At 46.9% G+C, this 57,671-nt stretch carries 52 protein-coding genes, 1 tRNA gene, 3 rRNA genes and 1 riboswitch (2 of these 57 running past the window's edge); of the genes, 19 read left to right on the top strand and 37 right to left on the bottom strand.

Translation table 11 applies throughout. The annotated features are described in order from the left end of the window. The 5 genes from MKY75_RS00705 to rpoE form a co-directional block, all read right to left on the bottom strand. A protein-coding gene (locus MKY75_RS00705; protein ID WP_029514892.1) for a UDP-N-acetylglucosamine 1-carboxyvinyltransferase crosses the window boundary here: on the bottom strand, positions 1–304 show its beginning. 950 nt of this gene lie to the left of the window's left edge; the window shows 304 of its 1,254 coding nt (coding positions 1–304); its start codon is at positions 302–304; its stop codon lies off the left edge, out of view. A 226-nt stretch (positions 305–530) separates the two neighbouring features. Next, positions 531–1,385: a class II fructose-1,6-bisphosphate aldolase gene (fba, locus tag MKY75_RS00700; RefSeq protein ID WP_013308219.1), complete on the bottom strand. Its 855-nt coding sequence runs from the start codon at positions 1,383–1,385 to the stop codon at positions 531–533. Positions 1,386–1,633: 248 nt separating this feature from the next. Then, the gene (locus MKY75_RS00695) at positions 1,634–2,002 is read right to left on the bottom strand and encodes a response regulator (RefSeq protein WP_013308218.1); all 369 of its coding nucleotides are present in this window, start codon (positions 2,000–2,002) and stop codon (positions 1,634–1,636) included. Positions 2,003–2,215: 213 nt separating this feature from the next. Then, positions 2,216–3,817: a CTP synthase gene (locus MKY75_RS00690; protein ID WP_340883996.1), complete on the bottom strand. Its 1,602-nt coding sequence runs from the start codon at positions 3,815–3,817 to the stop codon at positions 2,216–2,218. A 402-nt stretch (positions 3,818–4,219) separates the two neighbouring features. After that, the gene (gene rpoE, locus MKY75_RS00685) at positions 4,220–4,765 is read right to left on the bottom strand and encodes a DNA-directed RNA polymerase subunit delta (protein ID WP_029514893.1); all 546 of its coding nucleotides are present in this window, start codon (positions 4,763–4,765) and stop codon (positions 4,220–4,222) included. A gap of 404 nt (positions 4,766–5,169) precedes the next feature. Between rpoE and MKY75_RS00680 the strand changes: the two genes are divergently transcribed. After that, positions 5,170–6,330: a S8 family peptidase gene (locus MKY75_RS00680; RefSeq protein ID WP_029514895.1), complete on the top strand. Its 1,161-nt coding sequence runs from the start codon at positions 5,170–5,172 to the stop codon at positions 6,328–6,330. A 14-nt stretch (positions 6,331–6,344) separates the two neighbouring features. Here MKY75_RS00680 and MKY75_RS00675 read toward each other — a convergent pair whose 3' ends face one another. Genes MKY75_RS00675 through MKY75_RS00660 form a run of 4 tightly spaced genes read right to left on the bottom strand, consistent with a single transcriptional unit; the run spans position 6,345 to position 11,491 of the window. Beyond that, positions 6,345–7,730, bottom strand: a complete 1,386-nt coding sequence (locus MKY75_RS00675) for an MBL fold metallo-hydrolase (protein ID WP_069011494.1) — start codon at positions 7,728–7,730, stop codon at positions 6,345–6,347. After that, positions 7,727–9,397 (bottom strand): ABC transporter permease, encoded by a 1,671-nt coding sequence (locus MKY75_RS00670; RefSeq protein WP_069011478.1) that lies wholly within the window; start codon positions 9,395–9,397, stop codon positions 7,727–7,729. The genes MKY75_RS00675 and MKY75_RS00670 overlap by 4 nt, the downstream gene beginning before the upstream one ends. A 4-nt stretch (positions 9,398–9,401) precedes the next feature. Further along, the gene (locus MKY75_RS00665) at positions 9,402–10,472 is read right to left on the bottom strand and encodes an ABC transporter substrate-binding protein (protein ID WP_029514900.1); all 1,071 of its coding nucleotides are present in this window, start codon (positions 10,470–10,472) and stop codon (positions 9,402–9,404) included. A gap of 20 nt (positions 10,473–10,492) precedes the next feature. Next, positions 10,493–11,491 (bottom strand): ABC transporter ATP-binding protein, encoded by a 999-nt coding sequence (locus tag MKY75_RS00660; RefSeq protein WP_340883995.1) that lies wholly within the window; start codon positions 11,489–11,491, stop codon positions 10,493–10,495. A 202-nt stretch (positions 11,492–11,693) separates the two neighbouring features. Here MKY75_RS00660 and MKY75_RS00655 point away from each other — a divergent pair, with 202 nt between their 5' ends. Then, complete coding sequence (locus tag MKY75_RS00655) at positions 11,694–12,587, top strand: LysR family transcriptional regulator (protein WP_029514902.1); 894 nt, start codon at positions 11,694–11,696, stop codon at positions 12,585–12,587. A gap of 126 nt (positions 12,588–12,713) precedes the next feature. Next, a complete protein-coding gene (locus MKY75_RS00650) occupies positions 12,714–13,574 on the top strand; it encodes a hypothetical protein (RefSeq protein WP_069011481.1) in 861 nt (286 codons plus the stop codon). 110 nt (positions 13,575–13,684) lie between these two features. Here the strand turns inward: MKY75_RS00650 and argS are convergent, their stop codons facing one another. The 3 genes from argS to MKY75_RS00635 form a co-directional block, all read right to left on the bottom strand. Further along, complete coding sequence (gene argS, locus MKY75_RS00645) at positions 13,685–15,364, bottom strand: arginine--tRNA ligase (RefSeq protein ID WP_165150552.1); 1,680 nt, start codon at positions 15,362–15,364, stop codon at positions 13,685–13,687. A 2-nt stretch (positions 15,365–15,366) separates the two neighbouring features. Further along, entirely contained in the window at positions 15,367–15,801 is a 435-nt protein-coding gene (locus MKY75_RS00640; protein WP_013308207.1) for a DUF1934 domain-containing protein, read from the bottom strand. 92 nt (positions 15,802–15,893) lie between these two features. Beyond that, complete coding sequence (locus MKY75_RS00635; protein WP_165150572.1) at positions 15,894–16,784, bottom strand: LysR family transcriptional regulator; 891 nt, start codon at positions 16,782–16,784, stop codon at positions 15,894–15,896. A gap of 153 nt (positions 16,785–16,937) precedes the next feature. Between MKY75_RS00635 and MKY75_RS00630 the strand changes: the two genes are divergently transcribed. From MKY75_RS00630 to MKY75_RS00615, 4 genes are all read left to right on the top strand, one after another. After that, the gene (locus tag MKY75_RS00630; protein WP_340883993.1) at positions 16,938–18,692 is read left to right on the top strand and encodes an ABC transporter ATP-binding protein; all 1,755 of its coding nucleotides are present in this window, start codon (positions 16,938–16,940) and stop codon (positions 18,690–18,692) included. After that, positions 18,689–20,428, top strand: coding sequence for an ABC transporter ATP-binding protein (locus tag MKY75_RS00625; RefSeq protein WP_340883991.1), 1,740 nt, complete (start codon positions 18,689–18,691; stop codon positions 20,426–20,428). Before MKY75_RS00630 ends, MKY75_RS00625 begins: the two co-directional genes overlap by 4 nt. Positions 20,429–20,632: 204 nt before the next feature. Beyond that, positions 20,633–20,947, top strand: coding sequence for a MazG nucleotide pyrophosphohydrolase domain-containing protein (locus MKY75_RS00620; RefSeq protein WP_029514913.1), 315 nt, complete (start codon positions 20,633–20,635; stop codon positions 20,945–20,947). A gap of 13 nt (positions 20,948–20,960) precedes the next feature. After that, positions 20,961–21,542 carry an LOG family protein gene (locus tag MKY75_RS00615; RefSeq protein WP_340883989.1) on the top strand — a complete coding sequence of 194 codons (582 nt, stop codon included), beginning with the start codon at positions 20,961–20,963 and terminating at the stop codon, positions 21,540–21,542. A 149-nt stretch (positions 21,543–21,691) separates the two neighbouring features. On the opposite strand, the gene MKY75_RS00610 is transcribed toward MKY75_RS00615, so the two are convergent. Further along, complete coding sequence (locus MKY75_RS00610) at positions 21,692–22,984, bottom strand: MFS transporter (RefSeq protein ID WP_029514918.1); 1,293 nt, start codon at positions 22,982–22,984, stop codon at positions 21,692–21,694. 272 nt (positions 22,985–23,256) lie between these two features. After that, positions 23,257–24,084, bottom strand: a complete 828-nt coding sequence (speE, locus tag MKY75_RS00605) for a polyamine aminopropyltransferase (protein WP_029514919.1) — start codon at positions 24,082–24,084, stop codon at positions 23,257–23,259. 282 nt (positions 24,085–24,366) lie between these two features. On the opposite strand from speE, the gene MKY75_RS00600 reads away from it, so the two are divergent. After that, positions 24,367–26,424, top strand: coding sequence for a transglycosylase domain-containing protein (locus MKY75_RS00600; protein ID WP_340883986.1), 2,058 nt, complete (start codon positions 24,367–24,369; stop codon positions 26,422–26,424). A 147-nt stretch (positions 26,425–26,571) separates the two neighbouring features. On the opposite strand, the gene MKY75_RS00595 is transcribed toward MKY75_RS00600, so the two are convergent. Together MKY75_RS00595 and MKY75_RS00590 are read right to left on the bottom strand one after the other, a co-directional pair. Continuing rightward, on the bottom strand, positions 26,572–27,036 hold the full coding sequence (locus MKY75_RS00595; protein WP_029514922.1) for a hypothetical protein: 465 nt from the start codon (positions 27,034–27,036) through the stop codon (positions 26,572–26,574). Between the two features lie 134 nt (positions 27,037–27,170). Continuing rightward, positions 27,171–28,220, bottom strand: coding sequence for a hypothetical protein (locus tag MKY75_RS00590; RefSeq protein ID WP_069011487.1), 1,050 nt, complete (start codon positions 28,218–28,220; stop codon positions 27,171–27,173). Positions 28,221–28,319: 99 nt separating this feature from the next. On the opposite strand from MKY75_RS00590, the gene MKY75_RS00585 reads away from it, so the two are divergent. Together MKY75_RS00585 and MKY75_RS00580 are read left to right on the top strand one after the other, a co-directional pair. Beyond that, on the top strand, positions 28,320–28,712 hold the full coding sequence (locus MKY75_RS00585) for a VOC family protein (protein ID WP_340883984.1): 393 nt from the start codon (positions 28,320–28,322) through the stop codon (positions 28,710–28,712). 118 nt (positions 28,713–28,830) lie between these two features. Then, entirely contained in the window at positions 28,831–29,643 is an 813-nt protein-coding gene (locus tag MKY75_RS00580) for a pentapeptide repeat-containing protein (RefSeq protein WP_069011488.1), read from the top strand. 225 nt (positions 29,644–29,868) lie between these two features. Here MKY75_RS00580 and MKY75_RS00575 read toward each other — a convergent pair whose 3' ends face one another. Beyond that, on the bottom strand, positions 29,869–30,222 hold the full coding sequence (locus MKY75_RS00575) for a YunG family protein (RefSeq protein ID WP_318628410.1): 354 nt from the start codon (positions 30,220–30,222) through the stop codon (positions 29,869–29,871). Positions 30,223–30,278: 56 nt separating this feature from the next. Then, entirely contained in the window at positions 30,279–30,818 is a 540-nt protein-coding gene (locus tag MKY75_RS00570) for a histidine phosphatase family protein (RefSeq protein WP_029514930.1), read from the bottom strand. Positions 30,819–30,959: 141 nt separating this feature from the next. Here MKY75_RS00570 and MKY75_RS00565 point away from each other — a divergent pair, with 141 nt between their 5' ends. Next, the gene (locus MKY75_RS00565; RefSeq protein WP_029514932.1) at positions 30,960–31,709 is read left to right on the top strand and encodes an MBL fold metallo-hydrolase; all 750 of its coding nucleotides are present in this window, start codon (positions 30,960–30,962) and stop codon (positions 31,707–31,709) included. Between the two features lie 100 nt (positions 31,710–31,809). On the opposite strand, the gene MKY75_RS00560 is transcribed toward MKY75_RS00565, so the two are convergent. Together MKY75_RS00560 and MKY75_RS00555 are read right to left on the bottom strand one after the other, a co-directional pair. Then, positions 31,810–32,316 (bottom strand): PTS sugar transporter subunit IIA, encoded by a 507-nt coding sequence (locus tag MKY75_RS00560; RefSeq protein WP_029514933.1) that lies wholly within the window; start codon positions 32,314–32,316, stop codon positions 31,810–31,812. Positions 32,317–32,754: 438 nt separating this feature from the next. Beyond that, positions 32,755–33,261, bottom strand: coding sequence for a YwhD family protein (locus MKY75_RS00555; protein ID WP_340883983.1), 507 nt, complete (start codon positions 33,259–33,261; stop codon positions 32,755–32,757). Between the two features lie 124 nt (positions 33,262–33,385). Between MKY75_RS00555 and MKY75_RS00550 the strand changes: the two genes are divergently transcribed. The 4 genes from MKY75_RS00550 (at position 33,386) to MKY75_RS00535 (ending at position 37,966) form a co-directional block, all read left to right on the top strand. Continuing rightward, entirely contained in the window at positions 33,386–35,398 is a 2,013-nt protein-coding gene (locus tag MKY75_RS00550; protein WP_340883982.1) for a M1 family metallopeptidase, read from the top strand. Positions 35,399–35,409: 11 nt separating this feature from the next. Beyond that, a complete protein-coding gene (locus tag MKY75_RS00545; protein WP_029514937.1) occupies positions 35,410–36,237 on the top strand; it encodes a hypothetical protein in 828 nt (275 codons plus the stop codon). 276 nt (positions 36,238–36,513) lie between these two features. Continuing rightward, positions 36,514–36,651: riboswitch (cyclic di-AMP (ydaO/yuaA leader) on the top strand. 5 nt (positions 36,652–36,656) lie between these two features. Further along, positions 36,657–37,157: a C40 family peptidase gene (locus tag MKY75_RS00540; protein WP_029514939.1), complete on the top strand. Its 501-nt coding sequence runs from the start codon at positions 36,657–36,659 to the stop codon at positions 37,155–37,157. Positions 37,158–37,459: 302 nt separating this feature from the next. Beyond that, positions 37,460–37,966: a GNAT family N-acetyltransferase gene (locus MKY75_RS00535; protein WP_209950353.1), complete on the top strand. Its 507-nt coding sequence runs from the start codon at positions 37,460–37,462 to the stop codon at positions 37,964–37,966. Between the two features lie 78 nt (positions 37,967–38,044). Here MKY75_RS00535 and MKY75_RS00530 read toward each other — a convergent pair whose 3' ends face one another. Together MKY75_RS00530 and MKY75_RS00525 are read right to left on the bottom strand one after the other, a co-directional pair. Further along, entirely contained in the window at positions 38,045–38,344 is a 300-nt protein-coding gene (locus MKY75_RS00530) for a 4a-hydroxytetrahydrobiopterin dehydratase (protein WP_007428083.1), read from the bottom strand. Between the two features lie 117 nt (positions 38,345–38,461). Further along, positions 38,462–38,755: a hypothetical protein gene (locus MKY75_RS00525; RefSeq protein WP_013308186.1), complete on the bottom strand. Its 294-nt coding sequence runs from the start codon at positions 38,753–38,755 to the stop codon at positions 38,462–38,464. A 187-nt stretch (positions 38,756–38,942) separates the two neighbouring features. Here MKY75_RS00525 and motA point away from each other — a divergent pair, with 187 nt between their 5' ends. Both motA and MKY75_RS00515 read left to right on the top strand, forming a co-directional pair. Continuing rightward, complete coding sequence (motA, locus tag MKY75_RS00520) at positions 38,943–39,737, top strand: flagellar motor stator protein MotA (protein WP_029514943.1); 795 nt, start codon at positions 38,943–38,945, stop codon at positions 39,735–39,737. Beyond that, positions 39,730–40,557, top strand: coding sequence for a flagellar motor protein MotB (locus MKY75_RS00515; RefSeq protein ID WP_029514945.1), 828 nt, complete (start codon positions 39,730–39,732; stop codon positions 40,555–40,557). The genes motA and MKY75_RS00515 overlap by 8 nt, the downstream gene beginning before the upstream one ends. A 134-nt stretch (positions 40,558–40,691) precedes the next feature. Here the strand turns inward: MKY75_RS00515 and rluF are convergent, their stop codons facing one another. Then, complete coding sequence (gene rluF / locus MKY75_RS00510) at positions 40,692–41,393, bottom strand: 23S rRNA pseudouridine(2604) synthase RluF (protein WP_029514947.1); 702 nt, start codon at positions 41,391–41,393, stop codon at positions 40,692–40,694. A 51-nt stretch (positions 41,394–41,444) separates the two neighbouring features. Then, on the bottom strand, positions 41,445–43,721 hold the full coding sequence (locus MKY75_RS00505) for a PAS domain S-box protein (RefSeq protein WP_029514948.1): 2,277 nt from the start codon (positions 43,719–43,721) through the stop codon (positions 41,445–41,447). Between the two features lie 328 nt (positions 43,722–44,049). Between MKY75_RS00505 and tadA the strand changes: the two genes are divergently transcribed. Both tadA and MKY75_RS00495 read left to right on the top strand, forming a co-directional pair. After that, positions 44,050–44,550 (top strand): tRNA adenosine(34) deaminase TadA, encoded by a 501-nt coding sequence (gene tadA / locus MKY75_RS00500; RefSeq protein ID WP_029514951.1) that lies wholly within the window; start codon positions 44,050–44,052, stop codon positions 44,548–44,550. Positions 44,551–44,610: 60 nt separating this feature from the next. Next, positions 44,611–45,177, top strand: coding sequence for a GNAT family N-acetyltransferase (locus MKY75_RS00495; RefSeq protein WP_340883980.1), 567 nt, complete (start codon positions 44,611–44,613; stop codon positions 45,175–45,177). Positions 45,178–45,264: 87 nt separating this feature from the next. Here MKY75_RS00495 and MKY75_RS00490 read toward each other — a convergent pair whose 3' ends face one another. The 13 genes from MKY75_RS00490 to MKY75_RS00430 all read right to left on the bottom strand — a co-directional run. Further along, positions 45,265–46,341 carry a hypothetical protein gene (locus tag MKY75_RS00490; protein ID WP_069011493.1) on the bottom strand — a complete coding sequence of 359 codons (1,077 nt, stop codon included), beginning with the start codon at positions 46,339–46,341 and terminating at the stop codon, positions 45,265–45,267. A 198-nt stretch (positions 46,342–46,539) separates the two neighbouring features. Beyond that, the gene (locus MKY75_RS00485; RefSeq protein ID WP_029514956.1) at positions 46,540–46,695 is read right to left on the bottom strand and encodes a small acid-soluble spore protein P; all 156 of its coding nucleotides are present in this window, start codon (positions 46,693–46,695) and stop codon (positions 46,540–46,542) included. A gap of 72 nt (positions 46,696–46,767) precedes the next feature. Then, positions 46,768–46,938, bottom strand: coding sequence for a hypothetical protein (locus MKY75_RS00480; RefSeq protein WP_340883978.1), 171 nt, complete (start codon positions 46,936–46,938; stop codon positions 46,768–46,770). A gap of 28 nt (positions 46,939–46,966) precedes the next feature. Further along, positions 46,967–47,308, bottom strand: a complete 342-nt coding sequence (locus MKY75_RS00475) for a hypothetical protein (protein WP_029514958.1) — start codon at positions 47,306–47,308, stop codon at positions 46,967–46,969. Between the two features lie 144 nt (positions 47,309–47,452). After that, positions 47,453–47,541, bottom strand: a tRNA-Ser gene (locus tag MKY75_RS00470). Positions 47,542–47,630: 89 nt separating this feature from the next. Beyond that, positions 47,631–48,914 carry a serine--tRNA ligase gene (gene serS, locus MKY75_RS00465; RefSeq protein ID WP_025720034.1) on the bottom strand — a complete coding sequence of 428 codons (1,284 nt, stop codon included), beginning with the start codon at positions 48,912–48,914 and terminating at the stop codon, positions 47,631–47,633. Positions 48,915–48,949: 35 nt separating this feature from the next. Continuing rightward, a complete protein-coding gene (gene pdxT / locus MKY75_RS00460; RefSeq protein WP_029514961.1) occupies positions 48,950–49,516 on the bottom strand; it encodes a pyridoxal 5'-phosphate synthase glutaminase subunit PdxT in 567 nt (188 codons plus the stop codon). Positions 49,517–49,532: 16 nt separating this feature from the next. Next, positions 49,533–50,414 carry a pyridoxal 5'-phosphate synthase lyase subunit PdxS gene (gene pdxS / locus MKY75_RS00455; RefSeq protein ID WP_025720037.1) on the bottom strand — a complete coding sequence of 294 codons (882 nt, stop codon included), beginning with the start codon at positions 50,412–50,414 and terminating at the stop codon, positions 49,533–49,535. 131 nt (positions 50,415–50,545) lie between these two features. Beyond that, positions 50,546–51,934, bottom strand: a complete 1,389-nt coding sequence (locus MKY75_RS00450) for a D-alanyl-D-alanine carboxypeptidase family protein (RefSeq protein WP_029514963.1) — start codon at positions 51,932–51,934, stop codon at positions 50,546–50,548. Positions 51,935–52,270: 336 nt separating this feature from the next. Next, complete coding sequence (gene guaB, locus MKY75_RS00445; protein WP_013308172.1) at positions 52,271–53,728, bottom strand: IMP dehydrogenase; 1,458 nt, start codon at positions 53,726–53,728, stop codon at positions 52,271–52,273. A gap of 346 nt (positions 53,729–54,074) precedes the next feature. Then, positions 54,075–54,191, bottom strand: a 5S ribosomal RNA gene (gene rrf, locus MKY75_RS00440). A gap of 144 nt (positions 54,192–54,335) precedes the next feature. Next, positions 54,336–57,261 (bottom strand): 23S ribosomal RNA (locus MKY75_RS00435). Positions 57,262–57,615: 354 nt separating this feature from the next. Next, positions 57,616–57,671: ribosomal RNA gene (locus tag MKY75_RS00430) — 16S ribosomal RNA — on the bottom strand (it continues 1,500 nt past the right edge of the window). The 16S, 23S and 5S rRNA genes sit together here, the layout of an rRNA operon.

Here is a 57,671-nt window from a genome sequence, read left to right as displayed (position 1 = left end):
GCATGGCTCCCATCATATAATAAGAGGCTCGTAATTTCTTAACAGGCCCATTCGGCATAGGAATGGATTTAATAGAGGATGGATCTATTTTCATCTGGCTACCTTCCCAGGCAACCGTTGCACCAAGTTCCTCCAGTATTTCGGAATACACCGCCACATCACTCAACAGTGGCAAATTGTCCAAAATGACTTCCGACTCTGCCAGAATGGCTGCGGGAATCAAGGCGATGGCACTGTTTTTGGCACCGCTGATGGAAACTGTACCCTGAAGCGGCCGTCCACCGGTGATCATCAATTTTTCCATAAGCTTGAGGGTCCCCCTACGTGTTTTGCAGTCGGTCAAACAATAATCTCAAATCAAAACTTTTAACTTTTTTAGTGGTGAAAATGGAAAGACACCGGCTAAGCGGTGTGCTTTCCATACCAAACTATTCAACTGTACAGATTTAAGTATTTTGTGCAGCAGAACTACAGCTACAACTAAGAAATACATCTAGCCTGTGCAGACGCACGACCAGTTTAACTTATTATTACGCTTTGTTGTTGGAACCGAACTCACGAATTTTACCGATAACGGTTTGTTTAATCGCTTCACGACCTGGAGCGATGAATGTACGTGGGTCATAAGCATCCGGTTTCTCAGCAAGCACTTCACGAACCACTTTCGCAAATACGATTTGGTTCTCAGTGTTTACATTGATTTTGGAAGTTCCCAGGGAGATTGCTTTTTTAATGTCATGTGTTGGGATGCCAGTACCACCGTGCAGAACGAGTGGAAGTTTGATTGCATTGCAGATCTCTTCCATTTCTTTGAATCCGAGGTTTGGCTCGCCTTTGTATGGTCCGTGTACGGAACCCAGTGCAGGTGCCAGTGTATCGATACCTGTTTCGTTAACGATACGCAGACAGTCGTCCAACTTAGCGTACATTACGTCGCCGACAACATCATCCTCTTGACCGCCAACCATTCCAACTTCAGCTTCAACAGAAACGCCTTTGGAATGAGCATATTCAACCACTTTTTTCGTTGTAGCAATGTTTGTGTCGATTGGGCTGTGGGAATCGTCAATCATAACGGATGTGAAACCAGCGTCGATAGCTTCTTTACATTTTTCAAAGCTGGAACCGTGGTCCAAATGGATCGCAACCGGAACGGTGATTTTCATGTCATGAATAAGACCTTCTACCATTTTAACTACAGTGTAGAATCCGCCCATGTGACGTGCTGCGCCTTCAGAAACACCCAAGATTACTGGGGATTTTTCTTCTTCAGCAGCGCCCAAAATAGCTTGAGTCCACTCCAGGTTATTAATGTTGTATTGACCTACTGCGTATTTTCCTTCGAGTGCTTTGTTCAACATGTCTTTCATAGATACCAATGGCATGGTTACAGTCCTCCTAAAGGTGTTTGGGTTTGTCTATATTTTTAGCCGACATCACATACGGGCTTATTATACCACAACCCATGTTAAATACTAAACAAGCTTTTGCATATCAACACATACAAAAATCACGCTCAGGACGCCGTTTTTCGATAGAATTGTATAAGGAGAGGATTTACTTTCAGTATTTCCCATAATCACAAACAAAAAACCCTGTTGTGTTAACAGAGTTCTCAACCACCGTGACTCACCTAGTCACCTCTGAGTTGTTTGTTCACAGCAATCCGCATTTCGTCAATATCAAAGGGCTTGGTAAAATGCATTAGCGCACCTAGCTCCGTCGCCTCTTTAATCATGTCCAGTTCTCCATATGCTGTCATCATAATAACCTTGATATCGGGATTCATGGTTTTTAGATGTTTCAGAATTTCGAGTCCGTCCATACCTGGAATTTTCATATCGAGCAGAACCAGATCAGGTGGTTCCTTCTCAACAATTTCAAGTGCAATTTTCCCGTTCGCCGCCTGAAAGGTCTCATAACCCTCACTTCCGAACACTTCCATCAGTAAAATCCGTATTCCATTCTGGTCATCGACGATTAATACTTTCTTCTTTTCCAATGTTTTAACCTCCTAAGATCTTAAAACGAGGATCATGCAGCTATTGCCATAACAGCGTCCGATGACGTACAATATCCGTCCCATACCTAAAACTATATTCGCTCCTGCAAAAAGAAAATCCTTCTCTAATACATAATTGTGGAATATTCTTTCATAATCAGGAAGCATGGGATAAAAAAAGACCTCCCGTAGGAGGTCTTTCAAGCCGTAGCATTAACCTTGAAGCTGCAATGCTGCCTTTACAAATTCACGGAACAAAGGCTGCGGACGATTCGGACGGGAAGTAAATTCCGGGTGGAATTGTACCGCCAGGAACCACGGATGCTCAGGGAGCTCCACGATTTCCACCAAGCGTCCATCCGGTGAAGTACCGGAAATGCGAAGACCCGCTTTTTCAATAACTTCACGATATTCGTTATTGAATTCGTACCGATGACGGTGTCTTTCGTACACCAGCTCGTCGTTGTAGCAAGCCGAAGCCAGGGAACCTTCCACCAGTTTGCATGGATACAAGCCAAGACGCATCGTACCGCCCAGATCTTCGATGTCTTTTTGGTCGGGAAGCAAGTCAATGACAGGATAATCCGTTGCCGGATTAATTTCCGAGCTGTTGGCTCCTTCGAGACCAGCCAGGGAACGTGCAACCTCAATGACAGATACCTGCATACCCAGACAAATACCGAAGAACGGAATTTTTTGCTCCCGTGCATAACGGATAGTACTAATTTTGCCTTCAATTCCGCGATCGCCGAAGCCACCTGGTACGAGAATGCCGCCAATGCCGCCCAGCATGTCAGCTACGTTCTCGTCCGTCACTTCTTCAGCGTTCACCCAACGGATTTTTACGTCTGCATTCGCATCAAATCCAGCGTGCGAAAGTGATTCAACCACACTTAAATAAGCATCATGTAATGCAACATATTTACCAACAATAGCAATTTCAACCGTTTTAGCCAGCTTGCTGATTCGATCAACTAACCCTTCCCATTCGGTCATATCTGGTGCAGGTGTTGTCAGCTTGAGATGGTTAACTACGATTTCGTCCAAGCCTTCTTCACGTAGGTTCAACGGAACCTCGTAGAGGGTTGAAGCATCGCGGCATTCTACCACTGCATTCGCATCAATATCGCAGAACAATGCAATTTTAGCCTTCATATCGGAGGACAGTTCATGCTCTGTACGGCAAACAATGACATTCGGTTGGATGCCGATGCTGCGCAGTTCTTTTACACTGTGCTGGGTTGGCTTGGTTTTAACCTCACCAGCAGCTTTAATATAAGGAATGAGCGTTACGTGAATATACATCACATTTTCGCGCCCAACTTCGCTTTTGAGCTGACGAATAGCTTCCAAAAATGGCAAGCTCTCAATATCGCCCACAGTACCGCCGATTTCTGTAATAATTACGTCCGAACCCGCTTCACGGCCTGCACGGTACACGCGCTCCTTGATTTCGTTCGTAATATGAGGGATAACCTGCACCGTACCGCCCAAATATTCTCCGCGACGCTCTTTGCTGATTACGCTGGAATATACCTTGCCTGTTGTGACATTGCTGTTCTTGGACAGATTAATATCAATAAAGCGCTCATAGTGTCCCAAGTCAAGGTCCGTTTCCGCACCATCATCCGTTACAAACACTTCACCGTGCTGGTAAGGACTCATCGTACCCGGATCGACATTCAGGTAAGGGTCAAATTTTTGAATCGTTACCTTCAGTCCCCTGTTCTTCAAAAGCCTCCCCAGTGAAGCTGCCGTAATCCCTTTGCCCAAGGAAGACACAACCCCGCCTGTCACAAAAATATACTTTGTCACTGTTCAAAACCCTCCTAGATAAGATGCAAAATTCAGGCGACATTATGATGTTATCGTAACCCGTTTGCACGGATTATCATCCATGAAGAAGGCAGCGGAATCATTTTCCATGTCCGCCGCCCTTAGCCTTCTTTCATGAGTGAAAACACCCCTATAAAAAACAAAAAAGCACTCCCGTAGTACGGGGCACTTTTATAAAAAAAGCAAACATATAAGTGAATCAATCATAAGCCCAAGCAATAGTTTACCCCGTGTCCAATCCGCTGTCAAGGAAGTTATATGTGTTAATTTGTCCATTGAACCAGATTGGAGAGAATCCACCTGAAAGCTTTAAATCAGAAGAGGTTTTCAATAAAACGGTCATGAAAAAGGGGAGAACGCATCTCCCCTTGCAGCCTGTTCCTAACGAAGTGAATCGTCGTCTTCCGTCGACTCATCGTCATTTTCATCTTCTGAATCTTCCTCATCACTGAGGTCCTCGTCGTCTATAACCACGTCTTCATCACTATCATCATCATCTTCTCCGTCGAACAGCTCGTCTTCGCCGTCCTCGTCTTCGCTATCTGCATCGAAGTCGTCATCAGAGTTGTATGTTTCTTCTTCATGATAGTCATCTTCGTCGTCATCGTCTTCGTCGTTAATAATACGAGGACGCTTGGCGCCTGTCAGGGCATCTTCGGATTTATCTACCGGATACCAACGTTTCAAGCCCCACAGATTCGTACCGACACAGGCAAAACGCCCGTCAATGTTGATTTCAGTATATAGCTGAGCAATAACGTCATTAATTTCTTCGTCAGACAAGCCGCGCAATTTGGCGACTTCCTTCATCAGGTCACGGTAATAATATGGAGTATTGGCTGCTTTCAATACCATAAATGCCAAGTCCACCATTGGAGTCTCGTGGACTTTCTCCGGGTCAATCTTCAAGTTGAGTGGGGTACTCACCTAGGGACACTTCCTCTCACACGTAATTCACAAGAACATGTTTCAGAGCATACACGATACATGCAATACTAACATATCCATTATCAAAACTAAGTAAAACCTATTTGGAAGCAAATTGCAAGTTAAAGATGGGTATCGTCATAATTTCCAGGAATATCCCCCTAAACAAGACGGCACACGTAAAAAGACGGGGTCCCCCCCGTCTTCGACTGTACCCGCTTCGGGAGAACCCCCCAAAGTTGTTGCACAAGAGCTTATGCCCTCCATGTATCGTATGTGTCCACATCCACTTTGACACGACAAGCAGGCCTATTTACTTAAAAAAGGGGCAGGTTTCCCATGCCGCAGCTGACGCTTGCTCATACTATACCTCAGCATGGCTCATCGGAGGGGGACCGTCTCAAATGGACTATCCGGATTTTTTGCAGCGTTTGCATGAGGGTATTTCGGAGCCGTCCGGCAGTGGACGGAACAAACAGATCATCACGTTCGATAAGCCTCACCAATACCGGGAATGCCTGTCCTATCTCAGGAAGCTGAAACCCGAGCTTGCGGGATTACGGCAAGTACAACCGGCCAGACTAATCCGTGCTTTAATCGCTCCGCTTTCAGGGGGAGACAGGCTGGGCAAATATCACAACGGTGTTACCGTTGAAGAAGATACCCGCATGAAGGTTCACGCTGAAACTGCTCATATACCAAAAGCAGAGAAGAACCTTTCCATGCCATGGGGAGTCAAACAGGTACGTGCATACAAGGCTTGGCCTTCCTCGACAGGGAATCGGGTCAGAATCGGTGTGATCGACACAGGAGCGGATTTTCAACATCCTGATCTTCGCCATTCTCTCGCCAGAGGTATTAATTTGCTTAACCGAACCATGCTACCCTATGACGATAATGGCCATGGTACTCATATTGCTGGAACTATCGCGGCGTCCAACTATGACGAAGGTATGGTGGGCGTAGCACCACGAGCTTTAATTCATCCCGTAAAAGCATTTGATCATAATGGAGCCGCCTACGTCTCCGATATCATTCTTGGTATCGACTGGTGTGTATTAAATCGTGTCGATATCATCAATATGAGCTTTGGTATGAAGTCGCGCAGCAAGGCATTACTTGATATGGTGAATAAGGCATATCATAACGGCATCGTCGTTGTAGCGTCCTCAGGAAACGAGGGCAAGCGCCGAAGTATTGACTACCCCGCCCGCTATTCCCAGACGATCTCAGTGGGGGCTACTGACAAATACAGACGCATTGCACCTTTCAGCAACCGAGGGCAATTTGTAGACGTGTACGCACCTGGCGAAAAGATCACATCCTCCTGGATCCATGGCAAGCATCACGAAATGAGTGGTACCTCTATGGCTACTTCCCATGTGACCGGAAGCATCGCACTTCTCCTTTCACTGAGGCCGGAACTGGGGCCTGGAGAAATCAAGGCGTTGCTTAAGCGTACCGCCACACCACTACGCCTGCGCAAAAGCGCTGGACGTAGCTCTATCTCGACCAAACTTGGCGAAGTCGATGCCTTCCGGTTGATGCAGGAGGGCACAAAGTGAATGATGATGTGATGCTAAACCTCTAGTGTATCGCCTGGCTCCAGAGAGTGAACTTTTCTGGAAGGACCTTCACATCCACTATTTTCTTCTCTTATCAACTCATCTCGTACCAGGTCAGTCTGCAGCTTCGGCGCATGAACGAGTACAACCTGTTTGCTAGGCAGCTCCTTCAGCATTTGCCGCACATCTGATAATCCCTGATGCACCTTATAAATCAAATGCCGAGCTACACAGCTGTTATTTTGATCCATACGTTCCAACAGATATTTGCCAAAAGAACCATGTGGAGCATGCCCGGTCAATATAACACTGTTGCTGATTCTTTCTCCGCTATCATTACCCTCCCCCATGTTGCGGTTATCCGATAGATACTGATAGTACCAGCGCGCCTGTGGGGAATCCATCATGCCGTCTCTTGTTATGATAATAGCCGTTGGGTTCTGTTCCAGCAGACTCACTCGTTCCGCAGCATCACGAGGCACGAAGACCCTGTCACTGTTTAGCACATGTTTTATTCGCGCTAGAGCTTCCGGACGCAGCCATTCTTTCCAGCGGTTTAACTGTTTCAATCCCTGCCATATGTCGTGCTCTACAATCATTGCCTGTTCAGGGAATTGCTCACTAGCCCATACAATCAAGTCCTGTCCTCTGCCAAAGGCAGGCACCGGCAACAACACATGGCCACCAGACCATAATATCCGCTCCATCTCGACCCTCAGCCGCTCCAGCTTAACAGGCTGCGGGTCTATATCCATGCCATACGCATTGTCCATAATGGATATGTCCGCTAGATTGGGCTCTGACTTCCATTCAGGCAGGTCATGCAGCCCCTCCCCAACACCCAAGTCTGGCGCATCGGCAGCAAGAAGCTCAGATTCGCGGCTGTAATCTCCAGAAAAAAACAACCGCTTCCCTTCCATTTCTACCACATACCATACTGCACCAGCCAAATGTCCACTGCGTCCCCACATGATTCTCATACTCGGACAAGCCTCAAGCCATTCTCCTGCTGGCGCCTCATCTTCTAGATAGCGATAAGCAATGGATTGGATGTTCTGTTCGTCGTATGGTAGTTCTGCTCCTCTTGATTCAACATAAGTATGCCAGGAGCGAAAATAGGAGCCTAACTGCTCAGCAGTGGCCTTGGTCGTCCAGACCTCCCCCTGGTATCCATACTTGTACAGTAGGGGGAGTGCCATGGAATGATCCTCATGTGCATGAGACAGCAATACAGCGGTCAGTCTCTCCGCCACCTGCGGTGGGAAAACCGGATATTGTCCGGTTCCTTCCTTTTTCACGCCACAATCCAGCATGACGCGATGCTGTTTTCCTTCAAAAACATAGCAGGAACGGCCATGTTCGCCCGCCCCTCCCCAAATCCTAAGCTTAGTCATGATTATTTCCACTTTCTTCGCGAGTTTAAGCTTTCCATTAAGATCAGTAGCAACGTGGTCATTCCGACCGATATGACAGCCATCGCCATCCCAAGCGACACCTGTCCCTGTTCAAATTGTGCAAATATGTAGGTTGCTGACGTCTGAACGGATGGTGGCAAAATCAGTAATGATCCTACCAATTCGCGTGAAGCAATGGTAAATGTCATCATCCAACCAGCGAGCATTCCCGGTACAATCAGCGGCAGTACAATCCGGCGGAATATATAAGACGGTCGCCCGCCAAATACCTGCCCCGCCTGAAAAAGGCCAGCGTCCACCTGTGTAAAGGCGCTTTTGACATACTGCACAGTATAAGGAACAAACAAGATAACATACGTCAGAATGACCATGCCGTATGTGTTATACAATGGAATCGGCATCCATGGTGAGTTCCACCACAAAATCAGGCCCACCACCATAACAATTCCCGGCACCGTATTCGGAAGCAAACTAAATGCATCAACCGTCCGTTGGATTCTTGTGCGTGAGCCGCCAATGACAAGTGCAAACCAAGTGCCCAGCACCACAGCAAGCGTCGATGCGCCCAAAGAGAGAAATACGCTGTTCAGGAGCGCCTCCATACTCTCTGATCCCCAAGACAGCAGTTCCTTGTAAGAGTCGAGCGTCAAATTATCCCAGGCAAGTCCCATTCCCCTCAGCTTCATCGTCGAGGCTGAAAGAATTGAAAAATAAGGAATGCCAATGGACGCAATGAGCAACAATAGAATGAATGCAACACTCAGCCCCGTAGTCCAACCGGATATACGAAGACGGGACGGACGCGAACCTTTACCACCTACCAGCCTATACGTAAACTTCCGGTTGATCACCGACTGCGCATACCACATGAGCAGGCAGGCGGTTAACAGCACCGAGGCCATCGACGTCGCTTTGCTAAAATCTATGGGCCAGCTAGAAATGTATTTGTGGATTTCTGAAGTCATGACCTCATACCCGATACGTCGCCCAAAGGTAGCGGGGGTGCCAAACTCGGCAATCGTTTTAACGAAAATGAGCAGCGCGCCCATTCCGTAAGCCGAAAGCAGCAGCGGTAAAATGATTCGACGGAATCTGTACAGAAAGCCGCCGCCCATTACGGCACCCGCCTCCTCCAGACTCCCGCCAATCCTCACCAGCGCCCCGCGCAGCAGCAGGTACAGGAATGGAAATAGATGTAGGCTCATGATCATCACCATGCCACCAAGGCTAAAGAAGGATGGCGTTAAGAAATACAGGTCCGGGAACAACTGCTCCAGATATCCGTTTTTTTGCATAAACAGAATCCAGCCCATGGACCCGATATAGGGCGGGGTCATAAACGGAATTAGCAGCACGACATCCAACCAGCGCCAGTGCGCAAGACGAGTGTTGGACATGATCCAGGCTAGCGGAAGTGCAAGTACCGTTGTTCCTGCAATCACACAGATACCTAGCCAAATCGAGCTGAATAGCACTCCCGCAAATGGTGAAGCAGCTAACGTTCGAAAAGGTGCATCCCACTGAAATTCTTCATCAACATACACACTTTGGATAAAGATTTGCAGCAACGGCATCACAATCAAGAAAAGAAGCGCGATCAGAGCCAGCGTCAGACACCACGCTCTGATGTGTTTAACGGATAAGCCTCCCATCGGCTTATTTGAACATTTGCGTGAACTTCTCTGTCACGTCTGATCCATGTTCGCCCATCCATTCCCAATTGGTCTTCAGCAATGGGATCTCGTCCAGATTGGCACGCTTGTCAGCTTTGATATCCGTGCGGCCCGGGAGTAAGGAGGCATCCGCTACTAGTTTCTGTGCGTCGTCCGACAACAGATAGTCAATAAATGCCTTGGCATTCTGCTCATGCTGCGTTGACTTGAGAATTGCAGCAGGACGTGGGCTGATGACGGTTCCCTCTGTTGGATAGACGATGTCAATCGGCTCGCCTTTGGCTTTAGCCTTGTAGGTCATGTAATCGACCGCAGCAACGACTATACCTTTAGCTCCGGTAATCACGGGGTCCAGCGCTTCCTGATTGGCACCAGCCATGGCCACACCGTTTGCCTTGTACTGCTCAAACAACGTCCAGCCTCCATCGCCCTTGGCGCTCAGATAGCCTGTCATAAAGTCCAATGCTGAGCCGGACAGTGATGGGTCGGGGATGTTAACCTGATCCTTGTACTCAGGCTTCGCTAAATCGGCCCATGAAGTTGGTGGTGTTTTCACCAGCTTTGTGTTATACGCAATGCCCAGAGCAGAAGCACTGGTACTGAAGTAGTTGCCCTCCTTATCGGACCAGTCTGGATTTAGCTTGTCCGCGTTTTTGGCATCCGGGTAAGGCAGTGTTAGTCCTTCCTTTTTCAAGCCTTGTACAGACGGAAGCGATGCCAGCACAACCACGTCCGCTACCGGATTCGTCTTCTCGGCTTCCATACGGGCCAAAATTTTTCCTGTCGTTCCCTGAAACAACTCTACCTTCACTCCGCTCTGCGCCTCATATCCTGCTATCAGCTTTTTCGCCAGTCCATCCGGGCCTGCGCTGTAGACCACCAACTTCTGATCGGTGGATGCCGCCTCCGCTTGTCCTGCTGATCCATTAGCTGGCGCCCCATCCTTGGTTGGCGTTGCTGTTCCGCAACCCGCCACAGCGAGTCCAAAAGTCAAGGTTAATGCGAGCATCGTCCCTTTTTTCCATCCTGTACGAAAAACATGCCTATTCATCATCTTATATATACCCCTTTTCCTTATGCTTCAAGTTGGTGGATGTGTTGCGGTGATACCCAAATGTGCATTTTTTCGCCAATCGGCAAGCGGGTGGAGTGATATGCAGTCCATTGCTCACCGTTCTCGGCTAGTATACGAATTTCATAACGATCGCCGACATAGCTGACATGCATGATCTCTACTGTAAAAGCGTGCTGATCCGCTTGCTCCTGTTCCCAACGGACATGTTCAGGACGAAACAGTGTCCGTTCCAACTCCAGCCAGTTGGATTTGCCGATAAACCTCGCCACCTCTGGATGAGCTGGGCAACCGTAGATCACCTCTGGTGTTCCGGTCTGCAAAATATGTCCATTTTTCATAACAACCACTTCATCAGACATGGACATGGCCTCGATCTGATCATGGGTGACATATAGGGCGGTCAGCCCCAGATCGCGCACAAGCGACAGCATCTCAATGCGCATCTCCTCCCGTAGCACCGCATCCAGCGCACTGAGAGGCTCGTCGAACAACACCAGTCGAGGCCGGATAGCAACCGCTCTTGCGAAGGCAACCCGCTGCTGCTGACCACCGGATAGCTGATGAGGATACCGATCCTCCATCCCTGACAATCTGACCATGTCGAGCGCCTCCAGCACCACTGTCCGCAGTTCCTTGTCTCGGGCGCTGGCAAACCCTTTCCCCCGCTTGCCCGCACGCAGGCCGAAGGCCACATTTTCAAACACCGTCATATGCGGCCACAACGCGAAATCCTGAAAGACCATACCAAAGTGGCGGAGATGCGCGGGAATATCCTTTTTGCGTTCAGTCGAAAAAAGAATTTCCTCTCCCATCGTGATTGTGCCGGTATCCGGTGTCTCCAGACCAGCAATCAAGCGCAAGAGCGTTGTTTTCCCACATCCGGACGGTCCGAGCAGTGTTGTGAATTTACCCCGTCGTACGACCAGATTCGTCTCATGCAGCGCTGTTATTTGGCTGAAGGTTTTACTTAATCCGTGAATATATAGATCCTGATTCATCGCATTACCTGCCTGTTCTTCTGACTGACCCCAGTGTAAAATTTGAATTCGCAACCTGTGTTATTGGAAAGTTAAAACAAAATTAATTATTTCAATGAATTGTGTTAACACTCATAGATTTAATCTATATAGAGGGGATTGATGCTGCTACCCATACAAATAGGCATGATTGTTCAATTAACCTGAAAGCGAGGCATTCTAAGTGAATTTAAGTCTTCTAAAGTTACATATTGTAGAACTGCTGAATAAGCACCATAAAATTACCACGGTCGCCGAGCTTCTTGGCCTAAAGCAACCCACTGTTACTTTTCATATGAAAAATCTGGAGCGTGAATTCGGCGTAAAGCTGTTTGACACACGCATGGGCAAAATCATCCTGACGGATGCTGGAAATGCGCTACTGCACTATGCCAGCAAAATTAATGCACTGGCTGCCGAAGCTGAGCGAGTCGTCCGCGAGTTCGATACGCTCCAGCGGGGAAGCATACGTATTGGCGCAAGCTATGTACCCGCTACCTACTTGCTTCCTGCTGTGTTGCACCGCTTTGCCCGTGAGCATCCAGGCATTCACATCGCCTTGTCTGTGAAAACTGCGCCCGTGATCAAGGACATGCTCGCTCGTCACGAAATTGATCTTGGCATCATTTCGGCAGAGCCGTTTCAATCCCCAACGCTACTCTCAGAATCCTTGGGCGAAGATGAACTGATGCTCATCTGCTCACCCACTCATCCGCTCGCCAACGAAACCGATTTGACACCCGAGCTTATCGCTTCTTCCTCCTTCGTATTACATGGCAAGGATTCCAGCACACGCCACGTGACCGACAAATGGCTGGAGCGTGGGAGTCGGCGACTTCCCTCCTATCTGGAGTTGGATTCACTGGAAGCCATCAAACAGGCGGTTATGCTGGGAGAACACATCTCCTTTGTCTCTCGCATTGCCGTTCAGTCAGAGGTTGAGCGGGGCTTACTGGTTGTAAGACCTATTCCGGGGCAGTCTGTTGAGCGGTATATTTATATGGTCAGCAACAAAGACCGTCATCGCTCGGCGCTCATTCACAGATTCACCGAATATTTATCATGGAACCAAGATTAAATCTTACCTGTCATATAGAAATTATGTCTTTTTTTTACCGGAGTACCCTCGTGCTTTGACATACGACTGACAATACACCCGTAAAGTGTAGCGTGTAACCTATTCGGACGAACAGGAGAGGATGAAATGAAAACAGGCCTTCGTATCACCCAATTGATGTCGGTAGTAACTCTGAGTGCAGTACTGCTCGTAACAGGATGGAAAGGAGCAGAACCGGTACAAGCTGCCGCCAATGCCACACCAAGCTATGAGGTGAAGCTACTACTGGATACGGCTCAGGTGCTCAATGCGGATGGCTCATTAAAAAGTGGCATCGTGAACGAGTTTCAAATTAGCGACGATGCACAACGATTGAGCGTCGAGTATTTTGATACAAATTCATTGCAATTAAATGACGAGGGCTGGAACGTGAGGTTTCGCAAAAAAGAGGACAAAAAAAATTATGAATTAACCTACAAAAAGCGCTATACGGTCACAAATGGAAATATCGACGCGGCGCTCACCCAAGCGAATAAAGAAGGGTTCAGCGCGTCTGATGATAATTATGAGGCTGAGGTGGATTGGGGATACAGCAAGCAAACACTAAGTTTTTCCAATGATAAAAAAACAAACGCCTCCAAAGGATTGGCTCTGCCTTCCCCAGATCAAGCATTAAAGCAACTACAGGATAATCTTCCGGGCAAGCTGCAAAACTGGAAATCCAGCAACTGGGGCAAGAAAACTCTGGCAGACTCCAGAGTACGCGGTCCGGTACAGGTCAGCAAATATGAAGGTAGCTTTCAGGGACTGGATACCGACGTTGAAATATGGCCTATTCGCAGCGCAAACGGATCAGGTACAGAAAATATTATCGAAATCTCCTTCAAAACCTCGGATTACAGTGTTGCCGCCAGCAACCGCACCAAGCTGATGAACCTGTTGCAATCCAAAGGATGGCTGGTTCCCGCCGATTCCCTGAAAACGAATTTAGTACTGGAACGCTACTAAGCTAATCCAACATAAAAAGGAACCGAGGCGCCAACCTGTTGAGAGTGGCGCCTCGGTTCCTTTTATTATTATTTATATGACTACAAGGTCATGATGTTAAAGTTGCTTGCTTACATACGTTCCGGTGCAGACACGCCCACTAGCTTCAGTACGTTGGCAATGGTCGTGCGCACCGCACCAAACAACGCCAAGCGTGCCTGCGTTTGAGCGGCATCCTCTGTAATGACGCGCTCTGCCTTATAGTAGCTGTGGAACAATGAAGCCAGCTCGTAGACATAGCGAATCATACGGTGTGGTGCAAAGTTTGCAGCCGCCACCGATACTTCCTCCGGCAGCTCGCCGATTTTGCGGAGCAAATCGTATTCATGCTCAGCCGTCAGCTTGGACAAGTCAACTTCTGCCAACGGCAGCACAGCAATCCCCTGCTCTTCAGCTTGACGATATACGCTGCATGCACGTGCGTGCGCATATTGTACGTAGAATACTGGATTCTCATTGGAAGTGGAAATCGCCAAATCCATGTCAAAATCCAGGTGCGAATCCATGCTGCGCATAGTGAAGAAGTAACGGATCGCGTCTACACCCACTTCTTCCATCAGATCTTCCATCGTCACGGCCTTGCCAGTACGTTTGGACATTTTTACTTTTTCCCCATTTTGGAACAAGCTGACCATTTGGGCAATCAACACTTTAAGCTTATCCGGGTCATTACCCAGTGCTTCCATTGCTGCCTTCATCCGTGGAATATAGCCATGGTGATCCGCTCCCCAAATGTTGATGATCGTGTCATACCCACGAGCATATTTATCGCGATGGTAAGCGATATCTGGGGTTAGGTACGTATATGTACCGTCATTTTTGATCAAGACACGGTCTTTATCGTCGCCGTACTTGGTCGTATTCAGCCATGTAGCTCCGTCCTTCTCGTAAATCTCCTCACGGTCACGCAGCTCATTCAGCGCTTTAAGCACTTCACCGTTTTCATACAGCGACGTTTCGCTGAACCAGGAGTCAAAAGGCACACGGAACAGCTCCAGATCGCGCTTGATCTTGTTCAGTTCCTTTTCCAGACCGTAGTCACGGAAATAAGCTGCGCGATCTCCCGGTTCCATGGACAACAGAGAATCGCCCTTTTCGGCCACCAGTTCCTTGGCAAACCCGATGATATCCTCACCATGGTAACCATCTTCCGGCATCTCCGCAGGCTGTCCCAGCTCCTGCAAATAACGCGCCTCAATAGAGCGACTCATGTTGTAAATCTGGTTGCCCGCATCATTAATGTAGTATTCACGAGTTACTTTGTATCCGGCAAAATCAAGCACGTTGCAGAGAGCATCCCCTACGGCTGCACCACGTGCATGACCTAAGTGAAGGCTACCTGTCGGATTGGCGCTGACAAACTCGATTTGTACTTTTTTGCCTTCACCTTCCTGTATACGCCCGTAATCTGCCCCCTGCTCCTGCACTTGTCCAATGACCGCATACAGGTAGCTCTTGTTCAGGCGAAAGTTAATAAAGCCCGGTCCAGCGATTTCCGCACTTTCAATAGAAGCGGAAGCTAAATCCATATTCGCGATCAAATCTTCAGCGATTTGCCGTGGGTTCTTCTTCGCAATGCGGGTGAGCTGCATCGCAGCGTTGGTAGCCAAATCACCGTGTGACTTGTCCTTTGGTACCTCCAGCGTAATGGTCGGTAGCTCTTCGCGGCTCACGATTCCAGTAGCCAGCACCGCCGCCTCGATTGCTAAAGTCACCTTTTGATTAATAAGTTCCAGTGGATTGCTTGTCATGATTATTGCTCCTCCTGTATATGCAAACTGATGGCAAAATGCCCCGAGAAATCCTCAAATACGTACAGATCATAGGTCCAGCTCACATGTCCGGTGAAACCATCCATCCGAATATCGAGCTTCTGCGTATGCGCAGACATGTTCAGGTTTAAATAAGGCGAGCGGTAAAATCCAGGCAACCTGCGTCCCAGCGCAAATGACTGCTCTGATTGTACCTCACCGTGACGAATCAGCTTTAGCTCATCCGGTCCGATCTTGACTGTGTTCCGTGTCGTACCGCCCTCAGGACTTTCTTGCGGCTCATCGTACCTTATATATAGATGCTTCCCACGCACGATCGCTTCTCCGGGAAGTTCCTGTACCACATCTTCTCCGTCATGATGACTATGAAGACGGATTCGGACCTTTGCATTATGTGGCATGTATTCAAACTCCATTCTATTGCTATCCTACTGTACTACTATATCCAGTTCCCGATTGCAATTCAAATGAGTTTTTACAAAAAGATGCTTTCATCCAAAAAATTTAGCTACCTTAAGTCAGCTCCATCAGATGCTTGGCTAAAACTTTCAATGAATCGAGAGGCTAGAGAAGACATGTATTTATCCTTCATCCAGACAGCCGCCACACGTGTATGCAATTCTTCACACATAATTTCCTTAACGATTAACTGGTTATTGCTTCCGAGTGACAACGCAGACCGCGAAATCATACCGATCCCCAGCCCTTCATTAGCCCAATGAAGCGTGGTGCGAGCATCATCGTTTTTGCAGAAGATATTCGGCTCAAAGCCATGCTTTATACAGGTATCGTGGATCAATTGTTCAAAGCGGCGATATACGATGAGCGGCCTGTTTTTCAAGCCAGACAACGGGATGGTCTTCTGTTCGGGGTTCCAGTCATGTTCTTCTGTCATCACTGCGATCATCGGTTCGGAGGACGCATATCTGCACCCTAAATCAGTGGTATTAAAAGGGGTTCTGACGATACCGACCTCGACAATTCCTTTGTTCAAAAGATCGAGAATCCTAAAGGTATTTCCCTCATGAATTTCAAATTTTACACCCGCATAGGTTTTATGAAATTCGGAAAGCCTGTCTTTCATTAGGGCTGCGCCGGAAGAGGAGACCGTTCCAATGGTAAGCGTACCCTTCATCCCCAAGGCAAAATCATTAATTTCTCTCGTTGTGGCATCTGTCAGCTCCAGAATCTGCTTGGCCCTATTCTGTAAAATGATGCCGGCCTCCGTCAACTGGATGCTTCGCGAGCCTCGATGCACGAGCTTTACACCAAGCTCTTCCTCCAGTTGCATGAGCTGCTGACTTAAGGGAGGCTGTGCGATTTGCAGCTTTTTGGCTGCCGCTGTAATCTGTCCGGCCTCTGCGATCGCCAAAAAATACTTGAGATGTCTCAATTCCATCATTATGGCCCTCCGGTACTGATATATGTAAAACCTATACCTCTAATATATATTAAATATTATTCATATGGTTGGGGATATGACATAATCAAATTCAGATATGCTATTGCGGCATGAGGCTATATACATTATTTAGGTTAGGTGATGGTTTATTTGCTGAAATTTGCTGTTTTTTTGAAACCCTATAAAAAGGAAACGATTCTTGGGCCTCTATTTAAACTGATTGAGGCCATCTTGGAACTATTGCTGCCCACTATGGTTGCCTTAATGATCAATCATGGTGTAGGTAAAGGAGACACCCATTATGTTTGGCAGATGGGTCTTTTGATGTTACTCATGACTATACTGGGCTTTGGCAGTTCATTAGTGTGTCAGTTTTACGCAGCCCGTGCCTCCCAAGGATTCGGAACTACGCTGCGCAATACGATGTTTAAACATATTTCATCGTTTTCTTATGCTGATCTCGATAAGTTCGGTACGCCCTCGCTCATCAACCGGATTACGAATGATGTCAATCAACTCCAAACGGCTGTAGCGATGCTGATTCGTCTGGTCATTCGTGCTCCTTTTATTTGTATCGGGGCTATTATCATGTCCATGATCCTGGATTTCCGCCTGGCTTTGGTGCTGTTGGCGGCTACACCGGTTCTAGCTTTGATCCTGTATGTGGTCATTACGAAGGCTTCACCACTGTATCGTCGGTATCAAAAAAAACTCGATAAAATCGCTCTGGTACTTAGCGAAAATCTTACAGGCGTACGGGTCATACGCGCATTTGCCAAAAGAGGCGCTGAGCGAGTTAAATTCAACGCCGCTTCGGATGACCTGACTCAGACCGCTATTCGTGTCGGACGTATTTCTGCTTTGCTAAGCCCTGCCACCTTGCTGGTGGTAAACGGAGCTATTATTGCAATCCTGTGGATCGGCGCCATCCATATCCAATATGGATCACTTACACAAGGGGAGATTATTGCCTTTATTAATTACATTACGCAAATTTTATTAGCTCTGATTGTGGTGACCAATTTAATTATTTTGTTCACCAAGGCTGCCACTTCAGCAGCGCGAATTCAGGAGGTCCTAGACACGCAAGCTTCGATTTCCGACAATGCTGCTACTTCTACATCTATAGATAGGGAGGGAACAAGTGGGCATGGCGCTGTACCAGCCATCTCTTTTGATCATGTTTCCTTTGGATACAATACGACAGGGCAACTGGCACTTAGTGATGTAGTGGTAAACATCTATCCTGGTGAAACGGTTGGAATCATCGGAGGAACAGGTTCGGGGAAATCCACCTTTGTGAATCTCATTCCCCGCTTCTATGATGCGGTAGAGGGTTGTGTACAGGTTGACGGCATCGACGTACGGCAGTATAAGCTTGAGCAATTGCGGCAGAAAATCGGTATTGTTCCTCAGAAGGCGCTGCTGTTCACTGGGACGATAGCGGATAATATCCGTTGGGGACATGAACACGCCACCGACGAGGAAGTCGCTCAAGCCGCAGCAATCGCGCAAGCGGATGAATTTATTTCTAACTTGCCGGAAAAATTCGATGCCCCGATCACCCGAGGAGGACTTAATCTATCGGGAGGACAAAAACAGCGACTTACCATTGCCAGAGCTATTGTAGGCAATCCGGAAATTCTGATTTTGGACGATTCCTCAAGCGCACTTGATTTTGCAACTGACGCCGCCCTCCGGAAATCGCTACGGGAAAAAAGCACCCGCATGACTGTCCTACTGGTCTCGCAACGAGTAAGCAGCGTACAGCATGCTGATAAAATCATTGTATTTGATGAAGGCCGGATTGTCGGAATCGGCACACATGATCAGTTGATGAGCAGCTCGGAGGTATATCAGGAAATTAATCGCTCCCAGCTCTCAACGCAGGAGGTGGACCAATGAGTGGCAAGGAAACCTGGAGAAGATTGTTAACCTATGTCGGTCAATATAAAACAACAACATTTTGGGTCATCGTCAGTGCGATTCTCAGCGTGCTTGCCAGTCTGATCGGACCCTACATGATTGGTCAAGCTATCGACCACATGGTGGATAAGGGAGCAGTGAATTTTAAAGGTATTGTAAAGATTCTAGCTGGATTAGGCATTGTATATGTTGTAGGCAGTCTGTTTAGCTGGCTACTCACGTATTTGACGAACCGTATTGCTTTTCAGACCGTAAATGATATGCGGCGGGAGTTATTTGATCATTTTAATATCCTTCCGTTAAGCTTTCATGACACTCATCCGCAAGGAGACAGCATTAGCCGTTTCGTGAACGATATGGATGCTGTGTCGGATGGATTGCTGCAAGGATTTTCCACCTTGATTACCGGGATTATTACGATTATAGGCTCCATTGTACTCATGCTGTATATCAGTCCGATCATGACGTTGGTCGTATTGGTGTCTGCCCCGATCACATACGGTGTGGCACGGTTCATTACGACAAGGTCACAGCGTATGTTCCGCGAACAGGCCAAAATTTTAGGAAGCCTGAACGGTTACGTGGAAGAAATGATCGGCGGGCAACGGGTAGTTACTGCTTTTCATTATGAAAACCGCTCGCTTGAGGAATTTTCCGCCAGAAACGAACAATTGTATCAAGCCGGGGTGAAATCGCAGTTTTACGGATCATTGTCCAACCCCTCTACCCGATTGGTGAACAACATGACTTTTTCAGTCACCGCCATGATTGGCTGTATTTCCATTATTTTGGGTGGGATCTCGGTAGGTGGATTGTCGAGCTTTCTGATTTATACCAATTTGTTCGCCAAGCCCTTTAATGAAATTACGGGTGTTCTCACCCAGTTCCAGGCAGCCACGGCTTCTGCTCAGCGCATATTTGCGATTTTGGACTCACCGCCAGAGCAGCCGGAAAAATCGAACGCCGTACAGCTGAAGCGCAGCAAAGGCACGATTCTTTTTGATCATGTCAAATTCTCCTATAACCCGGAACGTACGCTCATTACGAACTTTAGTCTGGAGGTTAAACCGGGTACACGTGTGGCCATTGTCGGACAGACCGGAGCTGGCAAAACCACACTCGTCAATCTGCTCATGCGGTTTTACGATGTGGACAGCGGCTCGATATCCATCGACGGGGTGAATATCAACGACATGAGCCGGGACAACCTGCGGACTAACTTTGGTATGGTGCTTCAAGATACATGGCTGTTCAGCGGAACCATTCGGGACAATATCGCTTACGGGAAGCCGGAAGCCACGGACAAAGAAGTCATCGCGGCTGCAACAGCTGCCAATGCGCATAGCTTCATCAAGCGACTGCCTCATGGCTACGATACGGTCATCAGCGGGTCAGGCGACAGCCTGTCGCAAGGCCAAAAACAGCTGCTTACCATCGCGAGGGTAATCCTCGTCGATCCACCTATGCTGATCCTGGATGAAGCGACCAGTAGCATAGACACTCTGACAGAAGCGCGTATCCAAAAAGCATTTATGAAAATGATTGCCGGACGCACCAGCTTTGTGATCGCCCACAGACTATCGACCATCCGCGAAGCGGATTTGATTCTATACATGAAAAACGGCGATGTCGTCGAAAGTGGTACCCATGAGGGGCTGCTTGCCAGCGGCGGCCATTATGCCTCGCTCTATAACAGCCAGTTTACTACGGCTTAAAAGGCTGACCGGATACGGTCGCATCAGTAAGGTCAACGTTCTTAAAAAAAGTCGGTTGCTTTTTAAGCAATTGGCTTTTTTATTTTTCTTTGATAAATCCCCCCCTATATTATATAATAAAACGAGAACAAACGTTCCGTTTCATCTAAACCTTATGGTTTGTATAGCCAACATCATGCATGGGTTTCAGTTGGGAGGCTGAATATGGATATTAATGAATTTCAAAAGTGGGTCAAGCAATATTATCAAGAGAGGAACTGGTCTGATTTAGATATCTTCGTCCGAATTGGTTTCTTGGCAGAGGAAACCGGGGAGGTTGCGAGAGCTATTCGCGCCCTGGAGATCGGCAGAGACCGGCCTGATGAGATCGATGGTTCATTCGAGGAGAACAGGGAGCATTTAACTGAAGAACTTGGAGACGTACTGGGTAATCTCATCGTGATCGCCAACAAGTATGACATCACCTTGGAGGATATATTTCGAACACACCAGCAAAAACTTGCAAAAAGATATACATAAAGGAGAATCTCATATGAAAAGCATTGCTGTTTTTTGCGGTTCCAGTAATGGAGCGTCTGAGATTTATCGAGAGCATGCTGTTGCTCTGGGCAAGGCACTTGCCGAACAGGAAATAAGCCTGATTTATGGAGGAGCAAGTGTTGGTTTAATGGGTGCAGTGGCTGACGCGGCACTTCATGCAGGAGGTCACGTCATCGGTGTACTCCCTCACTTTTTGCAAAGCCGTGAAATTGCACATAATGGCCTGAGCGAATTAATCATTGTTGATTCCATGCACGAACGAAAATCTAAAATGGCAGAGATTGCGGACGGATTCATTGTTTTACCAGGTGGCCCAGGTACAATGGAAGGATACTTTGAAATTTTCACATGGGCGCAATTAGGCTTGCATGAAAAGCCATGCGGTCTTTTAAATATTAACCATTATTACGATCCTCTTATTTCCTTGTTTAATCGTATGGTTGAGGAACAATTTATGCAGGAAAAATATCGTGCGTTGGTAATTACGGATACTACTTCGCAAGGAATCCTACAGCAATTTACAAATTACACTCCTCCTGCCGTCAAAACATATCTCACGAGCAAACGGACCTGACATTAGGAATGGCACGTATTGCTCAACAGACATACCATTTAATTTAATATGATATGAAAGGAACACCACCGTCAACGTTATTCCAGTGGTGTTCCTGTAAAATTGAACTCATCCAATGAATGCTGTCACGCCTAACGGGAACCCCAATTTTAAATCCCAGCGCCCGTAGCGGTTGGTTGGTCCATTTGCTCACTTTCCTGAAAATCCCTGCGGTAGAACCAGCCGATCAGAACAGCAACGGTAGTCATGGCCGCAGCCAACAAATACACCTGCACCATACCGAAACGGTCTGCATACCAGCCCATGAATAACAAAGACAGACCGAAAGCGAGATTTGTAAGCACATCAATTCCCGCCATCACTTTGGGCAGCTGGGCTGCCGGTGCACTGGTTTGCAGCAAGGTGCGGCGAATGATACCAGCCATCTGAACAGGTAAGCCTGATACAGCAAAAAGAATAAGCGCAGCAGCGGGGATGGTATTCAGCGCAAATACAATGGTAATCAGTACATACACCAGCAATGCTCCGAGCATGTACAAAAAGCTGTTCTTTTGCAATCGCTTGACCAAGCCAACGACAATCAATCCACCCAAAATCGTGCCCGAGAAAAAGGACGCATTCATAAAGCCCCACCAGCTCGCATCCCGATGCAGCACTTGGCTGACGTACGCCAGAATAAATACCCCAAGCCAGGAGACTCCCCCGATACTATCCACGCTATCGACGATCATCAGAGAACGAATACGACGGTTGTGCCAAATGATTGTCCAGCCTTCCCCAAGCTCTTTCCAATGGGAGCCTTTTTCCTTTGCCTTTGCAGGCTCTACTGCATTTGTCGAGGAATCCGAAGCTTCAAGACTTAATTCCTTCTGATCCAGCGGATCACGAATGAAGGACGTGACAGTTACAGCCACGAGATAACAACAGGATGCAATCACAAGCGTATTCAGGGAACCCAGCCAAGCCACAATAATTCCGCTCAGCGCCCAGCCTGCACACCTGACCACCTGATCACTGACCGCCACCATGCCGTTGGCACGCATTAGCCCTTCACCCGTAGCCAAACGGGGTACAAGCGCATTACGCGCAGGATTGGTCCAGCCATCCAGAAAAGACATACCGAACACCATCACAAAAATAAATAGAAACGACCTCTGCTCAGGTACGATCCACAAATAAAGCAGCAGTAGCGTAAAAATGACAAACTGACCAAACTGGGAAAATAGCAACACGCGTGTTAGCCGAAATCGGCCGAGGACGATTGGTGCAACGAGCCCACTAAGCACTTGGGCAGACAATCGGAACAGCGGGATTAGAATAGTCGTCATTAAGGAATTACTTGAGCTGAACACCAATACCACTACACTCAACATGTAGATGATATCTGCTACGTTGGAGATCGTCTGGGACCCCCACAGGTAATAAAAAGAGCGTCTGATCAAAAAAGTTTCCCCCTCTTTGGTACATCGCCGATTTATGTATTTCCATAACCAAACCGTCCCTGTTGACATTACAAATCTGTTAAATGTCTGGTTTTTTGTATATTCTACACACACCCTTAAATTTCCTTCTTTTATCTTAAAAGGAAATTCAGTGTCCAGTATGCTTTCATGGCCATTTTTAAATCTTATTCAAGACAAAAAAGCGCCTATAGCGCTCCTTTCCGCCCAAAAACAGGCAATAAAGACCACTAAGACGCTTTTTCTTAAAATGTTTACTTCGTTAAATCCTCTACAAACTTAGGTAGTACAAACGCCGCTTTGTGCAAACGCGGACTATAATATCGGGTGTCCATCTCTGGAATTCGGTTTTCGTCTACTTCGAGCGGATCATACTTCTTACTACCCAACGTGAATGTCCATAGACCACTCGGATAGGTTGGAATGTTCGCACCATATACACGCACAATCGGGAAAATTTCCTTCACATCCTTGTTAACCTTCTGAATCAGATCTGCCTTGAACCAAGGATTATCCGTTTGTGCAACGAAAATACCGTCTTCCTTCAATGCTTCAAAAATACCTTGGTAAAACCCGCGCTCGAACAGCGGGGCTGCCGGACCTACGGGCTCCGTCGAATCGACCATAATGACGTCGTATTCATTTTTGTGTTCAATAATGTGCATGTATCCGTCATTGACCAGCACTTCTACATTAGGCTCGTCCAGCTTTCCTGCGATTTCAGGCAAATATTTCTTGGAATATTCTATCACCTTACCGTCGATCTCCACCAATACAGCCTTTTCCACTTCAGGGTGCTTGATGACCTCACGAATAACGCCGCCATCGCCACCGCCCACAACCAAAACCTTTTTCGGATTGGGATGTGTATTCAAAGCTGGATGTGCTACCATTTCGTGATACACAAATTCATCCTTAACCGTTGTCATCACCATGCCATCCAGAACAAGCATATTGCCGAATTCCTCTGTCTCGATCATAGCCAGATCCTGAAAATCTGTTTTCTCAGAGACGTAGGTTTGTTTGATTTTTGCTGTAATACCGAAAGAGGGAGTCTGCTTCTCCGTAAACCACAAGTCCATCATTCCAACCTTCTTTCTGATCAAAGTATGTGTCCGGCAATCCGGTAGCATAAACGTTGACTTTCCTTATATCAGTAACACGCAAACGCCAAGTTTGCTATATTTATTGTACCAAACACATTGGAATTTCACACTTTTTGCATTATAAGTGATACCTGAATGAGCTGCTAAAGCAATTTGGAGATTTAATCTTGTTTAAAATAGACACGTATGTGTATCTGATGAATAGACGCTTTCGGATTGACTATACTGAGAACATCAACTATGGAAGGAGGTGGCATGATGACCGATACGACCGGACGATCCCCCAAGCGTAAACCGCTTTGGCTTCGATTGTTTCAAGGACTGATGTCTCTCACGATCCTGACGGTCATCGCCGCCTGCATCCTGCTCGCCTATTTGTACACGACCAGCCTTCCGCTCGCGGATACGGATCGGAATTCACGTCTGCTCGATAGTCAGGGGAAAGTCATCGCCACTTTCTCTGCTGGAGGCAAAGAATCCATTCCGGTCCAGCTTGATCACATTTCACCCGATTTGATTGCAGCTACCCTGGCTGTGGAAGATCGGAAGTTTTACGATCATTTTGGCTTTGATTTCAAAGGTCTGGGCCGGGCGGTAATCGTTAATCTGACCCGCTGGGATATGTCGCAAGGGGCCAGCACGCTGACTCAGCAGCTTGCACGCAATCTATACTTATCTCATGAGAAAACGTGGACGCGCAAGGCCAAGGAGGCCATCTATACTGCACAGCTTGAAATGAAGTACACCAAAAATGAGCTGCTACAAATGTATTTGAACGAAATTTACTATGGTCACGGCGCCTATGGCATTGAAGCAGCTTCGCAAATGTATTTCGGTAAATCCGCAAAGGATCTGGACTTGGCCGAAAGCGCCCTGTTAGCAGGTATTCCGAAAGGGCCGACCTACTATTCACCGTATAATCATATGAAAAATGCAAAGGATCGGCAGAAAATTGTTCTGGACTCCATGGCGCTTATCGGCAAAATTACACCGGCTGAAGCCACCAAGGCCTATGAGGAAATGTTAGCCCTGCGGCCCGAGAGCCAGCGTCGGACAGTGGAAACCGCTCCCTGGTTCCGCGATTACGTCCGCCAGTTGGTGACACATCAGCTCGGGATTAGCGAAGGGGTGCTTGAGCATGGCGGCCTGAGTATTTATACCACGCTGGACATGCACATGCAGCAAGCAGCCGAGGCGGCTGTAAACGAGGGCATGAAGAACAGCAACGGACTGGAAACCGCGTTAATCTCCATGGACCCGCGCAACGGGCATGTCAAGGCCATGGTCGGCGGAACGAACTATGTCGGGAATCAATATAATCATGCGCTGGCCACAACCCGGCAGCCAGGCTCCTCCTTCAAGCCGATTATGTATCTAAGCGCACTGGATTCCGGCGAATTGACGAGTACGTCCAAGTTCGAAAGCCGACCGACGTTGTTCCACTACGATAACAATCGCAAGACCTATAAGCCCAAAAATTTTGGAGACAAATATTTGGGCGAAATAGATCTTCGGCGCGCAATTGCGGCGTCCGATAATATTTATGCCGTTAGCACCATTTTGAAGGTGGGAACGGATAAGGTCATGGACCTCGCCAGCAAAATGGGCATTACAAGCGAGCTCAAGCCCGTACCTTCGCTAGCGCTGGGTGTGTCGCCCGTCAGCCCGTTCGAGATGGCCTCGGCCTTCTCGGTCATCGGTAGCGGCGGGCAAAAGGTGGCTCCGGTGGCAGTGCTGCGCATCACCGATGCTGCCGGGCGGTCGCTGTACGAAGCGCCCCAAGCCGCGCCCGTGCAGGTGGTGAAGCCCGCCTCCGCCTACGTCCTCACACGCCTTATGGAAGGCGTGTTCGAGGAAGGCGGCACTGGCAACCGGGTCGCGAAGCTGATCAAGCGCCCGGTTGCCGGCAAGAGCGGCACGACCAACACCGATGCGTGGATGGTCGGCTTTACCCCCGAGCTGTCCACCGCTGTCTGGGTCGGCTATGACAAGGGCAAGGACATCAGCACACAGGATGCCCGACGGGCGGCTCCGATTTTTGCGCAATATACGGAGAAAGCGCTGGAGAATGTGCCACCCAAAATCTTTCCTATCCCTGACGGCGTAGTCAGCGCTTATATTGACCCGGCCAGCGGCAAGCTGGCTGCACCGGACAGCCCGGACAAGCGGCTGGAGGTATTCGTCAGCGGCACGGAACCGAAGGAGACGCTATCGGGGCAAGATAACCAACCGGCATCCACACCAACTGACCAAGCGGAGCGACAAGCTGAAAAGAAATCGTGGTGGGGCAATTTTAAGCGTTGGTGGATGGATTAATAGCAAAAAAAGACTGGGGGGAACGCGATGAGCGCTCTCTCAGTCTTTTTATTTTCGCATCACTTACCTCATATGCCCATTTACCTCTCTTGCCAGTGCCATCAGCCATCATCCCGTTAAACCCCGCTCTTCCCTAAAGCTGCGCTATTACCAATAACAGCTAAACGACTCAATACGGTTGAGGTCTACACCATAATAAAACCAAAAACGTCCACTCCACCGAAAACCCGCTACCGATGTTCTGCCTACAAAGACAGGGTACAGCCAAAAACGCTCTCCGTTCGTCAGCCATACAAACGTGTTGCGGAACAAACAACCGAAGATGGCTCCAGGGTCAACCGCATACGCCGAAACCAGCGGCTTCGGTGGCGTAAATTGCGGTGGTGGAGAAGTGGGTGCTTGAGCTTGCTGCCCACCTTGCGGACCGAACGGCCCTTGCGGCGGCGGTGAGAACGGCTGTGGCGAAAATGATCCTGGGCCTGGTGGCGGACCTATCGGAGACGGGAACGAATCCTGCATATCAGGAAATTGTGGAATCGGAGGACTTGACGGCGTGAATGGACCCGGAATACCCGGTTGCGTTCCGAAAGGAACTTGTGGCAGTAAAGACATGTGTTTCACTCCTTGTGTCTAGGCTGATGTATCCTATGCGGGACACCAGCCCGCGGACTGGGCGAATCCCCATATCTCCGCCAAACTCCGCTATTTCGTCCTTTTACATCAAAAATTCTTATTTCCTGATACGATTAACTTCCTTTTTGAACATGCTCCAGCTCAATTTCATGTATCATTTTAATCTCGACTCGTTTCCTGAGCTCATCATACTGTTCCAGCAGCCGATGCTTATACCCTAAATTGTCGTTCATCCAGCCTATCATAGAGTCATCCTTATGCTCTGTGGACCAGCTAAATAAATCGCTATAGAGCTGACCAAATGATTCCTCGTTACAGCGAGCGAACCGGATCGGTCGGGCTGTATAACTTAGTTTTAGTTCCAGCATCTCATACAACACTTCCAAACGGTACTCCAAGTCCTGTACACCTGCTTTGGACACATCACAGCTTTTTATATCCTGAATAAGCTCTCTAAAGGTCAACCCTACATGCTGCATAGCAATATAAGACCACACACAGCTTCCCGTAGCTGTTCCATGAGCCTCCCAAAGCGGATTCCACAAAATAGACCGAATCGTATCCCTTTGCTCCTCTCCAAACAAGGCAATTCCAGCAATAATTCCCGCATTACAGTCTACCGAGGCATGTCGTTCTCCCCAATGCACCAATCGTGGAACCATATCTTCAGTAGTGCATTTGAAGCTTAGCAGAGGTAAGAATTCATTAAACAAATGCTGATCCAACACTTTTTCCAATTCAGCCGCCAGTTTCTCACGGTACGGTTCGCATGGAAGATGTACCAGTCCCAAACAGGCATCCACAGACACAGCTCCATACGGTCCGTTCACCAAAGCGACAAGATCAGCAGCAGCCTCCACATAACCCAAATAACCTAGCACATACAGCACGCCGTCAGGTATATGTTCTGGGGATGCCTGATTTCGCACATAACGCTCGTACATATCCTGCGCCAAAGTAACATCCCCGCATCTCATGATCGGCTGGAGGAGCAACCCCCTGATATAATGGTGGGGATCTTCTACAAAAAGCCTATATAACTCCCACGCATCCTCCACTGTCCCATATTGGGCAACCACATCCGTATAGGCGGAAATGATGCTGGCGTCCAGCTTCTTGCCTGAGCCGAACATATCCATAAGTCTTGCTGTCGTGTCCATCATCCTGTTTTCTCCTTTCACGTGTGTACGTCTTCATGAATATTTCTATTAAAAAAGAGGAAAGATGTTACCATCTACGATCCAGTCTAGGGAGCTGATCTCATGCATGATTCCAATCCAAAAATTACAACATTTTTCATGTTCTCTGGTCAAGCAGAAGAAGCCATGCAATATTATACCTCTGTCTTTAAGCCGTCTGGTATCATGAGCATTTTCCATCAGGAAGATGGGACCGTGTTACATGCCGTATTCAACCTCAAAGGGCAAACCTTTATGGCTATAGACTATAAACATCAGGACAAACACCCTTTTACCCCAGCTCTATCGCTATTCGTCACTTGTGATTCGGAAGAAGAAATTCATCGTGTGTTTGGTCAGCTATCTCAGGAAGGCCGAGTTCTAATGCCCCTTGAAGCCTCGCCCGTAAGCCAACAATTTGGCTGGGTTGAAGACAAATACGGTGTTTCATGGCAATTAAATTTGGCAAAAGACTAAATTTCTTCTCTAAACGATCCAGCAGACTCTAGAAGTCTATAGAAAAACAATAGACCATGCTCCATCTTTTTTTGGTAATATTATATTTAATAGGTGCCAATAAAAGGATGTGTGTTTATTGTATAGTGCAAATTGTGAACAATGTTTTGGTTTATGCTGTGTAGCCTTGCCTTATGCTAAATCAGCCGATTTTGCTTTTAATAAGGACGGAGGAACCCCTTGTCAAAACCTAAATGCGGATTATCGTTGTAATATTCATAAGAACCTAAGAAATAACGGCTTGCGAGGCTGTACAGTATATGATTGCTTTGGAGCAGGCCAAAAAGTTTCCCAAGTTACATACAACGGAAAAAGCTGGCGAGACGATCCGGCAATAGCTGAGGAAATGTTCAATATATTTCCCATCATGCAACAGCTTCATGAAATGCTTTATTACCTAAATGAAGCCCTTAACTTAAAAGAAACTCATCCCATCTATACAGACTTACAAAAGGCTATGGCGAAAACCGAGCAGCTTACGAATCAAGATCCAAAATCTCTCATAAATCTTCATGTACCCACCCATAGGGCGTTAGTCAATGATTTACTTTTACAAACAAGTGAGTTAGTACGAGAAAAAGTTAAGAAAAACATAGAGCACAACAAATATAGTAAAAAGATCAGGAGTAGAGACCTTATCGGGGCCAATTTGAGAGGCGCTGATCTTAGAGGTACCAACCTGAGAGGAGTTTTACTGATTGCTGCTGATCTGCGAGAGGCTGATCTGAGAATGACAGACTTGATCGGTACGGATTTTAGAGATGCTGATTTAAGTGGGGCTAATCTGGAAGGAAGTATCTTTCTTACACAGGCGCAATTAAATTCGGCTAAGGGCAATTGTAAAACCAAACTGCCCCCTTCTCTAAGCATTCCAAACCATTGGCTGCATTAGTTTTTTTCTAAGCAGTGGTTGTATATTCGAGTCGTGTTAGCGCACGACTTCTTTATTATTCTCACCTCAGTATATAGCTCATTTTATAACGTAAATACAGCTTTTATCTTCAAGAATTTTACTGATTACTCAGTTCTTTAATGTATATTGGGCAACAAAAAGCACCTTCCATTGGATCAGGTTCAAAAATCACGCCTTTATGACTGCATCCAGATTTAAATCCCCTTATTCTTCTTCGTTTAGAAATTCCTTTAATCTCTGACTTAGGGCTGCATACTGCTCTGCATTGGTGTCTGAGAATGCTTCTTCCCGGTTGGAGTGTACATGCTGATACTGTGGAAGGCTTGAAAATTGCGACCTCGTAAAATCTATAATGTCCTCACCAATGCGGTTGTAATAGTGCCAACCACTATCCAGCCATGTTTTCAAAATATCGCCGCCAAACCTGTCCTGAACGACGAGTGCTGTGACACCACATTGCCCAGACGCAGGATTATTTGCGGTCCATTTAGAGCTAGACTCCAAAGACCAAGCTCGAAACAACGCCTTTTCTAATTCTAAAAAACGGTTTGCCTTCAACATGCGCCTCCCCTTTCGATTCCATTCTGCACTTATGTGAACGTGCTTTATTTATTTCAACCCCACACTCTGTGAATCTTGGCTTCTGCTTCTTTCAGTTCTAGCAAATACACGTCGGGATTCGAAAGCTTTTTCCAGTCCTCAAACCCAAACTGCGGATCGTAATGTCGAATGAGAAGAGATAGTAAAGCTCCATGAGTTACAATGATAACCGTTTTTTCCGCCCGCTCTATAAGCTCCTGAACAAGCTGGATTCCTCGATCTACTGCTTCACGGGATGATTCCCCTCCCTCCAGCTTCAAGTCCTCGTCCAAATAGGTCTGTTCCAGCACGTCCAGCCAATGATCCAAATGCTCATGGCTAAGTACCCGTTCTTGAAGACGTACATCAGTATACACCTGCAACTGTTTCCGTTCAGCCAAGGGCTGAATGGTTCGCACGGCCCGTTTCCACGGGCTGGACACAATATATTCCACACCTACATTCTCCATAAAATCAACCAACTGCTCAGCTTGTCGGGTACCCTCATCGGTAAGTCGGGCATCTGGTTCCTGTCCTGTTGCTTGGGCATGTCTGACAAAATAAATTCTCTTCACGTCATCACTCCTAACTGTCACACAAATTTAAAATTCTACATATTTACAAATAATTATTTTTATGATATAGTATATTTTTACATATTTATGTTTAATGATACGATTCCTTTGTATTACATCAACTCTTATGGGAGGGATTCGATGCAATTAGACAAGGGAATACACATGCTCCAGGTTTCTGCTAACATTATGGGAAGTATAGAGAGTATTCACCCGACTTTAGTGTGGGACGAAGATAACATGATTTTAGTTGATACGGCTTACCCCGGGCAACTCTCACTTTTACATGAGGCTATTCTAGACACCGGATTAGCAATCCATAAACTTACCTCTATATTAATAACACACCAGGACCTTGACCATATCGGCAGTTTAGCAGATATAGTCCGAGCCTCTTCATCCCCAGTTCAAGTATTAGCCAGTTCTATCGAAAAGCCCTATATACAGGGAGAAAAACAGCTTATAAAGCTGACTCCAGAAGCAATAGATCAAGCTGTAAGCTCCATGCCCGAATCCGTTCCGGTAGAGTGGAGACACGCATTCCGGCGTACACTTGAAAATCCCCCAAAGGCTATTGTAAACTCCACCATCGTTGCCGGAGAGAAACTGCCCTTCTGTGGGGGGATCGTAGTTATAGATACTGCTGGACATACACCAGGACACCTAAGTTTCTATCATAAATCCAGTCAAACCCTGATTGCAGGAGATGCTCTACGCGTGGTAAGCGGCAAATTACTGGCTCCAGACCCGCAATATTGCTGTGATTTCAATATGGCCAAAGAATCTCTTAAAAACCTGCTGCCATATGATATTAAAAAAGTGGTCTGCTTTCATGGAGGGCTGTACGAAGGCAATTGTAATCAGCGGATATCTGAAATATATGAATCCTAACCTTTGATTTACATGGTCGTACCCACCCCTTGACTGGTCAGTGAATCATCTAAAGAAAAGACTAACCAGGAATTCCTGGTTAGTCTTTTTTGAATGAGAACTAGGCTTTTAAGTGAACTCTTAATACAGGTACTTCTGGAGAGGCAGATGTACCTTCCAGGATTTCCACATGGCTAATCATCTCTTGCCCATCTGGAACGATTACCGGCGTAATTACAGGCAATCCACCCTGTTGAATCGCATCCAGGTCAAACTCCATCAATAATTGCCCAGCTTTAATGCTATCTCCTACTTGGACATGAGGATTAAACCCTTGTCCTTTGAGAGAGACGGTATTAATCCCGACATGTATCAAAACTTGTACGCCGGATTCATGTTCAATAATCAGAGCATGCTTACTTTTCTCCATGACATGGGCAACTTTTCCCGCGAAAGGAGCGGTGACCCTACCCTCAGACGGATGAATAGCGATGCCATCCCCCATAGCTTTCGTAGAGAACGCAGGATCTGGAACCTCCTCCAGGGAAACCACTTTTCCTTTGATTGGTGCTATCATTTCGAATTCTTCAATACGAGGAGCCGCCTTCTTTTTCAACCATTTAAACATAACGATGCCACCTTATTTAGAGATTACATTCATAAACAGTAAATAGGACTTAACTACATCTTTCAAGGAACCGGTTCCACAAAATGAATAGAAAGAAGAGTGGAAGCGATTTCTATCTGAATTATAGTGAATGCCTTTCCAGGATGTCAAGGAGCTATCAGTTCATAACTACATATCTGTTACAATAATTTTCATGTAACTTGGAGGTGCTCTAACAAATTGCGGATTTAAGTGTTTTATCTCTTAAAAACAGATTTTTTATAGTATACTTTTCCAGCAATTTCTTTGATGATCATGTTTGGCATGTTCATTCAGCATTGCTTACCTACATGAAAAAGAAGTAGACCGCCCCCAACCAAGGTATCGGTCTACTTCTGAACCTTACTGCCGACTGCTCTTTAAGCAGTTGTGTACACTGGAATCGTGTTAACGCTTGGCCTACCCTTCCAGCGCTTGCTTCAATTCCTCAGGCGAAGCGTCCCACCATTCCTCGTTATGCGAAATGAGCAGGCTTTTGAGCGCTGCCCTATCTTCGCTGCCGAGATCCTCCAGCATGAAACGACGCTTGAGCGCGTAATCCATACGGTTGACGTGATCGGCGAGGATTTTCCAGCCGCGTTTGGCCTCGTCGTCAATCAGCATCTCGCAGGCGGTGGCGCCGCCGTACATACGTCCTTCGGCTGTACGGTCCACAGCTACCCATACGAGCCATACCTGGCGTCCGTTCGGTACGTCCTCTTTATTCGTAGAGAACTTGATACCACGTTCTACTTTACTTTTGGCATGCATGGCACCGATATCAATTTTCGCCTCTCCTCGGTCAATGATGACCGGTGACATGCTGTTCAGGTCAATTGAGCCTGCGCCGAAACCCTTATGTTTACTCTTGCCACTGACAATGTTCAGTGCAATCTGTTTTTTGCCGTCCGGCTGATTTTCACTCATGCGTCACTAGACCTCCATTTCCCGTCTTCACACTCATTCTACACTATAAATATTTTAACTAATAATCTCCTGAAAGCAAACATATACATGCTGTAGATGCTTGTCAACGGGAGGTATCCATTGTATGACCCCAGCACGCACTAAAATCGTTTTATTGTCTACACTAGCCCTCGGTCTCCTCGCAGGGACGTTATGGTTTGCCTGGCAGCCCCAATCGCAATCCGACCCGCAGTCCATAGGCCAACCACTATACGGCTCCCTGTCTGAGTCTGCGCTTGCCCCAAATGTGGGCAAGCCTCTAGGGGCAAACATCCTGCCTGACCTGCCCAAGAACCCTCCACAACCCGCTACAGAAATCCTCAGCAAACGGGTGGTAGAGTACCACATTGATGTATCTCTGGAAAAGGGACAGGTTTTGCGAGGCACTGAGACACTGACCTGGAAACATCCGGGCAAGAAAACCGTGAATGATCTGTATCTTCATCTATACCCGAACGCCTTCTCTTCCATGGAAACCACCTTTATGAAGGAATCCGGTGGAAAGCTGCGCGGAGACACCATGCCCAAAGACGGCTTTGGCTCTATGACGCTGACTGAACTAAAAACAGAAGACGGTTTATCCCTCATGCATCGCATCCAATATGTGCAGCCAGATGACGGTAACGCAGGCGACCGTTCGCTCATGAAGGTGCGTCTACCCAAGCCAGTACGAGGTGGCGAAGAAATCACATTATATATGAAGTTTGAGGTAAAACTGCCTGCCATCTTTGCTCGTATGGGTGGGACAGATGATTTTGTAATGGCAGGACAGTGGTTCCCGAAGCTCAGTGTCTACGAGACTGCAGGACAGCGTGGACGCGCCGAGGAGGGCTGGAACCTCCACCAGTATCATGGTAACTCCGAGTTTTATGCCGATTTTGGAATTTACAGCGTACGGATTCGGGTGCCTGAAACTCATATCGTAGCAGCGACCGGATTTCCCACCCGTGGTGGCGTCCGACAGAACGGACAAAAAATATATCAATTTTATGCCGATGATGTACACGATTTTGCCTGGTCCGCTTCACCCAACTTTGTAGCCGTAGAAGAACCCTTTTCTTCTGCTGAAGTCCCTGGTGTCAAAATCAAGCTCTACCTTGACCCATCGCACAAGGAGCTCAAAGGACGCTATATGAGCGCAGCGAAGGCCGCTCTTTTGTACTACAGCAAATGGTACGGGCCTTATCCATATTCCACCCTGTCCATCGTGGTTCCACCTAAATCAGGCAATGGAGCTGGCGGCATGGAGTATCCGACACTCATCACGGCCGCTGCTGCGGGTAATCTCAATCCTGGCTATAGTCTGGAACGGACATTAGTTCATGAGATTGGACATCAATATTTCTATGGAATGGTAGCCAATAATGAATTTGAGGAGCCGTGGCTGGATGAAGGCTTCACCTCCTATGCAGAGGAGCGACTTATGGAGCAAGAATATGGGCTTACCCCCAACTTGCCATTACAATCGGGACAGGTATCCTCCCCACAGCCGCTAAACCGTGAGTCATGGAAGTACGGCTCGGCTGCTGAGTACGCGCAAAATGCCTACTCTCGAGGCAAGCTGGTACTACGGGGCATTGAACGTCAGGTGGGTATAAAAAAAATGGATCGCATTATGCGGACCTACGTCCAGACGTACCGATTTAAGCATCCGTCCTCACAGGATTTTCAACGTATCGTGGAGAGAGTCACCGGACGCTCATGGAGCCACTATTTTGAACAGTATGTATATGACGGCCAGATGGCGGACTTTTCAGTGGATCACATCACAAACCACAAGCTGGAGAATGGATATGAAGCAGTCGTGACGGTCAGCAAAAAAGGGGCGGATTATCCCAAGATCCCTGTCCAATTTACCTTCAAGGATGGAACCACGAAATTCAAGGCTTGGGACGGTGCGGGCAAAAGCACAACTTTTCGGATCAAAAGTACTTCTCCCGTTTCCTATGTAACCCTTGATCCCCTATATACCATTGCACTGGAGAACAAGCATATTAACAATACCCTAAAAGCCGAATTGGACGAAAAGCAACAAACCCGTTGGAGTATAAGTGTAACCAAGCTGTTGGAGACACTGCTTGGAAGTCTGTCATGGTGAGGTGTCTATAGATGCGGACTGTTATAAAAGAGGGCTGGGCGCTGGTGCGCATACGATTCTATATCGTTATCATTTTATTTCTGTATCGACTACTGTGGGGGGTGTTTCTCTATCGACTGGTGCAGTCTGCCGTTATCCCGCTATTGCTCCGTTATCCTGATCAGGGTCAAAACGAGCTGGGACAGACCTTGTTTTGGATGGAGAGCCAGATTGCTCTGATGGACAGCCGGGAAGTACATGTGTATTTGTGGATACTACTAGGGGCGACTGTACTACGCATACTAATCACTCCCTTCATTAGAGCCGGAATATATCAAAGCCTGCATACCGATGCGACTGAGCCGCAAAGCCTGTCCTTTTTCAAAGGTATGAAACGCCATGGCATGTCGTCGCTGTTGTATTACATCATCGAGTTGGGACTGCTGCTGATTCCCGCCTTTTGGGTAGTACCGAGACTCTACCCTATTGTAGCAGGTACGCTTCAATCTCCCTCTTACCTGCTGCACTTGTTGCCCTATGCCATGGGATGGATGGCATACGGATGGTTCATTCGGCAGTGCATCCTGTATATGCAACTAGGCACTGTCGGTGGTCACGCCATACTATCGTCCCTGCTCGCCTTCTTTCGCCAGCTTCTCCCAGCTGTCGGTATATCCCTTTTGCTCGGTGCTTGTGTGCTGTTGGTCTTCGGTCTATTTGGCACCGTGGCAATGATTTGGACTGGCATGCTCGCGCTCATTCTCCAACAATCGTATCATTTTGTTACTAGTCTGGTCAGGCTGTGGCATATCAGTTCGCAGTACAGACTATGGCATACCGATATCTCCAGTAGAAGCTAAGCCCTTCCTTTATGTTAATCACTTCATTTCCGTCTGTCGAAAAAACTTTATGCATAACCGCGCAAACGGCACATAACTGAATACTGTTAACAAGATCTGTTCCTGGGACATTAGGAGCAGATTTTTTTTGTAACTTTTTGCAATGAAACATTTGCCAAAGCCAGCCGACTTTGTTACAATAATCGCAGTGAACTGATAGTAACAACTTTGTAATCTTTATTGTAACCTTTATCTCAAAAATATCGTTATTGTGAATACTGCTCTCCAAGGTGCACATCTTAAGTAAAGCCTAATTCCTGGCACCTAGGAAGCGGGGGAACCAGTTTGGGTGAATTGATCTCGCAACAGAGTGGTCATAGGGGAACCTTCTACCGAATCCTTAAGCTAACCTCGCAGGCATTGGAAGGGGTATATTTTTTTTGAAGAAGAAGCTAACGATCGCAGCTATGAGTCTTGCCATTGCCTTTACATCTTTTACATTCGGTGGCGGCAGTGCATTTGCAGACTCCAAGATGGACCAGGTCATCCAAGATGCCAAAGGAACGAACTACAGAAGCGGAGGCACTACACTCGAGGGATTCGATTGCTCCGGCTTCACAATGTATGTATTCAACAAACTGGGAATTAAACTTCCGCATCAATCTGGATCACAATTCAAAATGGGATCTTCTGTATCCCGCGATGAAATGAGGCCTGGGGACCTGGTGTTCTTCAACACCACAGGAAGAGGCATTTCCCATGTAGGTATCTTCGTAGGTGAAGGGAAATTTGCCCACTCCTCGACTTCACGTGGTGTAGTAGTTAGCTCACTGAACGAAAATTATTACGCTAACCGCTATGTCGGTGCAAAAAGAATTATGAGCACAGACGCTTACCATTCTGTAGCTTCAGATATTCCTGATGACGACAACGTAGAATAACTAACGCACAGCAAGCTAACTCTAGCCGCAATTTGATTCTGCCGGAATCGAATTGCGGCTTTTTATGTCCACAACATCAGCAATGATTATCTTTACTGACGAACTGACACCTCAAAAGGTTTCAATTTTAGCGAACATCGTCGGTTTTACCGTCACCGCTGGGGGAGCATATGAGCAGTAATTCCTTCTTATTGAATGTATACCCGTCTTGGGTATAAAATAAACACGCTTGCTATTCCCCTGCAACTTGTCTACAATCTGTTGTTAATGATTGAAGCACCTGTAAAAGGAGGATGGAACACATGCCGGCCTCAATATCCAACTATCGGATCGTACCGATGGACGAGCATCAAGCGGCTGCAATCTGTGAGTGGCGCTATGATCCACCTTATAACATATACGGTTGGCTCCCCTGGGAACAAATGAAGGCGCTTGAAGTCGAATTTGGGAGTCCCACGCTTCGCCAAGAGCAATATGTTGCCGTACTGGATGAAGAGAACAAGCTGACAGGATTTGCTCAATATTTTCCTATGATCGGTGTGACCCGGCTAGGTCTTGGAATGCACCCTGACAGATGCGGACATGGCAAAGGATCAGATTTTGTCCGTGCCATTGCAGAGGAAGCCCAACGACGCAACCCGAAGAATGAAATTGATCTAGAGGTGCTCACTTGGAATGGGCGTGCTATTCGGGCCTACAAGGCGGCTGGATTTGAGCTTACAGATACCTATGAACGCCAGACTCCCGATGGCAAAAAACCGTTTTATTGTATGGTATATCGTCCAGACCACCCAACCCAGGTTCTATGATAAAAGCGCCTTCGGCATACAACCACGATGTTGTATAGCGAAGGCGCTTTTATCATCATACGACAGAACATTACAAGCTCAATGACTGCTACGCATTTTTTCAAAAGCTTCATTATATTGTTGGGCTTCCTTAATATCCACGGCCATAATACCGCCATCGTCCCAAGAGGTCAAACGCAGAGTCACGGTCTTGTAATCAATCGTAATAAATGGATGATGATTGAATGCTTCAGATATAGCGGCAACTTCATCCACGAATGCAATCCCTTTCATAAAACTGGAAAAATTATATTTCCGAACGATCCAACGTCCTTCCTCCAGCTCCCAGCCCTCCAGTTTCTCCAGATGTGCTTCAATCTCTTCTTGTGTAAAAGGCATGTTACGAACTCCTCCCCGTTTATACGGAAGCCTTTCGACCGCTTAAATACGGCCAAAACTACGATATATTGGTGTACATATTACCACGGCCCCGTTGATAAATCCATAAGACGGACCTCAAATCAAAGGGACTGACGTCAGCTCCTCGTCCCCAATCAGTACATAGATACGATGCTGCTCCGGCTCATAGATCACAACGCCACTCCCTACAGTGATTGTGGGCTCTGTACCCAGTGCATAAAATAAGTCTTCTGCCAAAGCTTCATTGACTTCCTGACGTCCCGCCGGGTCCAGCCTGTCCCAATCTTCTGCTTCCATCTCAAAAAATTCATAGCTATCTGGGATGCGCCCCACAGCCTCTGTCAAATCGTTCAAAATTTGTTCATACTCACGTCCATGCTTTACTCCCATGCCATTTCCTCCAATGGTTCCGCCATTCAATACATAATCACCTTATTATACCGGAAATTCGCACTTAACAAAAAAGAGAGTTTTGTCGATAAATACTATAATCCGTCTTGTAATGACGCGCTTGGGGCAAGGACGACCCCGGCGGCATGAAAGGATTCAAAATCTATTCTCATGGATGAGGTGTATCATGCAAATTTCAACCATTATTGGACTTGTGCTCGGGATTTTGTCACTGGTCGTCGGGATGATCTTAAAAGGCGCTCCGGTCGTCAATCTGGTCAATAATCCCGCTGCTTACATGATTATTTTCGTCGGAACGGCAGCGAGTATATTTATGGCCTTCCCGATGGCAGAAATCAAACGGATTCCGAAGCTGTTCAAGGTTATTTTCACCGAACAAAAACTGTTAGACCGCAAAGAGCTCATCGGTACGTTTACCGAGTGGGCATCCATTACCCGTCGTGAAGGTCTGCTCGCCTTGGAATCCAAGGTAGAGGAAATCGACGATCCCTTTATGCGTGGCGGCATGCGAATGATTATTGACGGCAATGATCAGGAATTCGTACGGGACGTTCTAATGGAGGATATCAATGCCACCGAGGATCGACATCGCTCTGGCGCGCTGATCTTCTCCCAAGCCGGTATGTACGCTCCAACGCTCGGGGTACTCGGTGCGGTTGTAGGTCTGATCGCCGCTCTGGCCGACCTTAGTGACATGGAAAAGCTCTCTCATGCCATTGCAGCAGCCTTCATTGCGACGTTGCTCGGTATTTTTACAGGTTATGTCCTGTGGCATCCGATGTCCAACAAGCTGAAACGGTTATCCAAAAAAGAAGTCGAGCTTAAATTAATGATGGTCGAAGGTCTGCTTTCCATTCAATCGGGGATATCTACGATTGCCATCAGTCAGAAACTGACGATCTTCCTGACTCCGACCGAACGGGCTACGATGACCCAGAAGGATGGCGATTCCAGTGAGTAAAAAGAGACATGAACCGCACGAAGAGCATGCTGACGAAAGCTGGCTGTTGCCATATTCCGACTTAATGACCCTTCTGTTGGCTCTTTTCATTGTCTTATTCGGTATGAGCTCGCTCGACGCCAAAAAATTTGAAACTATGGCTCAATCCCTGAGTGCAGCTTTTAATGGCGGCACTGGCGTGCTGGATCACTCAGCCGCGAATCCGTCGTCACAATCCATGGATATGGGCAAAAATAAAGAACAAGTGTCACAACCCGTAAAATCGAAAGCTACTTCTACCTCTGAACTGCAAAAACAGCTGGCCCAACGGGAAGAAGAAGATTTAAAAAAGCTTAAAAAACAGATGGATCAATACATTCAAAATAACGGCCTGACCCCGTTGCTGAATACCAAGCTAAACCAATCGCAACTAATGATCACCATTAGTGATAATGCCTTGTTTTCATCCGGGCAGGCCGAAGTAAAGCCGGAAGCAAGAAAGCTGGCCAAGTCCATTTCTAGTATGCTCCAGCAGTTCCCTGGCTATGATGTTATCGTATCGGGTCACACGGATAATGTACCGATCTCCAACAGCCAGTTCCCGTCCAATTTTGATTTGAGCGCCAAGCGCTCTCTGAATTTCTTGCGTATCTTGTTGCTCAATCCAGATCTCGACCCAACCAAGTTTGTATCCATCGGTTATGGCCAGTATCGTCCATTGGCAAGCAATCAAGATGGTCAAGGGCGCTCTAAAAACCGTCGTGTTGAAATATCTGTTCTCCGCAAATATCAGAACGGGACACAAGTCATCAGTCCTACCTCAAGCTCGAGTGAAGGTTGATTATGCATATGTTATATGAACAAAGGCACCGCCGCATTTTTATGCAGCTGGTGCCTCTTTGTTTAGTGCTTCCTGTACTTTGCCCTTTCAGATACGACGATCATACGCTCTAGGCTATACAAGCCCCTCTGGCATTAGCTAAGCGTATAATCGAGCATCTGACCAAGCTCCAGCTTCTCAGCCTCTGTCAGATCACGCCAGGCACCTTTCTGAAGGGACCCCAACCGAATATTCATGATTCGCAGCCTTTGCAGTTTTTTAACTTCATAACCGAAGGCTGCACACATACGCCGGATCTGACGATTTTTCCCTTCAGTCAGGATAATACGGAATACATACTCAGATACACGCGTCACCTCACAAGGTAGCGTCCGCTGACCGAGTATTTTCACCCCGCTAGACATGCCCTGCACAAAAGACGGTACGACAGGGCGGTCCACTGTTACAATATATTCTTTCTCATGCTTGCCTTCTGCCCGTAGAATCTTATTCACAATGTCTCCATCGTTGGTAAGTAAAATGAGACCTTCCGAATCCTTATCCAGGCGTCCAATCGGGAATATCCGCTGCGGGTGCCCCACAAAATCAACAACATTGCCTCTAATGTGGCTCTCCGTTGTACTTGTAATGCCCACCGGTTTGTTCAATGCAATATAGACGTGATCAGACTTATCGCGCAGTGGCTTGCCGTTCACGCGAACATCATCGCCTTCTTCCGCTTGACTACCCAGCACAGCCACTTCGCCGTTAATCGTCACGCGACCGCTCTCTACCAGCTTGTCTGCCTCCCGGCGCGAGCAAAAACCGGTTTCGCTGATAAACTTGTTAATGCGCAACCTGTGTACCCTCCATTTCTACTAACACACTTCCTCCTGCGCCCCAGCCCGTTACTCCGGCTTGGCAATCGGAAGCTGCACCAGGGCTGTCGTTCCCTCTCCCTCTGTGCTTTCAATATCCAGTGTGCCTTTATGACTCTGTATAATACGCTGGCTGACCATAAGTCCTAGTCCTGTACCTGTTTCTTTGTTTGTGAAAAAAGGTTCTCCCAACTTGGACAGCATTTCTGCGGGAATACCCGCTCCCTGGTCCCGTATGAAGATTTTAACGTTTTCTCCCTCCAAGAACAAATGAATCGTGATGATGCCACCTTTACTCATAGCCTCCATGCTATTTTTAAGTAAATTAATGAATACTTGCTTTAACTGATTTTCTTCAGCGTATACCAGGGCAGGCTCGTCCGTGACCTGAAGGTTGAATACAATGCCCAGCAGATGCGCCTGACTATCTAGTAAAGAAATCACGTCGCTCACAATATAACGAACATCTTTTTTCTGAAAATGCACTGCCTGTGGCTTCGCCAGTATTAAAAACTCGCTAACGATCAAATTAATGCGATCCAGCTCAGACATCATAATATCGTTGTGTTTCATATTCAACACTTGATTTTGCTGCTGTAGTTGGAGAAAGCCACGTAGCGTGGTTAGCGGATTACGAATCTCATGCGCTACGCCTGCCGCCAGTTGCCCGACGGTTGTCAGTTTCTCTGATCTGCGCAACAACTCCTCCATCCGGTTGCGACCCGTGATATCACGCGACACGCAGATAAACCCCAAAATCTGGCCTTCTTCATCCAGAATAGGCGATGTGCTCATACTAATCTCTACTGTACTTCCATCCTTCCGCATTCTAAGGGACTCACTTGATACGATGCTCTCTCCCTGAAGCAGGCTCTTCTTCTGAAATTCATATTCCTCCTGTTGCTGTGGAGGTACAAATTCCAACTTACGACCAACCAATTCTTTCTTGGTCCAGCCGTACAAAGCTTCAAAGGCATGATTGACCCGAACGACGCGATCCTCCTCGTCGGTTACATGAATCGCATCTGCTGTCTGATTAATAACCGATTCTAGATGTTCCTTTACAGAACGGTTCTCTTCATACATCTGCTCGAGTCTTCTCGTGTACATCCCTAGGTTGTAGGCCATCGCATTGATGCGCTCACCCAACTGTGCAAGCTCATGACCACCTTTTATTTCTAGCCGTGTATCAAAATGACCGTCAGCCATCTCATTCACTTTCCCCAGAATCGACTGAATTGGGCGGACAAACAGACTTGCCAGCACATAGCTTCCAATGATCACCACCTCTAAAAGGACAATGGAAATGGCAATTAAACTTATCAATTGCTTGGAAATAACAGAAGTGATCGTATCATAATTCATAACAATACGGATAACATAGGCATCACGATTAGCCGGATAAAAAGGTATGTAACTGACGAGAACCCGCTCACCTTTAATATAGCAGTCTTGTACAATACTCTCCCCCGAGAGGATAGCTCTGGACACGGCCAAACGATCTTCCTGCACCCTTGTTAGTTGATACGTGCCGAATTGGATCGGTTTGTTGTACATGTAATAGTATTTCGAATCGTTCCCGTTCTTGTCCATCGAAGCGCCACCAAAGGTTGCAGGGTTAATTCCTGTAATCTCCATGATGCGATAATCCACTTGTTGAGTTTGCTTTACGATCTCATCGGGGCTCAGGATGGTTATGAAATTTTGTACTGAAGTATCCTGAAAGGAAATTCGAATTAAGTAGTTACGTTTTTGATCATAATAAAATCCCCATTTGTTAATATCTGAGGAGTCTGAACCGGTGTAGTCAAATGACCCCGTCCAAAAATGATCCAGTTTCTGACCTTGCACCATTGCAGCCTGTCCGTGCTCATATAATTGGTCAACTGCATTTTTCCAATATCCTGTCAATGGATCGGATGGCGTTACTTCTTTAGGATCCGAGGATCTAACAACCTTATACCCCTGCCCGTCTCGAATCATCAAGGAAATATTAGTATCTCTGTGGAGTGAGGCCACCTTTTGAAGCTGTTCCTGCTGAATATTTCGAATGTCAGGATCGAGCTGATTGGCAGCCAACGTGGCAGAAAGCCACAGATTATATCCGAGCTGTTTGTCAACGGCCTCCCAGCTATGTTGGGTTTGTTCGATAGCTCCTCCGATAATTTTAGCCGTCAGAACCATTTTAGTTTCACTGTCACTTCTTAGGTTTTCGTGGGTCGTGTAATAATTAAGTGCGATGTTTAATAAAAGGATAAACAGGACGGACCCCGACAAAATGATCGTTATTCTGATTTTTATCGACACACTGATTTCTCACCTCTTGCCGCATGCTGGCGATTACTGGGAATTGCTAACTCAATGATACCGTAATAGCGCCTGTGATACCAGCATTTACATTTACCGGATATACATAAATACACACCTTGTGTACAGTATTGTCAATAGACGAGGATTTGCCTACAATATAAAAGATAATCATCCACAGGTAGTCCACAAATACACAGATTTTATTATAAACTGTGGATAAACCTGTGGACAAGTACCTTGTTATCCACAATTTTATTCACATCATGTTAACAACGGAATATTTGTTCGTTGGATAATTCCGCGTTTTGAAAGGAGCATTTTCCCAGTGACCACCATGGATCACGCCTATTGGATGAAAGAAGCCATTCAGGAAGCGTATAAGGCAGAAACGTTAGGTGAAGTCCCTATCGGGGCTGTCATCGTAAAAGATAATGAAATCATCGGTCGCGGCTACAATTTGCGCGAGACGGATGCTGACCCAACCGCACATGCAGAGATGGTCGCCATTCGTCAGGCCAGTGAGCACTTAGGTGCCTGGCGCCTGCTGGATTGTAGGCTGTATGTCACTCTGGAGCCGTGTCCAATGTGCGCCGGAGCCATAGTGCAATCACGGGTTCCCCATTTGATATACGGCACTACAGATCCCAAGGCAGGCTGCGCAGGCACGCTGATGAATTTATTACAGGAGCCTCGGTTCAATCATTGTACAGAAGTAACTAGTGGTGTACTGCAGGAGGAATGTGCATCGCTGCTAACGAGCTTCTTTCGGCATCTCCGGCAAAAAAGAGCGGCAGCCAAATTGTCTCCTCCCTCGTCTTCATTCTGAGGAGACACAGTCCAAAATACCTCATCTCATTGCTAATTTCCCATGGAAGGAGATCACCCCATGCCTATGAGCTTGTATAATACGCCTCAAGGTATCTTTTTACGGCCATTTAGCTTGGCGGATAGCGAAGCCCTTCTCGCCCTTAGGCACCGAAATAGGGATTCCCATGCGCCTTATGAGCCGCTTTACGAGGATTCATTTTTCACATTAGAGAAACAACAGGACTACATCCGTCAGAAATTGCGGCAAGCCGAAGAAGATCGAGGTTACGTATTCGGTATCTTTCTCTTAAAGGAAGAACGGCTCATCGGTTATATCTCCATTTCCAATTTAGTACGTGGAGTTGGACAATTCGCTGATATCGGCTACATGATGGATCATCATGAACAGGGTAAAGGACATATGACTGCTGCCTTGAAGTTGACCATACAATATGCCTTTCGTGCCTTATCTCTACATCGTCTCCAAGCGGGTACTCTTTTGCATAATGATCGCTCACAACGTGTATTAGAAAAATGTGGCTTTCGACCAGAAGGCATTGCTCGCAAGCTTGTACAGATTCAGGGCACATGGCAGGATCACCAGATGTTTGGACTTTTAGCCGAGGATGACGTGTGGCAGAGCTAAATGACTGTACAGGGACAACATTAAAAGTAAACAAAAAACCGCCCGGCCTATGCCGAGCGGTTTTCTTGCAATCATGTTATCCCATACTTAAGGAGCAACAGTTTGCATTTTTTGTTGCAGTTGTTCCATCGTCAGGACTTGATCAGCTGTTGGAATACCTACTTTAAATGCTGCTTTAGCATTGATTTTGTTGTATTGCGTGTAGCCCGTTACAGACAATTTTACATTGTCTTTTGTAGCCGGATCATTCATCTCTACATTCGCATTCAGGTCTTGATACACAGGAATGTTATCCTTGTTCAAAGCTGTGTTAATGTCAAACTGCTTCACTGTCAAGTAGTTTTTCAACTCATCCAGCTTTTTCCTAAAATCGCTGGTGTTTGTTTCTACTGCAAGTTTTGCTGCAGTAAGATCTTCTTTCTTCAATTGGAACAAGCTAATGTACTCGTCTTTTGACATAATATCAATAGCTTTAGGAACTGCTTTAGTAACAAATGTATCGACAGCTTTCTTCACGTTGTCGTTCGTTATTTTAAACTGAACTACTTGTTTAGCTTCAACGCCTTGTGGCAACTTAGCGTCTTTAGGATCAATATCAAAGAAGTACGTAGCTTGATCATACTCGTTCATAATAGCAGCGATCACTTCATTCGCAAATTTCTGCGATTTTTCTTGATCCATAGCTGCAGGGTTAAATTCTTGTCCCGATTGTTTAGCCAGTTCTTGTGGATCAATGATCAGGAATTTACCTACAACATCCTGTGGAAGCGGGTAAAATGGAATATTAGGAATTTTAACGTACAGTTTATCTTTAGTCATCACCATTGGAATCGTGAAGCTGGTGGAAAGATCACCTTTCAGATGAATGCCGAGCGTCATTTCAGATTGGAAAGGTTCTTTTTGATATACACCGTCCAGCGTAATGTCTGCATTTTTCAGCATACTGGTTATCATTGCACTTTGTTCACTTGGTAAAGTAGCGGATGAAATTGTCAGATCCTTAACGGTAAATTGACTTTTGGATTCATAAGAATTCAATTTCATTGCATTTGCAGTACCGGTCGTAACAGCTTCCTTCGGTTCTAACTTCTTGCTACAACCTACCAGGGCTACCGTCAAAAGCAACACCATAGTGAGTACCAAGACGGATAACTTTTTACTCATTGTGTAGATTCTCTCCTCTCGTAATTAACCCCTTTTTTTATGCTAACAAAAAAATACACACCTCCTATTTTAACTCATATTCTCAAACGGCGAAACACTTATTGGAAAATTTTCTTACAATAAGCACAAAGACACCCTGGCTCTCTAACCAGAGTGTCTTACACTATGCAATATATTTTAGGAGAAAGGTCTGTCTACTTATGATCCTTCTCTGTTATGATGATCCACGTGATTCCGCTGTTTCACCTTCTTGGAACCGGATAACGGCTCCTGCTGATGACTACGCTCACGCTTTTCGTTACTTCCACCAGAATCCTGTGCTTCGGGGACAGGAATGGCTTTAGGCTTGCCCATTTATGCATCCTCCATTCTCAGTCTATATTTGTGGTACATCAACAAATCCGTTTATTACCATTTAAAATAGGACTATAGTTGGTGTAGATCTTCCGTTTTATCGTGATTTAGTGAATCCTGATGACGGCGATCATTACGATCCTGCTGCACTTGCTGTGCCTGATGACTATTAACTGGACGTTGCTCCAAATCATCAACAATGTTAGACAGGTTTTTATCCAGTCCGTTTTTGGCTTTTGTCATGTAGTCTTCCTCCTCATTCCTTCATGACCTACGAGTGCGTCAATGACTGTAATGTTTGGGCACATTGGTGAATATGCCGAGTATAATCGGACACTAACTGCTGAATGATATCTGTTCGTTCATCCACAGACTGTCCGTCCCGTTCTACATCGACTAAGCTAACCTGTACTTCCCGAGAGTCTACATAAGTACATGCAAAATCAAAGGAGTACATTTGCCGGCCTTCTACCTCGATATGGATTCGTATAGCCCGGTTGTCGGCTTCATCTGCTTGTACTTGTGATTTGTCCCCTGAATTCAAAAGAATCGGCAGTTGTTCCTGCCAGGCCTCTACCAGCTTTTGCTGATCTACTGTCATTTCTCGATTCATGCCAGCACCTCCACATCTGATAACGTGTGAAAAAAACGAGCTTTTTATACAACAAAAAAGCCATTCCCCACGATTCCTGATCATTGGCGTATAAAGGCCAATGTACCAGCTATCGTATTCGAATGGCTTGGTTTATTTAGAATATGGCGGAGAGGATGGGATTCGAACCCATGTGGAGTTGCCCCCTAACGGTTTTCAAGACCGCCCCGTTATGACCGCTTCGGTACCTCTCCAGGTGGTAAATGGATAAAGCTGCTTCCCCTTTAAACATACTCAGGCGCAACAAAATTATTTTACCACAGAACTTCTAAGAATGCAACACTTACTGTTTAGGAGCGATAACCTCAATGCCTCGCATGTATGAACGTAGCACTTCTGGGATCACGATGCTTCCGTCCTCTTGCTGATAGTTCTCCAAAATAGCAGCCACCGTCCGCCCTACAGCCAAACCTGAACCGTTCAGCGTATGTACAAATTCAGGCTTTGCCTTCGAATCTGGACGAAACCGGATGTTCGCCCGACGCGCTTGGAAGTCCTCCGTATTTGAACAAGAAGAAATTTCGCGGTACATGCCACTCTCAGGCAACCATACTTCCAGATCGTACGTTTTGGCAGACGTAAAGCCCATATCTCCAGTGCAAAGTGCCAGCACGCGATATGGAAGTCCGAGCAGTTGTAGAACACGCTCAGCGTTATTCGTCATTTTCTCCAATTCTTCATAAGAGGTATCCGGGTGAACCAGCTTAAGCATCTCTACCTTATTGAACTGATGCTGACGGATCAGGCCACGTGTATCACGTCCCGCTGATCCTGCCTCCGAGCGAAAGCAAGAGCTGTATGCCACATAATATTTCGGAAGCTGTTCCGCATTCATGATCTCTTCACGGTGGTAGTTCGTTACCGGAACTTCAGCCGTAGGAATGAGATAATACTCCGTATCACGCAGCTTGAACAAATCTTCTTCAAACTTCGGAAGTTGGCCCGTTCCGTACAAGCTGTCCCGATTTACGATGTATGGAGGAAGCATTTCTTCATAACCATGCTCACTGCTGTGCAGATCCATCATAAAGTTAATCAGCGCACGCTCTAGTCTTGCTCCCAGTCCTTTGTAGAACGTAAAACGAGAACCCGTTACCTTGGCTGCTGCTTCAAAATCAAGAATATCTAGATCCTGAGCCAACTCCCAATGCGCTTTGGGTGTAAAGGAAAACTCGCGCGGCTCCGACCAGCGACGGATTTCTACATTATCCTCTTCCGATGCGCCAACAGGTACTGTTTCATTGGGAATATTCGGAATAGACATCACCAGTTCGTCGATCTGAACTTCCAGTTCGCGTACTTGCTCATCTAATTCTTTGATACGATCGGAGACTTGACGCATTTCTGCAATAAGATCATCCGCATTTTCCTTATTCTTCTTCAACTTGGCTACTTCACCGGATACCACGTTCCGACGATTTTTGAGCCCTTCACTTTCCTGAAGTAACTCACGACGGCTTACATCCAGATCTGTAAAACCATTAATCAGATCCAGAGATTTTCCCCTGTTCTGCAAAGCTTTCTCAACCCTACCAAGCTCATTACGTAAAATCTTTATATCTAACACAGGTAATCCCTCCTACACTACAAACCTGACTTTCACTATTCGCGGACCATATCCACAAAATATTGATGTAACCGGTAATCGTCTGTTAACTCCGGATGGAAGGATGAAGCCAGCAAATGACCCTGACGGGCTGCCACGATCTCGCCGTTATACTCAGACAGCACATCTACTCCCGTTCCAACAGACTGTATTAATGGTGCGCGTATAAATACGGCACGAACCGGTTCCTCAATCCCTTTAATGTTCAAGTCTGTTTCAAAGCTCTCTCTTTGGCGACCAAATGCATTACGCGATACTGTAATATCCATTAGTCCCAAATGTGCTTCTTCCTGTCCTTGAATCGTTTTAGCCAGTACAATCAATCCTGCGCAAGTGCCAAATACAGGCTTGCCTTGATTGGAAAACTGACGTATAGCCTCTATAAAGTCATACTTGCGCATTAGCTTACCGATAGTGGTACTTTCACCACCGGGAATGATAAGACCGGACAGCTCATCGAGCTGTTCGATCTTCTTCACCGCTATACCTTCCGCACCCGCACGTTCAACGCTTCGTATATGTTCAGCTACAGCGCCTTGCAGCGACAATACACCTATTTTCATGCCGGTCCCTTCTTTCTTACCAACCACGATCCTGCATGCGCTCATGCGGTGCCAGTTTGGAAATTTCAATGCCTTTCATAGGAGTTCCCAAATTCTTGGAGACTTCTGCGATCAGCTTGTAATCCGTATAATGAGTGGTCGCTTCCACGATTGCCCGTGCAAACTTCTCAGGGCTATCCGACTTGAAAATACCAGAACCTACAAAGACGCCATCAGCGCCTAAATGCATCATTAACGCGGCATCAGCAGGTGTTGCTACACCACCCGCTGCAAAGTTAACCACAGGCAGCTTGCCAAGCTCATGCACTTCTAACAGCAGCTCATATGCAACTCCGAGGTTTTTCGCTTCTGCATACAGCTCGTCCTTCGACAAGTTTTGCACCTTGCGAATTTGACCATTGATAAAACGCATATGACGAACGGCCTCAACAATATTCCCAGTTCCCGGTTCACCCTTCGTACGGATCATAGATGCACCCTCACCAATGCGACGCAGCGCTTCTCCCAGATCCTTGGCTCCACAAACAAATGGAACGGTGAACTCCCGCTTATCAATATGGAAAACTTCATCCGCAGGTGTCAATACTTCGCTCTCATCGAGATAGTCAACACCGAGAGATTCCAGTACCTTTGCCTCTACAAAGTGACCGATGCGAGCCTTAGCCATAACAGGAATAGAAACAACCTTCATAACTTCTTCCACAATCGTTGGGTCAGCCATACGAGCAACCCCACCAGCTGCACGGATATCCGAAGGTACCCGTTCAAGAGCCATTACAGCTGTAGCTCCTGCTGCCTCTGCAATTTTAGCCTGCTCAGCGTTCATGACATCCATGATTACGCCACCTTTTTGCATCTCTGCCATACCTCTTTTTACACGCGAAGTTCCCGTTTCCATGTCGTTGCCTCCTGTAAGGGTTACGTTTAGATTCTAACTAAATATTTTACCGCACCAATGCCAAATACACAATCATTTCAAGCTGCAAAATAAGTAATGAAAAACAAGGTAGGTCGCTTAGCTTTGCTTATTTAGAAGAGATTCTTAATTCCTTGGAACAGATCTCCGAAGAAATCACCGATTGCCCGGAAAAGCATTCGGAACCAGCCGCCCTCTTCTACTGCTGTCGTAGTAACCAGATCAACGGTTTTCGTCTGCCCTTTATCCACACCGTCTGTCTTGTACGTGTACGTAATGGTTCCGACTTTGGCCCCTTGCTTCAAAGGTGCTACAAGAGAGCTTGCTGGTGTAATGTTCGTTGTAAAGGTTACCTTGGGATTGCTCGCACCCTTGGGTACGATAAAACTTACTGCATCTTTTGTAACGATCGGCACTTCTGTTTCCGTACCTTTGGTCACTGGCACATTCTCAACACCCTTAACCACCGTCTTTGGGGCAATAACCTGCTTCACTTCAAAATTATCAAAACCATAGTTCAGCACTTTAGCTGTCTCTGTAAAACGGTGTGCATCTGAATCAGCTCCCATAACTACACTGATGAGACGCATTCCATTGCGTTCAGCGGTTCCTGTAAAACAGTTGCCAGCATTGGCCGTATGGCCTGTTTTCATCCCGTCTAAACCTGGGTAAGCAAACTTTCTAAAGTTAGTAATATTTTTGTTTGCTTCCAGCATCCAGTTATAGTTAATAATCGGCGCCTTGTCAGTAGGACGGAATTTGTAAGATTGAATTGTCGTGAATCGTGTGTAATCCGGATGATCTTTAATGATGTAACCAGCCAGAGTAGCTGCATCTCTCGCTGTCATCACCGTTTCCCGGTCTGTATCCGGCTGGAAGCCTTTCGGCATATCACCACGGTCCAAACCAGTCGAGTTGATAAAATACGTATTTTTCATGCCCATTTTCTGAGCTGTTTCATTCATTAGTTTTACAAAATCCTGCTCAGTTCCGGATACGCGTTCAGCAAGGGCTACTGTTGCATCATTAGCAGAACCTACCGCCATGGCAATATAAAGCTCTTCTACCGTATGTTGATCCCCTTGAGCCAAAAAAATACGTGATCCAATGCTCTTAGAAGCATTCTCGTTAACCGTAACCTTATCCGTCCACTTGAGTTTACCTTGCTTAACCTGTTCAGCCACGATGTATTCTGTCATCATTTTAGTCATACTTGCTGGTGGAAGTGGCTCATCTGGATTCATAGACAGCAATACTTGCCCCGTGGAAGGCTCGATCAAAATGGCAGAACGTAGTGCCAGACTAGGGGGGTTAATAGAACCTGTCCCCGTAATATTGGTTGCCTGTGTTGCCGCTCCAGCTGCAAAAGTAGCCACGCTCGGATCGAAATTGCCTACAACAGGCAATGCCGACATATACATCATATTGAGCACCATGACTGCAGTCACGCTCTTTTTAATCATGCTGCGTTTTGTATTTTGCTTTAAATTGTTCGCTTTCAAATGAATACAAACTCCTCTCGTACCTCAACCCGATCCGTTATGTACAACGAGACGGTGGTTACAGCCTCTACTTGGCCAATGTAATTAATGTTTTAGTGTTAAAATCCAGTTTCATTTCGTTTTATTTTGCTTTCTTAGTTGTATCCTGTCATGAGCATTTTCTGCTCAAATCTTCTTCACTGGTAGGAATCATCCAAAAGACCTACGTGTCCTAATTCATCAATAATTTCGTTATAAAGGCGGACACTTGTCTATTCTATCACAGGGGTATCTCTAAAAAAAGACAGGCAGAGCGAAATACGCTCTGCCTGTCGTCAAGTCTACTACAGCCGAACTTTATAGAGAGTAGTTTGGTGCTTCTTTCGTAATTTGCACATCATGCGGATGGCTCTCACGCAGACCAGCGCCTGTAATACGGATAAAGCTTGTATCGTTACGAAGCTCCTCAATATTAGCTGTACCACAATAACCCATACCGGAACGGAGACCGCCCAATAGCTGATGAACAGTGTCGGAAAGTGGTCCTTTATAAGCAACGCGTCCTTCGATGCCTTCCGGTACCAATTTCTTGTCGTCATCTTGAAAATAACGATCTTTACTACCTTGCTTCATCGCAGCCATAGAGCCCATACCGCGATATACTTTGAAGCGGCGTCCTTGGTAAATTTCAGATTCGCCCGGGCTTTCTTCCGTACCTGCAAAAAGACTTCCCAGCATTACCGCAGAAGCGCCTGCCGCAATGGCCTTTGTAATTTCACCGGAGTATTTAATACCGCCGTCTGCAATAATCGGAATATTATATTCACGTGCTACTGTTGCACAATCATAAATTGCTGTTACTTGTGGAACACCTATCCCTGCGATTACGCGTGTTGTACAGATGGAGCCTGGACCAATACCGACTTTTACGACCGATGCTCCTGCTTCAATCAATTCGCGCGTTCCGTCTCCAGTAGCTACATTACCTGCTACAATCGTCAGATCAGGATAAGCTTCACGCAGCTTGCGGACCGCTTCAATGATGTTAATATGATGGCCGTGAGCAGAGTCCACAACAATCATATCCACACCCGCTTTTACAAGTGCTTCAGTCCGATCAAATGTATCCTTGGAAATACCAACAGCCGCACCGACCAGAAGACGACCTTGTGCATCTTTCGCTGCGTTCGGAAATTGAATAGCTTTCTCAATATCTTTAATGGTGATAAGACCTTTGAGATAATTTTCATCATCGACCAAAGGGAGCTTTTCAATCTTATGCTTTTGCAAAATGACTTCCGCTTCCTGTAAAGTCGTACCTACAGGTGCAGTTACCAGTTCTTCCTTCGTCATGACTTCACTGATTTTAAGGTTAAAATCGTGAATAAAGCGAAGATCACGGTTAGTAATAATACCCACCAGTTTGTTTTCTTCGTTTACAACAGGTACACCAGAAATACGGTATTTACCCATAACTGCTTCAGCATCAGATACCAAATGATCCGGAGTCAATGAGAATGGATTGGTGATAACACCGCTCTCAGAACGTTTAACCCGATCCACCTCTACCGCTTGCTGTTCAATCGACATATTTTTATGAATAATACCGATACCGCCCTCACGAGCCATCGCGATTGCCAACACTGCCTCAGTAACAGTATCCATACCAGCACTCATTAAAGGAATATTCAGCTTTACGTTATCACTCAAACGTGTCGCCACGCTTACTTCTTTGGGCAGAACCACCGACTTGCGAGGTACCAGCAAAACATCGTCAAAGGTAAGGCCTTCCTTACCGAATTTATCTTCCCACACCAAGATGATCCTCCTTCAAATTGTTTAGTCTGTATTGGTCTTGTTGTCTGTCCGACATGGACAAATCAAGGCTCTCTGAAAATATATTATTGCAATCTTAGCAAAGCGGTATAGGGGTGTCAAGCCTTCAACAATAGCCCTAACCTTTAGTATTTCCCTGTACAAACAACTGTACTCCTACGGAGGACAACCTTTAAAAATAAGCGTTTTTAAGAGTAATAGCTATTCACAAGAGCGTATCTCTTCTTTGAATGCGCAGCATAGAAGCAATTATACAAGTGGTTTGTACCCTAATATACCAAAGAGGACCATGATCTCATTGAGATCATGGTCCTCTTTACTTGTTGCTTGGCGACGTCCTACTCTCCCAGGACCCTGCGGTCCAAGTACCATCGGCGCTGGAGGGCTTAACGGTCGTGTTCGGGATGGGTACGTGTGGAACCCCTCCGCTATCGCCACCAAACATGAATCTGCTGAGCAAATTCTTTTTCAGGAATCAGCATCGCCAAATGCTGTGTGTTCGCTTGTTCCATATAAGCCACTTGTGCTTATACAATACAAAACTTACACCCTGAAAACTGGATCCGAAACTTATTGCGTTTTATCTTAGGATAAGCCCTCGACCGATTAGTATTGGTCAGCTCCATGCATTACTGCACTTCCACCCCCAACCTATCTACCTCGTCGTCTTCAAGGGGTCTTACATACTGGGAAATCTCATCTTGAGGGGGGCTTCACGCTTAGATGCTTTCAGCGCTTATCCCTTCCGTACATAGCTACCCAGCGGTGCTCCTGGCGGAACAACTGGTACACCAGCGGTACGTCCATCCCGGTCCTCTCGTACTAAGGACAGCTCCTCTCAAATTTCCTACGCCCACGACAGATAGGGACCGAACTGTCTCACGACGTTCTGAACCCAGCTCGCGTACCGCTTTAATGGGCGAACAGCCCAACCCTTGGGACCTACTTCAGCCCCAGGATGCGATGAGCCGACATCGAGGTGCCAAACCTCCCCGTCGATGTGGACTCTTGGGGGAGATAAGCCTGTTATCCCCAGGGTAGCTTTTATCCGTTGAGCGATGGCCCTTCCATGCGGTACCACCGGATCACTAAGCCCGACTTTCGTCCCTGCTCGACTTGTAGGTCTCGCAGTCAAGCTCCCTTCTGCCTTTGCACTCTTCGAATGATTTCCAACCATTCTGAGGGAACCTTGGGGCGCCTCCGTTACTCTTTAGGAGGCGACCGCCCCAGTCAAACTGCCCACCTGACACTGTCCTCGCACCGGTTTACGGTACCAAGTTAGAACCTAGATACGATCAGGGTGGTATCCCAAGGATGCCTCCCTTCAAGCTGGCGCTCAAAGTTCTACGGCTCCCACCTATCCTGTACAGATCGTACCCAAATTCAATATCAAGCTGCAGTAAAGCTCCATGGGGTCTTTCCGTCTTGTCGCGGGTAACCTGCATCTTCACAGGTATTAAAATTTCACCGGATCTCTCGTTGAGACAGCGCCCAAGTCGTTACGCCATTCGTGCGGGTCAGAATTTACCTGACAAGGAATTTCGCTACCTTAGGACCGTTATAGTTACGGCCGCCGTTTACTGGGGCTTCGGTTCATAGCTTCGCCCGAAGGCTTACCACTCCCCTTAACCTTCCAGCACCGGGCAGGCGTCAGCCCGTATACTTCGCCTTGCGGCTTCGCACAGACCTGTGTTTTTGCTAAACAGTCGCTTGGGCCTTTTCACTGCGGCCCCCTCGGGCTATTCACCCTACCGAGGCACCCCTTCTCCCGAAGTTACGGGGTCATTTTGCCGAGTTCCTTAACGAGAGTTCTTCCGCGCGCCTTAGAATTCTCTTCTCGCCTACCTGTGTCGGTTTGCGGTACGGGCACCTTCTCCTGGCTAGAGGCTTTTCTTGGCAGTCTGAGATCATGACCTTCGCTACTATAATTTTCGCTCCCCATCACAGCCCAGCCTTAACGATGTGCGGATTTGCCTACACACCAGCCTCACTGCTTAGACGGACATCCATCAGTCCGCGTCACTACCCTACTGCGTCACCCCATCGCTCATAGCGGATTACGGTGGTACAGGAATTTCGACCTGTTGTCCTTCGACTACGCCTATCGGCCTCGCCTTAGGTCCCGACTTACCCTGAGCGGACGAACCTTCCTCAGGAACCCTTAGGCTTTCGGCGGATCTGATTCTCACAGATCTTTTCGTTACTCATACCGGCATTCTCACTTGAATGCAGTCCAGCGCTCCTTACGGTACACCTTCAACCCGCATTCAACGCTCCCCTACCCCTGATGCAAGCATCAAGCCATAGCTTCGGTGGTGTGTTTAGCCCCGTTACATTTTCGGCGCAGAGTCACTCGACCAGTGAGCTATTACGCACTCTTTCAATGGTGGCTGCTTCTAAGCCAACATCCTGGTTGTCTGTGCAACTCCACATCCTTTCCCACTTAACACACACTTGGGGACCTTAGCTGATGGTCTGGGCTGTTTCCCTTTCGACAATGGATCTTAGCACTCACTGTCTGACTCCCGGAACTAAATCTATGGCATTCGGAGTTTGACTGAGCTTGGTAACCCTTGCGGGCCCCGCACCCAATCAGTGCTCTACCTCCACGATTCTTTTTTCCGAGGCTAGCCCTAAAGCTATTTCGGGGAGAACCAGCTATCTCCGGGTTCGATTGGAATTTCTCCGCTACCCCCACCTCATCCCCGCATTTTTCAACATGCGTGGGTTCGGGCCTCCAGTGCGTGTTACCGCACCTTCACCCTGGACAGGGGTAGATCACCCGGTTTCGGGTCTACGTCCACGTACTCATTCGCCCTATTCAGACTCGCTTTCGCTGCGGCTTCAGCTCTTCACCTTAACCTTGCACGGGAACGTAACTCGCCGGTTCATTCTACAAAAGGCACGCCATCACCCCTAGATCGGGCTCTGACTTCTTGTAAGCACACGGTTTCAGGATCTATTTCACTCCCCTTCCGGGGTGCTTTTCACCTTTCCCTCACGGTACTGCTTCACTATCGGTCGCCAGGGAGTATTTAGCCTTGGCAGATGGTCCTGCCGGATTCATACGGGGTTTCACGTGCCCCGCACTACTCGGGATCCGTCTCGGAGAGAACAAGTTTTGAACTACAGGGCTTTTACCTTCTCTGGCGGGCCTTTCCAGACCTCTTCATCTAACCGGTTCCTTTGTAACTCCATGTGAGACGTCCCACAACCCCAAGGAGCAAGCTCCTTGGTTTGGGCTAATCCGCGTTCGCTCGCCGCTACTGACGGAATCACTATTGTTTTCTCTTCCTCAGGGTACTTAGATGTTTCAGTTCCCCTGGTCTGCCTCTATTCTGCCTATGTATTCAGCAGAAAGTGACTGTCGATGAAGACAGCCGGGTTTCCCCATTCGGACATCCCCGGATCAAAGCTTGCTTACAGCTCCCCGAGGCTTTATCGTTGTTCGCCACGTCCTTCGTCGGCTCCTGGCGCCTAGGCATCCTCCGTGTGCTCTTTGTAGCTTAACCTAGTATTTACATCGTAAATACGATTTGCTTTGAATTTCGGTTCAACACTTACGTGTGAATGAAATTCAAGGCAGCTACCTTTATTTCACTTGTTTACACAAGATCAGCTTAAAGGAATATTCTAAAACGCAATTTCGTTTCGGTATCCAGTTTTCAAGGTGCAATACAGTTTCGATGAAACTGTAGCCTGTGTGAATATCGGTCTAACTCAACCGAGTAGATGATATTCATGCAGTATGTTGAGAGTTTGAGCTCTCAAAACTGAGCAACGAGTGAGTAACAGGCCTAAACCTGAGTTTTGAAGCTAATGCTTCATATTTGAATGTTTCCGTTGCAGGAAACGATTCTCCATAGAAAGGAGGTGATCCAGCCGCACCTTCCGATACGGCTACCTTGTTACGACTTCACCC

Source organism: Paenibacillus sp. FSL L8-0663 (assembly GCF_038008125.1).
GTDB classification, from domain to species: domain Bacteria; phylum Bacillota; class Bacilli; order Paenibacillales; family Paenibacillaceae; genus Paenibacillus; species Paenibacillus polymyxa_D.
The sequence above is the reverse complement of the archived record's forward strand: the minus strand, read 5'-3'. Positions and strand labels throughout refer to the sequence as shown.

What these genes read in the sequence shown, in the direction of transcription:
- MKY75_RS00615 (WP_340883989.1), top strand. Translation starts at nt 20,961, where the DNA reads ATGAAAAGCATTGCTGTTTTTTGCGGTTCCAGTAATGGAGCGTCTGAG.
- MKY75_RS00650 (WP_069011481.1), top strand. Translation starts at nt 12,714, where the DNA reads ATGAAAACAGGCCTTCGTATCACCCAATTGATGTCGGTAGTAACTCTG.
- MKY75_RS00490 (WP_069011493.1), bottom strand. Translation starts at nt 46,341, where the DNA reads ATGAGTAAAAAGTTATCCGTCTTGGTACTCACTATGGTGTTGCTTTTG.
- MKY75_RS00590 (WP_069011487.1), bottom strand. Translation starts at nt 28,220, where the DNA reads ATGATGGACACGACAGCAAGACTTATGGATATGTTCGGCTCAGGCAAG.
- MKY75_RS00625 (WP_340883991.1), top strand. Translation starts at nt 18,689, where the DNA reads ATGAGTGGCAAGGAAACCTGGAGAAGATTGTTAACCTATGTCGGTCAA.
- MKY75_RS00480 (WP_340883978.1), bottom strand. Translation starts at nt 46,938, where the DNA reads ATGACAAAAGCCAAAAACGGACTGGATAAAAACCTGTCTAACATTGTT.
- MKY75_RS00595 (WP_029514922.1), bottom strand. Translation starts at nt 27,036, where the DNA reads ATGTCTTTACTGCCACAAGTTCCTTTCGGAACGCAACCGGGTATTCCG.
- MKY75_RS00535 (WP_209950353.1), top strand. Translation starts at nt 37,460, where the DNA reads ATGCCGGCCTCAATATCCAACTATCGGATCGTACCGATGGACGAGCAT.
- MKY75_RS00660 (WP_340883995.1), bottom strand. Translation starts at nt 11,491, where the DNA reads ATGAATCAGGATCTATATATTCACGGATTAAGTAAAACCTTCAGCCAA.
- fba (WP_013308219.1), bottom strand. Translation starts at nt 1,385, where the DNA reads ATGCCATTGGTATCTATGAAAGACATGTTGAACAAAGCACTCGAAGGA.
- MKY75_RS00555 (WP_340883983.1), bottom strand. Translation starts at nt 33,261, where the DNA reads ATGAGTGAAAATCAGCCGGACGGCAAAAAACAGATTGCACTGAACATT.
- MKY75_RS00635 (WP_165150572.1), bottom strand. Translation starts at nt 16,784, where the DNA reads ATGGAATTGAGACATCTCAAGTATTTTTTGGCGATCGCAGAGGCCGGA.
- MKY75_RS00620 (WP_029514913.1), top strand. Translation starts at nt 20,633, where the DNA reads ATGGATATTAATGAATTTCAAAAGTGGGTCAAGCAATATTATCAAGAG.
- MKY75_RS00495 (WP_340883980.1), top strand. Translation starts at nt 44,611, where the DNA reads ATGCCTATGAGCTTGTATAATACGCCTCAAGGTATCTTTTTACGGCCA.
- MKY75_RS00475 (WP_029514958.1), bottom strand. Translation starts at nt 47,308, where the DNA reads ATGAATCGAGAAATGACAGTAGATCAGCAAAAGCTGGTAGAGGCCTGG.
- motA (WP_029514943.1), top strand. Translation starts at nt 38,943, where the DNA reads ATGCAAATTTCAACCATTATTGGACTTGTGCTCGGGATTTTGTCACTG.
- MKY75_RS00525 (WP_013308186.1), bottom strand. Translation starts at nt 38,755, where the DNA reads ATGGGAGTAAAGCATGGACGTGAGTATGAACAAATTTTGAACGATTTG.
- pdxT (WP_029514961.1), bottom strand. Translation starts at nt 49,516, where the DNA reads ATGAAAATAGGTGTATTGTCGCTGCAAGGCGCTGTAGCTGAACATATA.
- MKY75_RS00565 (WP_029514932.1), top strand. Translation starts at nt 30,960, where the DNA reads ATGCAATTAGACAAGGGAATACACATGCTCCAGGTTTCTGCTAACATT.
- speE (WP_029514919.1), bottom strand. Translation starts at nt 24,084, where the DNA reads ATGGACTTGTGGTTTACGGAGAAGCAGACTCCCTCTTTCGGTATTACA.
- MKY75_RS00640 (WP_013308207.1), bottom strand. Translation starts at nt 15,801, where the DNA reads ATGGAGTTTGAATACATGCCACATAATGCAAAGGTCCGAATCCGTCTT.
- MKY75_RS00550 (WP_340883982.1), top strand. Translation starts at nt 33,386, where the DNA reads ATGACCCCAGCACGCACTAAAATCGTTTTATTGTCTACACTAGCCCTC.
- MKY75_RS00670 (WP_069011478.1), bottom strand. Translation starts at nt 9,397, where the DNA reads ATGGGAGGCTTATCCGTTAAACACATCAGAGCGTGGTGTCTGACGCTG.
- MKY75_RS00545 (WP_029514937.1), top strand. Translation starts at nt 35,410, where the DNA reads ATGCGGACTGTTATAAAAGAGGGCTGGGCGCTGGTGCGCATACGATTC.
- argS (WP_165150552.1), bottom strand. Translation starts at nt 15,364, where the DNA reads ATGACAAGCAATCCACTGGAACTTATTAATCAAAAGGTGACTTTAGCA.
- pdxS (WP_025720037.1), bottom strand. Translation starts at nt 50,414, where the DNA reads ATGGAAACGGGAACTTCGCGTGTAAAAAGAGGTATGGCAGAGATGCAA.
- MKY75_RS00600 (WP_340883986.1), top strand. Translation starts at nt 24,367, where the DNA reads ATGACCGATACGACCGGACGATCCCCCAAGCGTAAACCGCTTTGGCTT.
- MKY75_RS00665 (WP_029514900.1), bottom strand. Translation starts at nt 10,472, where the DNA reads ATGATGAATAGGCATGTTTTTCGTACAGGATGGAAAAAAGGGACGATG.
- MKY75_RS00680 (WP_029514895.1), top strand. Translation starts at nt 5,170, where the DNA reads ATGGACTATCCGGATTTTTTGCAGCGTTTGCATGAGGGTATTTCGGAG.
- MKY75_RS00485 (WP_029514956.1), bottom strand. Translation starts at nt 46,695, where the DNA reads ATGGGCAAGCCTAAAGCCATTCCTGTCCCCGAAGCACAGGATTCTGGT.
- MKY75_RS00585 (WP_340883984.1), top strand. Translation starts at nt 28,320, where the DNA reads ATGCATGATTCCAATCCAAAAATTACAACATTTTTCATGTTCTCTGGT.
- MKY75_RS00560 (WP_029514933.1), bottom strand. Translation starts at nt 32,316, where the DNA reads ATGTTTAAATGGTTGAAAAAGAAGGCGGCTCCTCGTATTGAAGAATTC.
- MKY75_RS00530 (WP_007428083.1), bottom strand. Translation starts at nt 38,344, where the DNA reads ATGCCTTTTACACAAGAAGAGATTGAAGCACATCTGGAGAAACTGGAG.